This is a genomic window from Thermodesulfobacteriota bacterium (assembly GCA_039028315.1).
Classification (GTDB): Bacteria; Desulfobacterota_D; UBA1144; order Nemesobacterales; family UBA2774; genus CR02bin9.
The window spans coordinates 1-43,533 of sequence record JBCCIH010000001.1 but is presented as its reverse complement, the minus strand read 5'-3'; the positions used below and the strand labels follow the sequence as shown (position 1 = coordinate 43,533).

49 protein-coding genes and 1 tRNA gene are annotated in these 43,533 nt (G+C 39.6%); 19 read left to right on the top strand and 31 right to left on the bottom strand.

Features of this window, described 5'->3' with window-relative positions; genetic code table 11:
- The coding region (locus AAF462_00250) for a hypothetical protein (protein MEM7007545.1) at window positions 1–396 on the top strand (396 nt) is incomplete at its 5' end.
- Between the two features lie 134 nt (window positions 397–530).
- Here the strand turns inward: AAF462_00250 and AAF462_00245 are convergent.
- Complete coding sequence (locus AAF462_00245; GenBank protein MEM7007544.1) at window positions 531–1,385, bottom strand: hypothetical protein; 855 nt, start codon at window positions 1,383–1,385, stop codon at window positions 531–533.
- A 106-nt stretch (window positions 1,386–1,491) separates the two neighbouring features.
- On the opposite strand from AAF462_00245, the gene AAF462_00240 reads away from it, so the two are divergent.
- The gene (locus tag AAF462_00240; protein MEM7007543.1) at window positions 1,492–1,752 is read left to right on the top strand and encodes a hypothetical protein; all 261 of its coding nucleotides are present in this window, start codon (window positions 1,492–1,494) and stop codon (window positions 1,750–1,752) included.
- On the opposite strand, the gene AAF462_00235 is transcribed toward AAF462_00240, so the two are convergent.
- The 10 genes from AAF462_00235 to AAF462_00190 form a co-directional block, all read right to left on the bottom strand.
- Entirely contained in the window at window positions 1,745–2,245 is a 501-nt protein-coding gene (locus AAF462_00235) for a thermonuclease family protein (protein MEM7007542.1), read from the bottom strand. The two genes, AAF462_00240 and AAF462_00235, sit on opposite strands and share 8 nt — an antisense overlap.
- 2 nt (window positions 2,246–2,247) lie before the next feature.
- Window positions 2,248–3,048: an iron chelate uptake ABC transporter family permease subunit gene (locus AAF462_00230; protein MEM7007541.1), complete on the bottom strand. Its 801-nt coding sequence runs from the start codon at window positions 3,046–3,048 to the stop codon at window positions 2,248–2,250.
- Between the two features lie 63 nt (window positions 3,049–3,111).
- The gene (locus AAF462_00225; protein MEM7007540.1) at window positions 3,112–3,825 is read right to left on the bottom strand and encodes a metal ABC transporter ATP-binding protein; all 714 of its coding nucleotides are present in this window, start codon (window positions 3,823–3,825) and stop codon (window positions 3,112–3,114) included.
- 4 nt (window positions 3,826–3,829) lie between these two features.
- On the bottom strand, window positions 3,830–4,783 hold the full coding sequence (locus AAF462_00220) for a metal ABC transporter substrate-binding protein (GenBank protein MEM7007539.1): 954 nt from the start codon (window positions 4,781–4,783) through the stop codon (window positions 3,830–3,832).
- 24 nt (window positions 4,784–4,807) lie between these two features.
- Window positions 4,808–6,202: a hypothetical protein gene (locus tag AAF462_00215; protein MEM7007538.1), complete on the bottom strand. Its 1,395-nt coding sequence runs from the start codon at window positions 6,200–6,202 to the stop codon at window positions 4,808–4,810.
- A 156-nt stretch (window positions 6,203–6,358) separates the two neighbouring features.
- Window positions 6,359–6,688, bottom strand: a complete 330-nt coding sequence (locus AAF462_00210) for a hypothetical protein (GenBank protein MEM7007537.1) — start codon at window positions 6,686–6,688, stop codon at window positions 6,359–6,361.
- Window positions 6,685–7,542 (bottom strand): ATP-binding cassette domain-containing protein, encoded by an 858-nt coding sequence (locus tag AAF462_00205; protein MEM7007536.1) that lies wholly within the window; start codon window positions 7,540–7,542, stop codon window positions 6,685–6,687. Before AAF462_00205 ends, AAF462_00210 begins: the two co-directional genes overlap by 4 nt.
- A gap of 3 nt (window positions 7,543–7,545) precedes the next feature.
- Window positions 7,546–8,352, bottom strand: coding sequence for an energy-coupling factor transporter transmembrane component T (locus tag AAF462_00200; GenBank protein MEM7007535.1), 807 nt, complete (start codon window positions 8,350–8,352; stop codon window positions 7,546–7,548).
- A 9-nt stretch (window positions 8,353–8,361) separates the two neighbouring features.
- Entirely contained in the window at window positions 8,362–9,075 is a 714-nt protein-coding gene (locus AAF462_00195; GenBank protein ID MEM7007534.1) for an energy-coupling factor ABC transporter permease, read from the bottom strand.
- 1 nt (window position 9,076) lies between these two features.
- Window positions 9,077–9,550: a transcriptional repressor gene (locus tag AAF462_00190; GenBank protein ID MEM7007533.1), complete on the bottom strand. Its 474-nt coding sequence runs from the start codon at window positions 9,548–9,550 to the stop codon at window positions 9,077–9,079.
- Window positions 9,551–9,872: 322 nt separating this feature from the next.
- On the opposite strand from AAF462_00190, the gene AAF462_00185 reads away from it, so the two are divergent.
- Window positions 9,873–11,453, top strand: coding sequence for a DEAD/DEAH box helicase (locus tag AAF462_00185; protein MEM7007532.1), 1,581 nt, complete (start codon window positions 9,873–9,875; stop codon window positions 11,451–11,453).
- A gap of 7 nt (window positions 11,454–11,460) precedes the next feature.
- Here the strand turns inward: AAF462_00185 and AAF462_00180 are convergent, their stop codons facing one another.
- Window positions 11,461–12,039, bottom strand: coding sequence for a DNA-3-methyladenine glycosylase I (locus AAF462_00180; protein MEM7007531.1), 579 nt, complete (start codon window positions 12,037–12,039; stop codon window positions 11,461–11,463).
- A complete protein-coding gene (locus AAF462_00175; GenBank protein MEM7007530.1) occupies window positions 12,039–12,404 on the bottom strand; it encodes a cupin domain-containing protein in 366 nt (121 codons plus the stop codon). Before AAF462_00175 ends, AAF462_00180 begins: the two co-directional genes overlap by 1 nt.
- Window positions 12,405–12,553: 149 nt before the next feature.
- On the opposite strand from AAF462_00175, the gene AAF462_00170 reads away from it, so the two are divergent.
- The gene (locus tag AAF462_00170) at window positions 12,554–13,063 is read left to right on the top strand and encodes a hypothetical protein (protein ID MEM7007529.1); all 510 of its coding nucleotides are present in this window, start codon (window positions 12,554–12,556) and stop codon (window positions 13,061–13,063) included.
- 126 nt (window positions 13,064–13,189) lie between these two features.
- On the opposite strand, the gene AAF462_00165 is transcribed toward AAF462_00170, so the two are convergent.
- Window positions 13,190–14,341 carry an acyl-CoA dehydrogenase gene (locus AAF462_00165; protein MEM7007528.1) on the bottom strand — a complete coding sequence of 384 codons (1,152 nt, stop codon included), beginning with the start codon at window positions 14,339–14,341 and terminating at the stop codon, window positions 13,190–13,192.
- A gap of 81 nt (window positions 14,342–14,422) precedes the next feature.
- The gene (locus AAF462_00160; GenBank protein ID MEM7007527.1) at window positions 14,423–15,046 is read right to left on the bottom strand and encodes a TetR/AcrR family transcriptional regulator; all 624 of its coding nucleotides are present in this window, start codon (window positions 15,044–15,046) and stop codon (window positions 14,423–14,425) included.
- Window positions 15,047–15,189: 143 nt separating this feature from the next.
- Here AAF462_00160 and AAF462_00155 point away from each other — a divergent pair, with 143 nt between their 5' ends.
- Window positions 15,190–15,645 (top strand): hypothetical protein, encoded by a 456-nt coding sequence (locus AAF462_00155; GenBank protein MEM7007526.1) that lies wholly within the window; start codon window positions 15,190–15,192, stop codon window positions 15,643–15,645.
- On the opposite strand, the gene AAF462_00150 is transcribed toward AAF462_00155, so the two are convergent.
- From AAF462_00150 to AAF462_00135, 4 genes are read right to left on the bottom strand one after another with little or no spacing between them, the layout of a single operon-like run.
- Window positions 15,642–15,971, bottom strand: a complete 330-nt coding sequence (locus tag AAF462_00150; GenBank protein ID MEM7007525.1) for a hypothetical protein — start codon at window positions 15,969–15,971, stop codon at window positions 15,642–15,644. The genes AAF462_00155 and AAF462_00150 overlap by 4 nt on opposite strands.
- A gap of 15 nt (window positions 15,972–15,986) precedes the next feature.
- Window positions 15,987–18,233, bottom strand: coding sequence for an ATP-dependent Clp protease ATP-binding subunit ClpA (clpA, locus tag AAF462_00145; GenBank protein MEM7007524.1), 2,247 nt, complete (start codon window positions 18,231–18,233; stop codon window positions 15,987–15,989).
- The gene (locus AAF462_00140; GenBank protein MEM7007523.1) at window positions 18,230–18,574 is read right to left on the bottom strand and encodes an ATP-dependent Clp protease adaptor ClpS; all 345 of its coding nucleotides are present in this window, start codon (window positions 18,572–18,574) and stop codon (window positions 18,230–18,232) included. Before AAF462_00140 ends, clpA begins: the two co-directional genes overlap by 4 nt.
- Before the next feature lies 1 nt (window position 18,575).
- On the bottom strand, window positions 18,576–19,751 hold the full coding sequence (locus tag AAF462_00135; protein ID MEM7007522.1) for a GNAT family N-acetyltransferase: 1,176 nt from the start codon (window positions 19,749–19,751) through the stop codon (window positions 18,576–18,578).
- 104 nt (window positions 19,752–19,855) lie between these two features.
- Between AAF462_00135 and AAF462_00130 the strand changes: the two genes are divergently transcribed.
- The 6 genes from AAF462_00130 to AAF462_00105 all read left to right on the top strand — a co-directional run bounded on the left by AAF462_00130 (window position 19,856) and on the right by AAF462_00105 (window position 25,524).
- The gene (locus AAF462_00130) at window positions 19,856–20,923 is read left to right on the top strand and encodes an OmpA family protein (protein MEM7007521.1); all 1,068 of its coding nucleotides are present in this window, start codon (window positions 19,856–19,858) and stop codon (window positions 20,921–20,923) included.
- Between the two features lie 13 nt (window positions 20,924–20,936).
- A complete protein-coding gene (locus tag AAF462_00125; protein ID MEM7007520.1) occupies window positions 20,937–21,374 on the top strand; it encodes a VOC family protein in 438 nt (145 codons plus the stop codon).
- A 111-nt stretch (window positions 21,375–21,485) separates the two neighbouring features.
- Complete coding sequence (locus AAF462_00120; protein ID MEM7007519.1) at window positions 21,486–22,676, top strand: NAD(P)/FAD-dependent oxidoreductase; 1,191 nt, start codon at window positions 21,486–21,488, stop codon at window positions 22,674–22,676.
- 176 nt (window positions 22,677–22,852) lie between these two features.
- Window positions 22,853–24,274: a DegQ family serine endoprotease gene (locus AAF462_00115; GenBank protein MEM7007518.1), complete on the top strand. Its 1,422-nt coding sequence runs from the start codon at window positions 22,853–22,855 to the stop codon at window positions 24,272–24,274.
- Window positions 24,261–24,725, top strand: a complete 465-nt coding sequence (locus AAF462_00110; GenBank protein ID MEM7007517.1) for a RidA family protein — start codon at window positions 24,261–24,263, stop codon at window positions 24,723–24,725. The genes AAF462_00115 and AAF462_00110 overlap by 14 nt, the downstream gene beginning before the upstream one ends.
- A gap of 16 nt (window positions 24,726–24,741) precedes the next feature.
- The gene (locus AAF462_00105; GenBank protein MEM7007516.1) at window positions 24,742–25,524 is read left to right on the top strand and encodes a DUF6775 family putative metallopeptidase; all 783 of its coding nucleotides are present in this window, start codon (window positions 24,742–24,744) and stop codon (window positions 25,522–25,524) included.
- A 62-nt stretch (window positions 25,525–25,586) separates the two neighbouring features.
- On the opposite strand, the gene AAF462_00100 is transcribed toward AAF462_00105, so the two are convergent.
- Window positions 25,587–26,396 carry a sulfide-dependent adenosine diphosphate thiazole synthase gene (locus AAF462_00100; GenBank protein MEM7007515.1) on the bottom strand — a complete coding sequence of 270 codons (810 nt, stop codon included), beginning with the start codon at window positions 26,394–26,396 and terminating at the stop codon, window positions 25,587–25,589.
- Window positions 26,397–26,594: 198 nt separating this feature from the next.
- Between AAF462_00100 and AAF462_00095 the strand changes: the two genes are divergently transcribed.
- A complete protein-coding gene (locus AAF462_00095; GenBank protein MEM7007514.1) occupies window positions 26,595–27,425 on the top strand; it encodes a DUF4412 domain-containing protein in 831 nt (276 codons plus the stop codon).
- 2 nt (window positions 27,426–27,427) lie between these two features.
- Here AAF462_00095 and rplI read toward each other — a convergent pair whose 3' ends face one another.
- The 7 genes from rplI to AAF462_00060 form a co-directional block, all read right to left on the bottom strand.
- On the bottom strand, window positions 27,428–28,078 hold the full coding sequence (gene rplI, locus AAF462_00090; protein MEM7007513.1) for a 50S ribosomal protein L9: 651 nt from the start codon (window positions 28,076–28,078) through the stop codon (window positions 27,428–27,430).
- Window positions 28,079–28,136: 58 nt separating this feature from the next.
- Window positions 28,137–28,373, bottom strand: coding sequence for a 30S ribosomal protein S18 (gene rpsR, locus AAF462_00085; GenBank protein MEM7007512.1), 237 nt, complete (start codon window positions 28,371–28,373; stop codon window positions 28,137–28,139).
- Window positions 28,373–28,825, bottom strand: a complete 453-nt coding sequence (rpsF, locus tag AAF462_00080; GenBank protein ID MEM7007511.1) for a 30S ribosomal protein S6 — start codon at window positions 28,823–28,825, stop codon at window positions 28,373–28,375. The genes rpsR and rpsF overlap by 1 nt, the downstream gene beginning before the upstream one ends.
- A 165-nt stretch (window positions 28,826–28,990) precedes the next feature.
- Window positions 28,991–31,033, bottom strand: a complete 2,043-nt coding sequence (locus AAF462_00075; GenBank protein MEM7007510.1) for a sodium-translocating pyrophosphatase — start codon at window positions 31,031–31,033, stop codon at window positions 28,991–28,993.
- Window positions 31,034–31,051: 18 nt separating this feature from the next.
- Entirely contained in the window at window positions 31,052–31,654 is a 603-nt protein-coding gene (gene pth, locus AAF462_00070) for an aminoacyl-tRNA hydrolase (GenBank protein MEM7007509.1), read from the bottom strand.
- A gap of 5 nt (window positions 31,655–31,659) precedes the next feature.
- On the bottom strand, window positions 31,660–32,331 hold the full coding sequence (locus AAF462_00065) for a 50S ribosomal protein L25 (protein ID MEM7007508.1): 672 nt from the start codon (window positions 32,329–32,331) through the stop codon (window positions 31,660–31,662).
- Between the two features lie 21 nt (window positions 32,332–32,352).
- Window positions 32,353–33,303, bottom strand: a complete 951-nt coding sequence (locus AAF462_00060; GenBank protein MEM7007507.1) for a ribose-phosphate pyrophosphokinase — start codon at window positions 33,301–33,303, stop codon at window positions 32,353–32,355.
- A 49-nt stretch (window positions 33,304–33,352) separates the two neighbouring features.
- Between AAF462_00060 and AAF462_00055 the strand changes: the two genes are divergently transcribed.
- The 6 genes from AAF462_00055 to AAF462_00030 all read left to right on the top strand — a co-directional run bounded on the left by AAF462_00055 (window position 33,353) and on the right by AAF462_00030 (window position 38,585).
- On the top strand, window positions 33,353–33,832 hold the full coding sequence (locus AAF462_00055; GenBank protein MEM7007506.1) for a TIGR03668 family PPOX class F420-dependent oxidoreductase: 480 nt from the start codon (window positions 33,353–33,355) through the stop codon (window positions 33,830–33,832).
- Between the two features lie 55 nt (window positions 33,833–33,887).
- The gene (locus AAF462_00050) at window positions 33,888–35,069 is read left to right on the top strand and encodes an FIST N-terminal domain-containing protein (protein MEM7007505.1); all 1,182 of its coding nucleotides are present in this window, start codon (window positions 33,888–33,890) and stop codon (window positions 35,067–35,069) included.
- A 93-nt stretch (window positions 35,070–35,162) separates the two neighbouring features.
- Window positions 35,163–35,251: transfer RNA gene (locus AAF462_00045), tRNA-Leu, on the top strand.
- A gap of 167 nt (window positions 35,252–35,418) precedes the next feature.
- Entirely contained in the window at window positions 35,419–36,183 is a 765-nt protein-coding gene (locus tag AAF462_00040; protein MEM7007504.1) for an SPOR domain-containing protein, read from the top strand.
- 240 nt (window positions 36,184–36,423) lie between these two features.
- Window positions 36,424–37,635 carry a sigma-70 family RNA polymerase sigma factor gene (locus AAF462_00035; protein MEM7007503.1) on the top strand — a complete coding sequence of 404 codons (1,212 nt, stop codon included), beginning with the start codon at window positions 36,424–36,426 and terminating at the stop codon, window positions 37,633–37,635.
- Window positions 37,636–37,724: 89 nt separating this feature from the next.
- Window positions 37,725–38,585 carry a sulfotransferase gene (locus tag AAF462_00030; GenBank protein ID MEM7007502.1) on the top strand — a complete coding sequence of 287 codons (861 nt, stop codon included), beginning with the start codon at window positions 37,725–37,727 and terminating at the stop codon, window positions 38,583–38,585.
- 7 nt (window positions 38,586–38,592) lie between these two features.
- On the opposite strand, the gene AAF462_00025 is transcribed toward AAF462_00030, so the two are convergent.
- Window positions 38,593–39,618, bottom strand: a complete 1,026-nt coding sequence (locus tag AAF462_00025) for a spore photoproduct lyase family protein (GenBank protein MEM7007501.1) — start codon at window positions 39,616–39,618, stop codon at window positions 38,593–38,595.
- Window positions 39,619–39,630: 12 nt separating this feature from the next.
- Window positions 39,631–39,951, bottom strand: a complete 321-nt coding sequence (locus AAF462_00020) for an SCP2 sterol-binding domain-containing protein (protein ID MEM7007500.1) — start codon at window positions 39,949–39,951, stop codon at window positions 39,631–39,633.
- A 135-nt stretch (window positions 39,952–40,086) separates the two neighbouring features.
- Between AAF462_00020 and mnmG the strand changes: the two genes are divergently transcribed.
- A complete protein-coding gene (gene mnmG / locus AAF462_00015) occupies window positions 40,087–41,997 on the top strand; it encodes a tRNA uridine-5-carboxymethylaminomethyl(34) synthesis enzyme MnmG (protein ID MEM7007499.1) in 1,911 nt (636 codons plus the stop codon).
- Here the strand turns inward: mnmG and AAF462_00010 are convergent.
- Window positions 41,979–42,137 (bottom strand): hypothetical protein, encoded by a 159-nt coding sequence (locus tag AAF462_00010; GenBank protein MEM7007498.1) that lies wholly within the window; start codon window positions 42,135–42,137, stop codon window positions 41,979–41,981. The two genes, mnmG and AAF462_00010, sit on opposite strands and share 19 nt — an antisense overlap.
- Window positions 42,138–42,287: 150 nt before the next feature.
- On the bottom strand, window positions 42,288–43,533 hold a 1,246-nt coding region (locus AAF462_00005), incomplete at its 5' end, for a thioredoxin domain-containing protein (protein ID MEM7007497.1).

The following is a 43,533-nucleotide window of genomic DNA, read 5'->3' as shown; positions in this document are numbered from 1 at the left end:
GTAGATGAAGCCACAGATGCAATGCAAGATGGCAAAGATGTTATGGATACAGGCCAAGATGCTAAGGACATGGTCGATAAAGGTCAGGATGCCAAAGACATGATGGACCAAGTTGATACTGTAGATGAAGCCACAGATGCAATGCAAGAAGGCGAGGATGTGGTGGACGAAGGGCAAGAAGCCAAGGGTATGATGGATAAGAGCCAGGATGCTATGCAGCAAGGGCAGGACATGATGAAACAGGGCCAAGACGCCATGCAGCAAGGGCAGGATATGATGGATAAAGCCCAAGGCACCAAGGACATGGTCGATAAAGGTCAGGACGCTAAGGGGATGATGGACAAGGGGCAGGACGTCCAGGATATCGTGGATACGGACCTAGATGCTACCCAATAGGATCTAGATTTAAAAAGCATCACTCAATAAATGATGCCATAAGGATTAAAGCAACAAATAACTGCGTTTAAACAATATGATAATAAAGAAAGGGGGAGATTTATCTCCCCTTTATTATTGACTATTTACAGTTTTTACTCAGTTGCAACTGTAATTTTCCTTTCTGTATTATTAAACGGGCCTTCCACAATATTCCCGTTCCCGTCAAGTAGCTGTAAAGTAATTATATAGTCTCCCGAAGTAAGTCCTGTTACAAATGCAGGGGTCCATTCAGTCATAGTAATAGTGTATTCAGTAGCATCGGCTTCGTCTTTGCGGATTGTATACTTAGCTTGATAATCATCTCCAAGTTCAGCGTTAATCAAATAAAAATCGAGCATAATCTTTTCAGCATCTTTGCCTTCATATTTTCCTTTAGGACGGCTATAAATAACGTTCGGCTTAGACTCATCGAGCATAAACTCGCCTTGTTGCTTTCCAACATAAAAATTTACTATATCTATTGAACCATCCGCCTTTACACTTTCATGGTACGAGCGGCTAGGGAATACGATCAGGGTGTGAGCGCCTTCATCTAATGTTCCAATATCAAAAGGTACTCCCGCTTCATAATCCGCGAAGTACGGGTCATTATCCAAAATAATATGAGCGTGCTGTCCTTGAGCAGAATTTGCAATCTCTTTGGCTCTTGGCGTATTTGTTTGAGTTCCTAACTGGTAGTTTTCAACATCTACTACAACAGAAAGCTCATTGCTCTTTAGAACTTCGCCATCTGTAAGATTGGTGAAACGTGCTTTAGCACCGGAGAAACCTGGAGATCTTTTTCCAGCTACTATCTCCACAGAAGCCTCCGGGGTTTGATCAGATATCTGAGTTTCCTCTACAACTTGATTATCTTGAGCCGGTTCCTGGGTTTGTTTGCATGCCACGGTAACAATCGCTACTAGTGCAATTATGGTAAATAATAACAATGTTATCGGTATTCTCATTTTATATACTCCTTTTAGGATTTGTTATGTTATGTATTCTAAATTATCATATGTTCTAATCCAATTAAAATTTATTAAGAGTAAATTGATTGATACGGAGACATAAATGATTAGTGAGGATCTACTTAAGATCATAGCCTGCCCCGAAACGAAACAAGACTTGGTGGTTGCAGATACTGAACTTGTGGAAAAGATAAATTCCCTGGTTGAGAAAGGTGAGCTACTAAATAGAATTAATCAAAAAGTTGATAAGAAAATTCAAAGCGGGCTGATACAAAAATATGATAAAAAACTGCTCTATCCAATAAGGGATGAAATACCAATACTTTTAGTTGATGAAGCAATACCGCTTGAGAATGTTACTTAGTTATAATGTCCCTTATACTATCATTTTCCTCAATTATAATAGTTTCAGTCTGTTCACTTACTTCTAAAAATTGCCCTTTGTATTTAGTAATTTCTTCCACGTTCAATTCTGCGAAGCCTTTTTCAACAAGAAGAAGGTTAAGCATTCTATTGCCTGGTAAAAATACATAAGCCGGAATATCACCGTTACTGTCCCTAGTCTGAGCTCCAGGCTCTATCTTAATCAGTGTGCCCCGTTTTAAAATGGATTTACAATATTCCTTAGCTTCTTGGGCTTTATCTTTTGGAACAGTTATACCAACTATCCTAATATTTTCATAGTCCAGTCCAGGAAGCTCACAGAGGAATTTCTCTCCGCTATCTACTCTTAATACTGTGCACTGAAATTCGTCGGGATGCAGAAAGGAAAGTTCATCTGCAACTTTCTTATACTGGCCACAGCCGCTAATTAAAATGATAAAGGTAATAACAAAAGTGCATAATTTAATATTCATAGTTATATTGAGATTTTAATCTCCCTCCATAATATAGCAAGTATAAAGAACATTGATGCACATACCGTAATCGAGGCCCCAGTCGGGATTGATAAAACAAAAGAGAAAAAGTATCCAAGAGTTGCTGAGAGGACTCCAATTATCATAGAGAATATAAAAACGAGCTTTAAATTTTCAGTAAGATGCAGGGACGCTAGCGGCGGTAGAGCCAAAAGGGCAAAAACAGGTAGAGCTCCCAAGGCTCTAGTTGCAACAGAAACCACAAGCGCTACAGTAATTAGAAGTAGTGTGTTTAAGCTCCTGACGGGATAATTAAAAAGTTTTGCTGATTCCGTATCAAATGAGACAAATATAAAATCTTTGTAAAATATCAAATGGATAATAAATACTAATAATGCAACACCTGGGATAATATATACATCCATTGGATCTACTACTACGGCGCTACCAAACAGAATTGTTGCAATATCATGGGCACCTCTGGAGATTTTATCCCCTAGTATAATTACTCCCCCAGAGGCCAGTAAAAAGCCAAAGGCTATTACGCCTTCGCGGCTTATTCTGGAAAACTCTCTTTTTAATGCATAAAATGCTGCTGCAAGGGCGGTTAAAATTAGCGAAAGCGCAAACGGTCCAATTAGGCTTGAGAAAACTGCTAAACCTAAAGCCTCAAAATAAAAGGATAGAGCTACACCGAAACTTGCAATTTGCGTAAGCGTAGCACTAACAAATATTATTCTTCTAAGTACTACGTATACCCCTAAAAATCCGCAGATAGCGCCAGTGAAAGCACCTACAATCATAGGGTCTCGCCATAAAAAGAAGCTATCAATAAATTGCTTTAATATCTCCATATGTTTGTTTGATTAATTTAGATTTAAGCTAAGCCCGAAGAATTTATCTAGATCTTCTTTTTCCAATATCTCTTTTTTGTCACCTGCTTGGAAGATATTACTGTCTTTATCAATCAAGATTAGATGATCTGAGTACTCTGAAACTATGTTCAGAAAGTGGCTGACCATGAGAACTGAGAGTTTTCTTTCACTTTGGATAGTTCTGACAAGCTGCATAATCTCTGTTTCGCCTTTTATATCAACCGATGCGGTTGGCTCATCTAACACAAGTAAATCTGGCTCACCCGCTATCGCGCGTGCAAGAAGTGAGCGCTGCTTTTCTCCACCGGAAAGAGATCTGAAAGTGCGGGTTTTTAGATGCTCTATTCCCGCACTTTTCATTGATCTTTCAATAATTTTAATATCATCGTCGGATAGTTTTCTTCCTGGTCCGAGCCTGCTATATCTGCCCATCGAGACTATCTCAAATACAGAGATAGGAAAGATGGGATCAAATTTCTCGCTCTGAGGTACGTAACCAAAAACTATCTCATCGTTTATAGCCACATCTCCGGAAACAGGGGCTAGAAGATCTAATATAGTTTTAAGAAGTGTTGTTTTGCCGCTTCCGTTTGGACCAAGAACTCCCCAGAACTGATTAGATTTAATCTCAAGATTAACTGCATCCAATAGTCTGTGTTTCTCATGACCAATAACTACATTTTCTAGCTTAACCAGTGTTTCCATATCATTAGTTTGCTGCACTAGAACTGAGCGCTGATGTAATTTCAGTTACAAGTACATCAAAAAGCCCGGCATATGTTGTAATTCCCTCTTCTCCGCCTACCATTGAAGGCAATATTAATGAAGTCGCCCCAGTTTGCTGAGCAATAATTTGAGGAGTCTTCTGTGGATAATAGTTGGCAGAGATAATTAGAGGAATATTCTGCGCTTCTATTGTCGTAATTATATTCGCTACATGCGAAGGGGTTGGGGGAACGCCTGGTAGAGGCTCGATTGTTCCAGCCTGTATAAATCCGGCCCAATCCAAAAAGTAAGTCCAGTTCTTATGGTATGTAACTACTTTAGTGCCTTTATATGCTGAGAGCTGAGCATCCCACTCACTTATTTTTAAAGTGAGCGTGTCTTTAAAGTTGTTGTAATTCTGCTCATAATACTCTGCATTTTCAGGGTCTAGTCTTATTAGCCTGGCAGCTATGCCTCTTGCAACAACTATTCCATTTCTCGGGTCTAGCATGAAGTGAGGATTTCCTCCAGGATGTATATCTCCCATTGATCTGTCAATGGGTGTAGTAGGAACTTCAAGTTTGTTTTGGATTGAAGTTGAAGCATCGTAGTGCCCTACTGTATTGCTTCTCGTGATATTTGAGTTTCTAGCTCCGGTAATCAATATAGGGAGCCATCCCACCTCTAGCTCGAGTCCATTAAATACAAGCAAATCTGCCTGGTTTAATTGAGTCACAAATGTGGGTTTAGCATCCACAAAGTGGGGATCTTGATAACCTTTGGCAAGGCTTATTACTTCCACCTTATCCCCGCCAATTTCTGATGCAATTGCTGCTAAATCTGTTACTGAGGTAACAATCTGCACCTGTGCAACAGCGCTCTGTGCTACAAGACATATAGTCATGAAAGCAAAGACTGCTGCTAATATAAAATGATTTTTTGATTGAAGTTTTTTCATTATCGTTGTCTCCTTTTAGTGGAATTAGAATGGATGTGCCCCATGCGCTCCAATCGCATACTGGAATTGAAGGAAAACGGCATGCTGGTTTTCAGCAAAGTCTTGGTTTAGATAATCGTACTGTACTCTGATTTGCGAAAACTCACTTGGCCTAAATGTAACCATTGGAGAAATTCTGTATGTTCTGCCAAGTAGTCCTAACATACCTTCTTCTTCCTCGCCTTCCCCGGTTCTGGCTACATTAAAGATGCCTAAAGCATCGCCATCTCCTTCTTCAGGCTCTTCCGTAACAGGGGTGTTTGTATCGATAATTCCGAATCTAAATCCGGAGTTCCATCTTTTTGCGAAACGATATACCAGCTCAGCATACCAACCCCAGTTCTCAAGTGTTTCCTCAGGAGTCTGTGCGTCTAGGTACATAAATTCAGACTGTAGCATGATCTCTTGGTATGGGTTATTTTTAAGCGGACGATACTTTGCATATAGATCGATTCCATAAAGATTTGATCTCTCTCCAGGGGCTGTTCCGTTTACACCAGTTGCAAACGAGCCTCCCAGATTGACTCCAAATGACTCTGATAGTTCAAAGAAATTAGCCATATGGAATACGTATAGTAGTCTTCCAAGATCGTTTGCATCTTCGTCCCTAGCAAAGGTTGGTACTTCAACATCCGGGCTTCCGCCTGATGCGCTAAGCTCTAAGTACCAAGGTAGTGGTACCAAGAAGTTTGCTTCTATGCTGGTTGGGTTAAGATGCTCTCCAAGAAACTGAGCTGCAGGTAGTGGTAGAGTTACAAAATTTTGGTTATGCCTGTGCTGCTGGTTTATTCGACCAAATTTAGCTCTGGCACGTCCAACTCTAAACTGTGAGTTCAGCGGTAAGCTAAATAGCGTGGTTCCGTATGCTTCTTCTAGCTCCACACCTTCTGTACTGAAGGAGAGAAACATATCAAATCTAAAAAATGAATCCACTACGCCCTGAAAACCTACTTCAACTTCCTGCACATTTACTCCGGTATTCTCTGGATCAGCCTCAGCGAATACAAAAGGTTCGTCCTGAGAATAATATGCAGCGGCGAAAGTACCTATAACGCTTATTTGAGGATTAAACGCATTAAGCGCATTGCCAATAAACCCCTGACTAGCTTGTGCTGGCTTGGCTTCAATAATCGTCAGATCAGTCTCTTCTTCAACAATAATAGTCTCTTGAGATGGTCTTTGCTGAGCCTGCTTTTCTAGTTTCTCATTCTTTTCCTCGAGCTCCTCAATTCTATTTTGCATCTGCTTCATCATCTGCTTTAATTCTTTAAGCTCTTTCTTAACCTCGCCACTTTCCTGTGCTTGAGCTTGCAGGCTAAGCGGCGCTGATAAAATTAAAGCAATAATCATCATAACAAAGAAATTTCTACTTAAATTCATACTGCACCTCCAATAAATTAGTTGTAATATCTGAATTGCAACTTAAGCTGCAAATTGGGTTTTAGATAGACATAATGCCTATGAGAATTTCAAAGTTCGAAATTTTCTAAACAATATAGAGTTCTATTTTTAGCCTTCCCAATTGCAGAGATCGGGTTAAGAAAACGGTGGGGCCCTAGATGGCCTATCTATGTTAAAGAAGGAATTAGTGAGAGTAAATTCTATAACTTTATATCTAAAGATTAAACCTAGTTCATTGTTATCAAGTAAAAGACCTGTTTTTGGGTTTTGTAGGCTACTTTGCAGAAGACAAGCTGAGCAATCTTTAACTGAATGCTCAGAATGACTCTCAGCATGTATTGATAAAGATTCAGAATCACTGTGTTCGTGTGTATGGAAACTCAAAGAGAATACGAATAAGAGCGCAAGAGTTGTGAAAAACACCCTAGATAATTTGTTGTTGTGCATATCTCTTATTCTTTTCATAGCACACCTGATTTGTTTTTCGTTGATAAAATCTCATCTGCAATGGAGCTTGCTGCCTCGTCTACTGTAAGCGAGGTTTCCATGTAAATACCCCTTTTTCTTAGCTCTTCAAAAAGTGAACCCAAAATAGGGGGCTCGATATGACACTGGGCAAGCTTATCAATTTCAGAAAATATTTCTTTGGGTGTTCCCTTTGATACAATACGGCCGCCTTGGGCAATAAGATATACAGTGTCTGCAATCATTGGAACGGTGTTCATATTATGAGTTGATAAAATAATAGCAGTCCCATTTTCTCTATTGATATCATTTAACAGCTCAATTAATTCTCGTCTGCAAGTAGGATCAATGTGCTCAAATGGCTCATCTAATATTAACAGCTCGGGTTTTGTAACCAGAGCTCCTGCAATTCCTACTTTAGCCTTCTCACCACCGCTCATATAGTGCGGCACCTTATCTTTTAAATGCTCTATTTCAAGCTTAACAAGAATGTCATCAACTAAGCTTTCTATTTCTTCCTCACTATATCCGTAATTTCTTGGAGAAAAAGATATATCATCATAAACTTTGGGAGCAATAATCTGTAGATCCACATTTTGAAGTAAAACCCCTATGCGCTCTCTTACTTTCTCAAAGTCAGCACCGGGGTCTACTCCTAGCACTTGGATCTCGCCATCGGATGACTTAAGCAAACCTAGGAGCAGAGATATGAGAGTAGATTTGCCGCTGCCGTTGGGCCCTAGGATTACAACACGCTCACTTTTGTCGACGTTAAATTCCTCACCGTCAAATACTAGCGACGTTCCGTCAGGATAGTTGAATTTTACATTACTAACATGTACGAGATTTTCCAAATTTTATCCTCGAATACGTATTTGCTGATATATTGTTGATATAATTAACGCGCACACTGACAACAACAACACATACACACTAAGCTTAAGTAGGTTGGTATTAATCAGAGTCATTATTACAGCTGCGAATATCATCAGGCCAATAACCATTGTAATAAGATCATTTTTTGTAAATGTTAAATTGTTGTTGCTGCTAGATATTTTTCCTCCGTATCCTCTAATATTCATAACACCATAGAACTTTTCAGATAGATCAAATCCTCTCACCAATAAAAGCCCAATGCCAGATGAAAAATTCTTAATGTTGGAAAAATACCTTCTTCTTGTTAGCCCGCCTCTTACCTTTAAGCCTTTAATAAGGTCATCGGTAAGTTCAAGGAGAATAAATACTGATCTGTATGTAACAAATAGACCTTCTGCAATTATTCTGGGCATAATAGGACGAATAACATTAAATACATCAGGATAAGGTGTGGTTACAATCAAAAGCACCATGCAAAGCGCAGCAGATAGAGCTTTGAGCATGATCACACTGGCCCTTATCCAGCTGCCATTCCACATTGCAAAAGCAAAAATGAGGGCAAACAACGCAGGATATAAAGCGATTGTAACTATCTTAACAACTGAAAGCCTCGTCCAAAATGCAAGACTTAATAGCGCAACGTATATTCCTAACAATAAATACAACTCGTTTGTCAGAATAATAGATGCTATAACCAATGTGGTGAATACTATCTTCCAAAACGGTTTTGCCTTGTGAAGAAAGCTATCACCATGATTTGCGTAATAATCAATTATTGAAACGTCCATACTCTTAACCTAAGCCCTTTGCGTAGAAATTAAATCTGGTCTTACTCGTGATACGTATTTAATAACAAAACCGGTAATTATTCCCTCTATAAGCCATCCTACGGCCAAAAGCACTATAATAGTTTTAGCAAAACTCTTTATATTAACCCCCTCAATAAGCTCTTTTGGAATATGTTCTTCAGGGATTACTTCAGCTGTGTGTTCATCCTCGACACCGATTACAAACTCTGGGTTAATCTGTGATAAATAAACTACTGCTACTAATACACTTGTGCTGATTATTAAAGCTATTACTGCTGCAAGACCTGATGACCACACTATAGAATTCTTTCCCATTAGAGCTATTAAAAATTGAAAGAGGTAGTAACCAATAAATGCCTCGGTCCCGACTACCATTGTATTAACTCCGACCACAGTGATGCCGCCATGACCAAACATTGCTATGATAATGTCCACAATAAAAATCGAGATAAATGCCACAGCCGGTCCCAATATGATTCCTGCAATAACGCTGAGGTTTAAATGATATGCAATAGGAATAATTGGCAGAGTCATGCAGACGATCATTAGGGCGGAGATTATTCCAATTAGTGGAATCTTGCGTTTAATGTCCGTATTTCTCGTCCTGTAGATCGATATTGCCAGAAATATTGCCGTAAGAACCCATCCTGCGAGTACTAGCCAGCCCGGGAGAACTCCATCTGGTACATGTAGATGAGACATTTTAGATTGTTGCTCCTTTATTCATCTCTGACATTTCTCTCTGACATTCCTCGCACTTACCAAATAACTGAAGAAAGTGTGTATTAATCTCTATGCCCGTGTCTTGGGTTATTTTTTTTGCCAGGTCATCAAGTGGACACTCTGCAAAGTCAATTACCTTTTTACAATCTGTGCATAGTATCGGATGAAGGTGGCCATCTGGCGCTATAGCGTAACTCTGGGAGCCATCTTCAAGTGGTAGTTTCAGAGCTAGATTAAGATCGACCAGAACTTCCAGAGACCTGTATACGGTGGCAAGCCCAGTGTCAGGCAAATGTTCTTTAACTTTTGAATGAATAGTATTTATTGATAGAGACGCTCTTGTATCCTGAAGAACCTTTAATACAGCAAGCCTCTGAGGGGTACATTTAAACCCTCTATCATGAAATACTTGTGCTATCTTTTTTATATTTTCTATGGAGATTACTTGTCCCATCACACCTGCTGTTGATCAAGATATAAATTCTGTACTTCAACCCATCCCAATTGAGAAAGTTTCTCAATTGTATATTTTTAATAGGTATCTGTCAAATATTTGATATTACTTTTATATACCAATAAATACACTCATTATTGCATATTTGAATATCGGGTGTAGTCTTCTCAAATCAGAATTGAAATTTATTTGAGCAATATGAAGGTTAAAACTTTTTAGACTTTTAATATTTTACTTAAATGTTGTGACTTTCCGGTAATCTAAGAATTTAAAAAATCATATACTTCAATGCTTTGGATATATGACGGGAGTATTAAAATAGATGTTGTCATTTGATGAGCTAGGTTTAACCAAGGGAACGCTTAAAGTCCTTACCAAAAAGGGTTTTGAAGTACCAACACCGATTCAGGAAATCACTATTCCTGCAATACTTCAAGGGTCAAAAGACGTAGTTGCCCAGGCCCAGACGGGAACTGGCAAAACAGCTGCATTCGGGCTTCCGATGATTGAACTCTTGGACGAACATGCCTCAAATGTACAGGCACTTGTTCTGACACCAACTAGAGAGCTCGCTATTCAAGTTGCTGAAGAAATACATTCACTTAAAGGAAAAAAGAAGCTTACAGTTATACCTATTTACGGTGGACAAGCAATTAACCAGCAGCTAAGAGCACTCAAGAAGGGAGTTGACATTGTTATCGGAACACCTGGAAGAGTCCAGGACCACATTGACCGAGGAACATTAAAATTAGCAAAAATTTCGTTTTTGGTTCTTGATGAAGCAGATGAGATGCTAAATATGGGGTTTTTGGATGATGTTAGAAATATAATGAAACACACTTCAGAGCATAAAAGAACTATGCTCTTCTCTGCAACGATGCCAAAAGAAATTATGCAGATTGCAAGAGAGCACATGAGGGAGTTCGATGAGTTTAAAGTCACCAAAGGGCAGCTTACAGTAACTCAAACTGATCAGATTTACTTTGAAGTCTCTGCATCGGATAAATTTGAAGCGCTTTGTAGAATAATTGATATAGAAGAGGAGTTCTATGGGCTGGTATTTTGCAGAACAAAAAAGGATGTAGACATCATTTCAAACCACTTAGTAGAAAGGGGTTATGATGCAGATGCGCTTCATGGTGATATTTCCCAGCCCCAAAGAGAAAAAATTCTAAAAAAATTCAAGAAAAGAATGATAAATGTTCTTGTAGCGACAGATGTGGCAGCAAGAGGAATAGATGTTCATGATCTATCTCATGTAATTAATTTCTCCTTACCACAGGATGCAGAATCATATGTGCACAGGATAGGACGCACAGGAAGAGCTGGAAAAGAAGGAAATGCCATAACTTTTATTACCCCTGAGGAATACCGAAAACTTAGATATATAAGCAGGGAAACAAAAACTGATATACGCAAAGCAAAACTGCCGGGTGTGAAAGATGTAATAAATACAAAAAAAACAAGAATTAAAAATGTTCTCGGAGATATAGTTAGATCAAGCCCCCGCTATGAATATGTTGAGATGTCACGGGAGCTTTTGGAAGCGAGCAATCCTGAAGAAATTATTGCCGCACTACTAGAATACTCATTTCAAGATGAACTTGATGAGAAAAATTACACTCAGATTGGCGAAGCGCTCGTAGATACCAAAGGTAAAACTAGGCTATTTGTAACCCAAGGAAAAAAAGATGGCCTCACATCTCAAAAACTTATACATTTTATTCAGAACAAGTGCGGGATTAAAAGTAAGAAAATAAGAGATATACAAATTCTTGATAAATTCTCATTCGTTACACTTCCTTTTCATGATGCAGAAGTACTACTCTCATATTTCCATGGTAAGAAGAAAGGCAAAGGCCCATTTATCACCAAAGCAAAAAAAGCCAGAGAAAACGCCTGATCCGATTTTAGGCCTTTAATTCCTCATATCTATAACAAGAGACGGTGTGATCATTAACCATCCCCGCGGCTTGCATATATGCATAGCATATAGTAGAGCCAACAAAGCTAAACCCTCTTTTTTTTAGGTCTTTACTCATGGCGTCGGACTCGGCTGTTTTAGCTGGAACCTCGCTCATTTTTTTCCATTTGTTTTCAATAGTATTATTGCCCACAAATTGCCAAATATAGCTATCAAAGGATCCAAATTCATCTTGAATTTTCAAAAAGGCGTTGGCGTTCTGAACAGTAGAATTAACCTTTAATCTATTTCTAATAATCCCAGGGTTGGTTAGAAGCTTTTCAATCTTTTTTTCAGAGTATTTAGATACCTTCTCCACATCAAAGTTGTCAAAAGCTTCTCTGTAAGAGTCTCTTCTTTTTAATATAGTGATCCAGCTCAGCCCGGCCTGAGCGCCATCTAGAATGATCATCTCAAAATGAAGCCTGTCATCATGTACAGGCACTCCCCACTCTTTATCGTGGTAATCAACATAAATTGGTTCAGTACCGCACCACTCACAGCGCTTTTTCGTTTTCCTGTTCATTATTCATCGTCCCTGTGAACAGAATCTGGGGAGAAAGCCGGAAGACATACTGCTATATATTTTGCACCGCCCTCATTAGGGGTGCTGTATCTAACCCACTCACCCGGTTTTGTAATGACAGCCTGACCGGAATTTACTTCGAGTGTTCCTTTTTCATGCTCAACTACGAGCGTGCCTTCAAGTACTACCGTGAGTTCCTCAAATTCTGGGCGCTGCCCGGGCTCAACCCATCCCTGTGGTGATGTCATGCGCGCAACACTAACATTTGATTGTTCAGAATTGACCCTTCCAGCGTACTCTTCAATCTTTTTGGGCTTATTTCCTGCAGCTTCGATTATCGAGGGTTTTTCAATAAATATAGGCATTGCATCTTCCTTTTTATTATCATTTTGAGCATAGTTTACATGGCGGCAAGCATATTTAAAAACAACTTTAAAAAACAATTGCTTTAACACTTGGTACAAATTAAAATGCAATGTACGGCGGTATGTTTAAATCACACGGAGGTGTTAAAATGAGAGCAATAACTACTTTGGCTTTATTTCTTTCAGTACTTATATTTGCAGGACCAGCGCTGACACAATCAGGTGAAGCGCCTATATGGGTGAGCGGGCAGGTATCATCAATATTTCAAGATCAAGACGGCGCTATTATTAGTTTAAAAATGGCAGATGGAGAGAACTATAATATCTCTGTAAGCCCGGAGCAGTTAAAAAATCTACAGATCGGGGACAACATCACAGTAGAAATATATAGAGGCTGGGCGGAGCTGATTGAAAAAGCGGATACATCTTCGCAAGCAAGCCCTGCGCCTGACAAGAAAAAAAGCAGCCCTCAGTGGGTTGCAGGTACTGTAGAAGCAATAAATACAGGAGAGACGGACAGTCTTCTGAGCATAAAACTGTCTAATGACAAAGTATTTAATGTGTCAGCCTCAAATGATAAAGCATCTAATATTAAAGTAGGGGATTATATAACTGTTAAAATTCTAAGAGGATGGGCCCAGGCGATTTCAAAAAAGTAAATCAGATTTACCTGGAATCCTTTTTTGGAAAGAATGCATCGTAATTAGTGAATTTCAAAAACGACATCCTATACCCTCCTTCTTTAAGGAAAGAAGCTCTTTAGGGAAACCTAAAGGGCTTCTTTTTTATTGTATCTCTTTTAGTAATTCCCTTGCTATTACTATTCTTTGAATCTCAGAGGTGCCTTCATAAATTTCAGTAATCTTTGCATCTCTAAAATATCTTTCAACTGGATAGTCAGTGGTGTATCCATATCCGCCGTGGATTTGTATGGCCTTAGTGGTAACCCACATTGCCGTTTCCGCAGCATAAAGTTTTGCCATGGCTGATTGTTTTCCAAATTTTAGACTATTGTCTTTCATAACCGCTGACTGCCAGACTAGTAACCTTGAGGCTTCCACTTTAGTGGCCATATCAGCCATCATAAACTGAAGACCTTGAAAATCTGATATAGGTTTTCCAAATGCCTGTCTTTCTTTTGCATAACTTACAGATGCTTCAAGTGCTGCCTGTGCGATGCCTACCGCTTGGGAGGCAACGCCAATCCTACCCGCATCAAGTATATGAAGAGCAACTTTAAATCCATCACCCTCATTTCCGAGCATATTTTCTGCTGGAACTGCGCAGTCCTCAAAAAATATCTGAGCTGTGCTGGAGGCCCTTATCCCAAGCTTATCCTCAAGCTTTCCAACTTGTAGGCCGGGGCTTTTCATATCCACAATAAATGCGGAAATGCCTTTATGTTTTAAACTAGGATCAGTTGCGGCAAAAACTATAGCAAGATCTGCTTCCGCTCCATTAGTTACCCATGATTTTGCTCCATTTAGAACATATTGACTGCCGTTTAATGCGGCAGTCGTTTTCAATGAAGCTGCGTCTGATCCGGCTTCGGCTTCACTGAGCATAAAACAGCCAAGCTTTTTGCCAGTAGCAAGATCCGGTAGATAGATATTTTTCTGATCTTCATTACCGAATGAAACGATCGGAGCACATCCGAGCGAATTGTGGTCCAGCATTATTGTTCCAGTTGCTGCACATGCTTTGGATATTTCTTCAATTGCTATTGTATAGGACAGTGCATCAGCACCGCCTCCGCCATACTCCTCAGGCACAGTCATGCCCATAAACCCAAGCTCCGACATCTTATCAATTATTTCTTTAGGGAATCTGTGCTCCCTGTCGTTAATAGCCGCAACCGGTTTTATCTCTTTCTCAGAAAACTCTTTGGCAGTTGCCTGCACCATTTTTTGCACTTGTGAAAGTTTAATAATTGACATATAAATACCTCCCTGCCATTATTCCGACCGAGCGCTTGCTCGTTTTAATTATATTAGACATAAAACAGCGAGTCAAGATGTTTATGAAATTGATCTAATAACTAGTTCAGTTTGAATTTTGATGTAACTATTGAGTGAGAAGTTTTTCTGTGCAACCCAGCGTCTAAATGACCACATCTGCCCCTGTACCATGATATTATTTGCTACTACTTTCGCTGTTCTTTTATCTGCCTTGAAAATTTTTTCTTTAATTCCTTGTAGGATTATTCTTTCAAAAATGTTTGTAAGCTCCATTTCAGCAGACAACACATAGTTCCTATCTTTACGCTTAAGAGATTTAGTTTCCTGATATAATAAGAGCGTGTAGTCTTGAATACTGTCAATAATAGTAAAGTAATCATGCATGGCATTTATAAGCTTTTGTTTAGTGTCTGTTTCTGTCTTCATTGATGACTCGATTTTGTCGCTTACACTCTTAAATATATGATCGCAAACTAAAAACAGAATGTCTTCTTTAGTCCTTATATAATCATAAAGAGAGCCCATACTCATCCCAAATTCCTTAGCGATTTCTCTAACTGTAGTTTTATGAAACCCCTTTTCTACGAAGAGCTTTACTGCAGCGTTAACTAACTCTTGCCGCCTAATATCAATTAGTTCTTTATTTTTAATGTTGGAGCCTATCCGCACTTTAGAACTTGCCATTTATATACCATCCTCGGATCTAGTAATTGTCATATCAAATTATATACAGGTTAATATTAATATGAAACCGCATTATATGCATGCACGTATATAGATTATGAGTTGAATATAGTAAAAGGGAGAGAAGCAACGTGACCGCACATATGAACAATATATTTTTTTACATCACCATACTATTTACTTTTTTTGCTCTTAGCACAGCAGTGTTTGCAGCTACAGACCTAAAATTAAACCCGGATTTAAACTACTCAAGTGATTCTAACGACGGCCCGCTTATAACCGGAAAGAATATGAGAGACGGCAAGATAAGTAACGAAAAGCCAACATATGTAATTTTCTATCATAGAGAGTGCTATAACTCTAAACGTCAGGCAAGAAGAACTGTTGAATTATATGAAAAATATAATGGCCAAGTGGATTTTGTTGTGATCGATTTAGACTCCCCAAGATCATCAGATCAAACCGCGCTTCTCAGAAAACACTATAAAAACTACATTCCGCATCTGATTATATATGATAAAAACGGTAAGGCCGTTTATGACAAAAGCGGGGAAGTAAGAAACTCTCGGATGTCAGAGCTTTTGGATGGACTGATTTAGTAAACCTCGACGCCCTTCACCTTGCCTGCAAGAAAATATATAAATACGCAGTCATAGGTAAGGCCATTTTTTTTCTCACAGCTATAGGTCCATTTCTCATTATACCTTGCTTTAACAGGAGTCATGTCCTTTTGCCAAGGTGGACCTATTAGTTTAAGAACATCAGTTTTACTTTTTCCTCTCAGGTCTAAACCCGACTGAATATCACGCATAACTACATTTCCGCTGGATTTGCTCTGAGCATGAGCGCTCTGTGCTAAATTAAGTCCAGTAATGAAAAATGTAATTTGAATAACAATTAGTAAAGACAGTTTAGCTAAGCTCATGACTATAGCCCCTTTTTAGTCTTGGTTTATTTCAAAATCGAGTTCTTTTTCTTTGTTAATTAGAATTTTAACATCGCCGCCGCTTGTCAGATTACCAAATAATATTTCCTGTGAGAGCTTTTGCGCAATTTCATGATCAATAAGTCTTTGGATTGGCCTTGCTCCAAGCTGCTTATCGTAGCCCTGCTCCGCAATATATGATCTTGCTTCATCTGTAAGCTCAAGCACTACTTTCTTGGCCTTTAGCCTATCTGCAAGCTGTCCTACCATCTTATCCACAATCCTTTCAACAACTTCCTTGCTTAGCGAGTTAAAATGCAGAGTCGCATTCAGGCGGTTTCTAAATTCGGGACTGAAATAGCGCTCAATTGCCTGTGCGCTCTTGTCCTCATATTCTTCTTTTCCAAAGCCTACGCTTCGTTGATTGCTTTCTCTTGAGCCTGTATTGGTAGTTAAAATGAGCACAATTTGCCTAAAGTCTACTTTCCTACCGTTTGAGTCTGTCAGAGTCGCGTGGTCCATTACTTGTAGTAATACGTTGTAAATATCCTCGTGAGCCTTTTCTATTTCATCAAGAAGAAGCACAGCATGAGGATTTTGGTGAACAGCTTCAGTTAGCTGTCCGCCTTCATCATAGCCAACATAACCTGGGGGCGAACCAATCAAGCGAGAGACGGTGTGCTTTTCCATATATTCACTCATATCAAAGCGTATAAATTCAATACCCATTGCCTCGGCAAGCTGTTTGGCAAGCTCAGTTTTTCCTACACCCGTTGGTCCGGCAAACATAAAATTACCAACCGGCTTGTTTGGTTCACTAAGACCGGATCTAGACATCTGAATAGCAGTTACTAACTTGTCAACCGCCTCATTTTGTCCAAAAATTACCTTCTTGAGATCACCAGCCAGAGTCATAAGCCTGTTTCTGTCATCTACTTTAACTGTGCGGGTTGGTATCTTGGCAATTTTTGCTACTAGTGCTTCAATATCTTTTACAGTGACCTGTTTTGTATCTGAATCGTATTTTCTGAGCTTTACATCAGCTCCGGCCTCGTCAATAAGGTCAATTGCTTTATCGGGTAGCCTTCTGTCGTTCATATATTTAGCAGAGAGATCAACAGCGGCTTTAAGCGAAGGGGTTGAGTATCTTACTCCATGAAACTCTTCATAATATTTCTTTAGGCCCTGAAGTATCTTTAAACATTCTTCTTGGCTGGGCTCATATACGTCAACTTTTTGAAATCTTCTTGCAAGAGCATGGTCTTTTTCAAAAACACCCCTGTATTCTTTGGAAGTAGTGGTTCCAATGCACCTAATTTCCCCGCTGGCTAGAGCAGGCTTTAGCATATTTGAAGCATCTAAAGTTCCGCCAGAAACAGCGCCCGCTCCTATTACTGTATGAATCTCATCAATAAATAAAACCTTTTTCTGATCGCCTTTTACAGAGTCTATTATTGCTTTTAGTCTTTCTTCAAAATCTCCGCGGTATCTGGTGCCTGCAGTAAGTGAGCCCATATCAAGCGCATATATATCAGTCTCTTCTAAAGGTTCAGGTACTTTTTTCTCTGCAATCCTAAGCGCTAGTCCTTCGGCTATTGCTGTTTTTCCTACTCCGGCATCACCAACAAAAATAGGATTATTCTTTCTTCTTCTGGCTAATATATGAATAGTGCGGTCGATTTCAGACTCTCTTCCAATTAGAGGGTCTAATTTCCCGTCACTAGCCTTCTCAACCAAGTTAGTGCAGTACTCCGATAGTGGATCTTTTTGCTCAGGTGCTGCTTCAGAGTCTGTTTTGGCAATACTTGTTTGTCTTTCCTCTCTCTCAAACTGCGATCTTCCGTGAGAGAAATAGCGAACTACATCATAGCGGTTTACTCCCTGCTCGTTTAATAAGAACACTGCATGGGATTCGTCTACACGGAACATTGATACCAGAATGTTCCCTCCGTTTATCTCCGGTTTATCAGCAGACTCAGCATGCATGGCTGCGAGCCTAAGTACAAACTGGCTTCCTGCGGAATATTGAGGATCAGGCAAATATTCAGATTCAATAGGCGGCATACTCTCATTCATAAAGTTATCTATAGAGTCCCTTAGTCTGTCCAGGTCAACTCCGCATCCAATAAGAACATCTGAAGCATCAGGATCATATGTAAGCTCAAATAGTATATGCTCTAAGGTTATAAACTCGTGCCTTCTTACCTTAGCCTGCTCAAACGCTCTTTTTAGTGTTTCTTCAAGTTCTTTTGATAATGTCATTGTTCCTCACCACCGCTTTCCACTTCCAAAATACATGTAAGAGGATGCTCATACTGTTTAGCAATTTTATCTACCTGTGCAATTTTTGTTGTTGCCACATCATAAGTGTACACGCCAATTGTGCTCTGCCCAGCAGTATGTGCTTCAAGCATAATTCTGGTAGATTCGCTCTCACCTTTATAAAAGACTCTCATCAGTATCCAAACAACAAAATCTCTTGGCGTATAGTCATCATTTAAAAGCACGACTCTGTACATATCGGGCCGTTTTAAATTTAGCTTCTCCTCTGTTAGGAGATCGCCTTCAAGATCGCCAGGTTTGATAAATTTTTTTTCTTCCATTCTACTTGCCGTATAAATATTTTAGTGGTGATTGTCTGTTATATTGAGTAATGAGACTATCAGTGTAATCCCTCTCCCTTATTAGATAATCACCAATCGCATTTTGCGCATTTTCATTGAGCATCATGTGCGAGCTGTATGTTGGGACAGCAGCGAAACCCCTTAAAAACTTATGCTCTCCCTGCGCTCCTGCTTCAAAAATTTTGACCCCTTTCTTTATAGAATAATCTATTAATCCATAGAAACAACATTCAAAATGAAGATTCTTGTAATTATAAAGTGTGCCCCAATAGCGGCCAAAGAGCCTATCATTCTTATGTACATTGAATGTGCCGCCTACCCATTTATCTCCGTCATTGGCCATAATAAAAACTAGGCGGTGCCTGAAGTTTTGAAACATTAGATCAAAAAACTCCCGGTTTAGGTATGCACTTCCCCATTTTCTGGAATGAGTGTCCAAATAGAATTCCCATATAGAGTCCATGTGTTCTTCATTTATCTCATCACCACTGAGAGTCTGAATGTTCAACCCTATTTCGCCCAGAGACCTGCGCTCTTTTCTGATCTGTTTTTTTCTTCCTGAACGAAGATCGCACAAGAAATCATCAAAGTTTGTATAATCGCGATTCTTCCAGTGATACTGATGGGTTATTCTGCTCAAAAAACCCTTTTGTGATAGAAACAGATTCTCTTTTTCGGTCAAATACAAAAAATGAGTCGATGAGCAGTTTTCTTCAATACACACTTGAATTAACCGCTTTAGCATTATTTCAGCGCACTCATCAAAGGGATAGTCAGGGTGCACTAATATTCGTGTTCCTGTAGCAGGGGTGAATGGAACGGCAACAACCAGCTTTGGATAGTACCTTAGTCCTGAGCTTTCAAATGCTCGTGCCCACTCCCAGTCAAATATGTACTCTCCATATGAATCGAGTTTTTTATAAGCTGTTATTGCTCCAATTATTTTACTATTATCCTTCAGAATGATATATCTTGGATCCCAGGAAGTTAGTGGACCTACACATCCTGATGTTTCAAGGGCATGCAAAAATTCAAATTCTAAAAAGGGGTTTTCCGGGTCTACAATAGAATTATATTGGTCTTTATCAATTGATGAAATAGATTCGTATACACTGCTCTCAAAGCATTTTTTAGCTTGGGGTTTAGTTGTAGACATTTATCATATTAACAAAAACTCATTTAATGTGTAGTCTACTTAGTATAGCATCATATTGCTCTAACTGAGCTAGTATGATTTATCTCATGGTGGAGTTTGCTTAGTTGAACAGCTATAAATTCTCTCTTAGCTTCTCATTGTTTATAGCCCTAGGGTTATTGCCATTTATTGGTGGATACTACGCCTATTCTCAGACAAGAGACGTAGTTGTGGTTTATTTTGAAGCTGATACCGAAAAAATAGGTCCTAGAAACAAAGAGAAAGTTAAACAAAAAATCCAGAGCGTAAAACAAGCGACAGATTACACAATTATCCTGGAAGGATATTCAGACATCACAGGTAGAGCGGACTATAATCTGAGGCTTTCAAAAGAAAGAGCAGAGCTTGTGAAGGACTATCTACTCGAGCTTGGAGTTGATCCGGATAGAATACAAGTCTATGGCAAGGGTGGTACGGATAAATATGCAGCCGGAGAAAACGAAGAAGCACTTGCCCGAAACAGAAGAGTAAATATGATAGTTGAAATTGTCCCTGAGCCAGTAGCTGAAGAGACGCTTCCCCCAGCTATAGAAATAATACAAGAGGAATTAGCTTCAACTTCACCATCTAACACTGAGTCTGATATAGATGATATTCAAGAACCAACTCCTCAAACCCAGTCAGAACCACTATCCGCCATTTTAGATAAGCTTGAAAAAACTATCAGACGAAACACCGCAAACTCAATACTATTTACTACACCAAAACAAATGCAGCTTGGAGAGAGCTATGAAATAGAGGCTGAGGTCAGTTACGCATTTATAGAATCGATATCAAAAGACTTAGACTCAAGCCAGATAGGAGATAACGTAGGCTTAGTACTAAGCGGAAGCGGATTTTCTGTATCTGACTCAGAGCTGGAAGTAAAAAAATTAGAGAAAAACTCCCCATCTATCTGGCAGTGGGAGGTTATACCTGATACTGAGGGTAGAAGGTCTTTAATTCTATCAGTTGCTATTGGGTCTGAGAATGCGCTTTTAAATGACGGATACCCAATTTTCAATAGAGTTATTGATGTTAAGCCAAGCATGATCCATTCTATATCAAGCAGCTATTGGGTTATGGGTATATTAATCTTGTTCATTGTGGCAATAGTGGGCTGGATATTGGTTAGTAAGATCAGAGAAAACTAAATTCGAGGTCTATATGGGGCTTTTTGATAAATTAATAGGTAAAGGGGAGATGATTAAGGGGATTGATCATGTTGCCATAATTGTAAGTGACATGGACCGGTCAATTAAATTCTATACCGAGGTTTTAGAGTTAAAATTGATCTTAGATGGCAGGTCATCCGGCGGTGAGAAAAAAAGTTTTCTTGGCACAAGCTCCAAAGCCTTAGTCGCACTTAGCGAGAATAAGAGCCGATCAACTAAAGCTGGTGATAACTTAGAAGCAGTAGACCACATTGCTTTTGCAGTTGCTGATGCTCAAAAATCAAGCCAAGCTCTAGCTGAAAAAGGAATCGAGTTTATCGAGGTAAAAATGGGGGAAGACGGAAAGCCCCTTGCTTATCATTTTCTTGACCCTGATGGACTCGAGCTTGAAATCTCCATGGAAACCACCGGAGAAGTTCCCAAATACTAATATTTAACCAACTATAGTTTGGGGTATACTAATTCACAAGAATATGGGTTTAAATTTCACCGATGATTAATATATTATTGTTATGATGGTAATGACTAATGAGGAGTAATAGTGGAATCTGTAAATACTGACAAATATAGCCTGCCTGTAAGATATGGCCCTGAAATGAGAGTTTTGGTCGTAGGGGGTGGAATTGCAGGTCTTACGCTTACGGCGCTCCTGCAGCAAAGGGGCTTTAAGCCTACTTTAGTAGAGCGCATTCCAGAATACGGCGCAGTAGGCTATGTAATTGTTCTGTGGCCTTCTGGCAGCCGTATACTAAAAGGTCTTGGAGTATACAGAGAGCTTCTAGACGTAGGTCTTCAATTCACAACATATAATGTTTCAGACAAAAAAGGCCAAATGATACATTCTTATTCGGTTAAAGATGTAACCGAGAAATATGGTCCGATGCTCAGCACTTACAGGCCAGATTTGATTGAGGTTATTAAAAAAGCCGTTCACCCTGATTCCATCCGAATGAACACTACAGTTGATAAAATTGAGCAGACGAATGATGAGGTCTATGTGACTTTTAATGACGGAAGCCAAGATACTTTTGATGTAGTTATTGGATGTGACGGGGTTCGCTCTAAAACAAGGCAGCTTGTTTTTGGTGACGTTCCGCTCACTTACAGCGGAATGACAGGGTGGAGCTTTTGGGTAAACCCTAATGTTGCAAAAATAAAGGAAATTGCAGAATACTGGGGAACCGGCAAATTCTTTGGAATATGGCCGACAAAGGGCCGGTTATCAGTTTTTACAAGCATCAGACAAGATGCGCAAGATATTGACCCAGTTGAAACTAGAATAGATAGAATTCACGAGAACTTTAATGATTTTGGCGGGCTTGTTCCCGAAATACTAGAAGGCTTAGAAGATCCAAATCAAATCTTCCACGGATACTATAACGATTTACGAATGAAAAAATGGCACAAGGGAAGAGTAGTTCTAGTTGGAGATGCTGCCCACGCTATACTGCCTACAGCAGGAGGCGGAGTATCAATGGCGATGGAATCCGCTGCGGTGCTTGCTGATGAGCTCTCTAGGGCAGACTCAAAGTATATAGGGCAGGCATTTGATATCTATATGTCCAGAAGACGCGCCCGAGTGGATAAGATACAAGACCAGTCTAGAATGATGGGCAAGTTTGCATTTGCAGACAGCCGCTTTATTTCTTCCGCAAGAGATTTTCTAATGCGCTTTTATTCTAATAAGCTTCATGTTCGTTACTGGGACAGCATGCTCAAAGAGCCCCTCTAACTCTTGTTCGCTTCAAATTACTTATACTAACCATCCATCAGCCGGGCTTTGATCTAGGTTATAATTTTATTATAGAAATTCTGGGTTTAGTTAGTATCCTTTAAAAATGTTGATAGAGCTTTAGATTTGTTCTTGGACAAGCATGGTTAAATAATTGTTTTGGAGGTATTAATTTAATGAGAAGTATGGCAAGAGTTTTAATTATACCAATTATCATTTTCATGGGTTTAGGACTAAATGTAAACGCGCAAACAAACGAATTTAAATCATTATCACCTTTGGTAAAACAGTTAAGCCCATCAGTTGTGAATATTAGTACCACAAGTGTAACCAAATCTGGGCCTCGTCAATTTCGCTCCCCATTTGGTGAAAGGGGAGATGATCCATTTGATGATTTTTTTGAAAAGTTCTTTGGTGATGCGCCTCAAAGAGAGTTTAAAAGAAAAGGACTTGGTTCAGGATTTATCTTTAGCGAAGACGGATACATAATCACAAACAATCATGTGGTTGAAAGAGCAACAGACATTAAAGTGATACTACAAAATGGCGACAGCTATGTAGCCAAAACCATAGGGACAGACCCTAAATCGGATCTTGCTCTATTAAAAATTGAACCAAAGACAAAATTACCGGCTGTTAAATTTGGCAACTCAGACAATTTGGAGATAGGAGACTGGGTGCTAGCAATAGGAAACCCATTTGGTCTCGGTCATACAGTCACATCAGGGATCATCAGTGCAAAGGGTAGGTCATTGGGCCTGGGTTCATACGATGATTTTGTACAGACAGACGCTGCAATTAACCCTGGCAATAGCGGAGGGCCACTGTTTAATTTTAATGGAGAAGTTGTAGGAGTTAATACAGCAATTATTGCAGGTGGTCAGGGCATTGGGTTTGCGATTCCTGTGAATATGGCCAAGAACGTAGTCTCGCAGCTTAGAAACGATGGTAAGGTTGTAAGGGGATGGATTGGTGTTTATGTTCAGCAGATAACTCCTGAAATAGCTGAGGGTCTTAATCTCAAAGATGATAGTGGAGCACTTGTTTCAGACATAACCTCTGGCGGGCCGGCGGATAAAGCTGGAGTTAAAAGAGGTGATATAATAGTTCAAGTAAACGGAAATAAGATTGAAGATATGCCAGATCTTCCTAAACTAGTGGCTAGTTATGCTCCTGGAACAAAGACTAAACTCGTAGTAGTTAGAGACGGTAAAGAGAAAACACTAAATATCAAGTTGGGTGAGCTACCTGAAAACGGTAAGAAGGTGTCCAGTATTGCTCCAGATAATGATCTAGAAAAAAACCTTGGATTGATAGTTCAAGAGATAACGCCGCAAGTAGAAAGTAAACTAGGGCTTGAGGATTCAAATGGGGTAGTTATTACCAATGTTAGTCCCGGAAGTGTTTCTGCAGAAGCTGGGCTTACGAGCGGTGACGTTATAATGGAGATAAATAAAAAACAGATATCAAACCTTGACGACTATAGAAAACAAATGGATACTGCACAAGATTCTGAAAATCTCCTTTTTCTTGTTAAGAGAGGATCAAATACAATTTACATAGCGCTAAAGCCCGATACGGATGATGACAAAAGTTAATGATAGGTTAGAAGAACTAGGGATTAAGCTCCCAGAGCCTCCAGAGCCTTTGGGAGCCTATATACCGGCAGTAATCTCTGGAAATCTTATATTTATTTCCGGACAACTTCCTCTTAAAGACGGCAACCTTCAGTACAAGGGCAAGGTGGGCTCAGATGTTACTCTAGAGCAAGCTTATCAAGCTGCCAGACTGGCTTCTATCAATGCACTTTCAGTTTTAGGTAAAAATACACAAGGTTTTTCTAAGTTCAGCAGAATTGTCAAAATTACAGGCTATGTCTCAAGTGCCCCGGGATTCAATACTCAAGCAGGAGTAGTAAACGGCGCATCTGAGTTATTCTTTGAGGTATTTGGCGAGGTGGGTAAGCACGCAAGAGTAGCAGTCGGTGTATCGGAGCTTCCCGCAGATTCTCCCGTTGAGATTGAGGTAATAGCAGAAATCAAAGTCTAATGTTATCTTACCCCTGATGAAACGTGACATTAGGCTAGTTCTCTATACTGATTATCCCTCGAGTTCACTTGATACGGATTACATTTCAGACAAACTTAGTGAGCTGGGCTTTTTAGTTGAGAAAAGAGGCAATCTCGTAGAATATCTATCCCTATCTGAAAAAGAGCTATACGAGCTCGCAAGAGATTTATCATCCACCTATATTTCAGATATCGAATCTCCATTAGAAAGTCCTAATACTCAAGGTTTAGAAATCGAGCAGGAGATCAATAAACTAAAAGGTTCTCAGAGCACCTTAGGAAAATTTTATGATGCTTTATGGATGCAGAGAATATTGTATCGCCTGCTTTTTGAAAAAGTTCCCGGTGAGATAGCAAGTAATGAAATAAATTTAATTTTTACCAGCAGACTTTTTGGCACTTTCGAACAAAGACGCTACCACGCAAGGGTGGTATTGATGGGAGCACCTTCTCTAATTTCTACATCAGGTTTGGTTGAGGCGCCGGCAAAACCCAGAGAGTACTACTACGTTAGAGGAAGGTTGATTCAAAGCGGTATGGATACGAGTGAGCTTGAATCTATGTACGAGGGTAGATTTGTTAGGTATGACGATACAAAGATATCTTCGATTCTTGTGTCTTACGCTCTACAAGTAATAGGATACGAAATGACCGGCAGCGCTTTTTGCAATGATCCTGGCTGCTGTCTTACTAACTCGCACTGGCAAGAGGAAGTGTTGAAGGTTCAGTATGAAGGAACTCTATGTGATAAGTGCAAAATAAATCTAAAAATTACGTAAAAAAAGGAGAGCAACTCTCATTACTCTCCCTGTTTTATATTAAGCTTTATTAATTGTTAGTCTTAGCCTTTTCCGTCGCCGTTTTTAAGAATGTCTATGGCAACCTCGGCCGCTTTTTTTCCTGAGAGCAGCATTCCACCGAATGTTGGCCCCATTCTTGGAAGACCATATGTTGTATTTACTGACATTCCGCAGGCAATAAGTCCAGGGTGAACAAGTCCAGTGTACTCAACCAGTGCTTCCTCGGATTTCTCAACCCACATAGAGCCATGCCCTGGCAGCTTTTTATAAAGCCCCTGCTGAGAGAGTCTGTTAACACAGTAAGCATCATGCCCGGTTGCATCAATTACTAGCTTGGACTCTATAGCAATAGGGTCGAGACATGTGATTTCTTTTGGCATATTTGCAATTGGGGTCCAGTTAATTACGATCCCTGCCACACGTCCGTTCTCTCTGTATACAAGATCATCAAACATAGTCATGTTACGAATCTTAGCTCCAGCTTCGCAAGTCATAGCGATTAATTTTGAGCAAGCATAAGGACCATCAGCAACGCATAGTCCAGGCTCAACTTCTTCATATGGAACCTCAATTTCGTCAAGAACCTCATTTCCTGGTGTTCTAACAGTAACTTTATTCATTAGATAGCCGCCAATCCAAAATCCGCCGCCTAAATAGTTCATTCTCTCAACTAATAGCACTTTGTATTTTGCTTTCGCAATATCTTTTGCTGCCACAAGGCCGCTTGGCCCTGCTCCAACAACTATTACATCACTATCAATGTATTCGTTAAATTCATTTGAAAAGCCCTCAACAATCGCTCTGGTTACTTCTTTCTCACCGATTGGGGCAAACTTGGTTGTCTCAGCCATTAAAAAAATACCTCCGTAAAATCACTCAATTAGTCCGTTTTAATCTATCACAGATTGGGGGTGCGTCAATAGACTTAAATGCAGCTCTAGCTTATTCTTTGATGAAAATCTTAAATCTGGCTTATAAACAGTTTATAAGTTATTTTATTACCCATCCTAAATTTTCATTCAATCCCCTATTGTCACGGAGGTACATTGATGGCTGGTTTCATTAAGTCACTGATTTTAATTTTAGTATTTGTATTATTTGCTTCAAATCAATCTTTTGCGGGGCTTATAGTTGAAAGGGAGAAATATGAACAAAATAACTCTCAAAGAGTTAAAGCAACTATATACATACAAGAAAACAAGATGAAGTTCTTTGACGAGCAGGGTCAGTTTTACGCTATATTTGATCTTAATTCTGGGCAGATGATTCAAGTAGATAATGTATCGAGAACTTATTCAACAACTAAAGCAGAGGACTATTTTGACTACTACAAACAGTATGCAAAGAAAATGGAATCTGCGATGCGCGAGCAGCTCTCAGAGCTCCCTCCAAATAAAAGAGCACAAGCAGAGGCAATGATGAAAAGACAGGGTATAAACATGCCCGCTAACAACCCGGGCTCTTCTGAAATAACTGTTAAAAGAACCGGTGACACAAGCAAGGTAGCAGGATATGAATCGGCAAAATATGAAATATATAAAGACGGACAACTATACGAAGAGCTATGGGTTACTTCCGATGAGCGATTCGCTAATGAACTAGATCTGAATAAAATGAGTAAATATCTAAGCGAACTTACTCAGATTGAGCATAATTTTCTTACAAATAACAACTCATCTGATGAAATAGAAAAAGCTTATATAGAGGTATTTAAATCAGGTTTTCCAATGAAAATAATTGACTATCCAAAATACGGAAACGCAATTGTGGAAAATACTGCTAAGGTGTCAAATAAAAATATAGATAGTGCCGAATTCGAGGCGCCTTTGGGTTATAAAAAAGTTGAGTTAGAAGAAATGCTTCAGCTTGGATCGCAGTAAGATTATTCTTTAGGTGCTTCTTCCTGCTCTTCTTCCTCAGCCGCTTCCTCTGGAGATTCTTCGGCTTCTTCTTGTGCCTCAGGTTCTGATGCGGCTTCAACTTCTTCGCTAGCTTCGATTTCTTCGTTCTGAGCTTCCTGCTCTTCTACTGCCTGTTCTTCAACAGGAGCTTCCGGCTCCTCAATTAACTCTACAATGTTACCGTCAGCGTCTTCACCTTGAACGTCAACAGTTATAGTGGCATGTACTTCCTGATAGAGTTTTACTTTAAGCTCATGAACACCAAGCTCTTTAATCGGGCTTCCAAGATCGATGCTCTTTCTTGAGACTTCAAATCCCTGTTCAGCAAGGAGATCTGAAATATTTTGGGAGGTCACAGAGCCAAACATCTTGTTTTCCTCACCAACTTTTACTATTGTGCTAACGCTAGCTCCATCGAGATTTGAAGCAAATCCCTGAGCCTCAGTTCTAAGCGTTTCTTCTCTTTTTTGAATAATCTTACTTTTTTGCTCCCAAACTTTAATGTTTCCAGGAGTTGCTCTTATAGCTAATTTTTGTGGAATTAGAAAATTCCTTGCCATTCCGCTTTTAACTTCTTTGATTTCACCCATTTTACCAACTGAGTCGACATCTGTAGTTAGTATAACCCTCATTGTATTTAGACCTCCGACTTATATCTTTTAATTAATCCTATTCTCTTGCTATTACACCTTAATGAAGCACTGTGTAAGGCAGAAGTGCCATAAACCTTGCTCTTTTAATTGTTGTAGCAAGCTGTCTTTGACAATAAGCACAAAGACCTGAATTTCTTTTCGGAACTATTTTTTTCCTATCTGTTATGTATCTAGCTAGCATATCTACATCTTTATAATCCATCTCTATAGATTCTGTACAAAATCTACAAACCTTCGGTTTAGAAAAATATCTTCTGTCTCTTCTTGAATCCATTAGTTTGTTCCTCCTTCTTCTTCTGGTGTGTCAGCTGCCTGTGGTGTTGGTTCCGCACTTGCTGTTGGAGCTGTAGGTGGCGTAGGTGGAGTAGGAGCAGGCTCTGTAGCTTTTTCTTGCTTCTCCTGAGGCTTATGTTTGTTCGCAGCTTCCTCTGAAATTTTTAATGTCATGAATCTAAGAACGTCAGTATTGTAGAACTTTAGGTGATTTTCTACTTCTCTGCTTGCATTTGGTAGAGCCTTGAATACAAGTATGTAGTAAATACCCCTTTTATGGTCCTGAATTTCGTATGCTAAGTCTCTTTCAGCCCACTTTTCATCCCTTACAATTTCACCTTCGTTTGCTGAAATTGAATCTAGAAGTTTTTGTTGGATTTTGCCCAGGTCCTCTTCGGATAAATCAGGTCTGGTTAGATAAAGCGTTTCATAATAGTTCGGCGTAACTGCCATTTTGTACTACCTCCTGTCTCGGTCGTTTGGGCCCTGATCGTAGTATTTGGCATTTATCAGAGCGACAGATTATTTTACTCTTCAAATATTTTACCCGGATTTACCGGTTTGTTAACACTAATTTAAAGGATGCAGCCTTTGGGCCGCATCCTTTAGTTGTTTTCATCAAATAAGTAGTGGTGCAACCACTAGTGATACAATTGACATAAGTTTAATTAAAATGTTCATTGCAGGTCCTGAAGTATCCTTGAACGGATCACCAATTGTGTCACCTACAACTGCTGCGTGGTGAGCGTCAGATCCTTTTCCACCTAGGTTGCCTTCTTCAATATATTTCTTAGCGTTGTCCCAAGCTCCTCCGGAGTTTGCCATCATAAGTGCTAACATAACACCTGATACGATAGCTCCTGCTAGGAATCCGCCTAGTCCTTCAGCGCCAAGAATAAGCCCTATAACAATTGGGGCTACAACAGCAATTATCCCAGGAATGATCATTTCTCTAAGAGAAGCATCTGTACTGATTGATACGCATCTGGCGTAATCAGGTTTTGCCTCACCTTCGAGTAGTCCTGAGATTTCTCTAAACTGTCTTCTAACCTCTTCTACCATTTTCTGTGCCGATCTTCCAACAGCTCCCATTGTTAGGGCGCCGAGTAGAAACGGCAAGGTGCCGCCAAGCAGCATACCAGTAACAACGTTGCTTCGGGTTAGGTCAATTGATTCTAGACCAACTGCTTTAGTGAATGCTGCAAATAGAGCAAGAGCAGCTAGTGCAGCTGAGCCAATTGCAAATCCTTTTCCTATAGCAGCAGTAGTGTTTCCAAGTGAGTCAAGTTTATCTGTTATTTTTCTTACATCTTCTCCAAGCTCAGACATCTCAGCAATACCGCCTGCGTTATCTGCTACAGGGCCGTATGCATCAACAGACATGGTGATACCGATTGTTGCTAGCATACTTACAGCTGCGATTCCTATTCCGTAAAGTCCGGCAAACGCATATGATACGCCGATAGCAATTGCGATTACAATCACTGGAGCTGTCGTACTTACCATACCAACTGCAAGTCCCTCAATAATATTGGTAGCAACACCGGTTTGAGATGCTTCTGCAATTTTTTTAACCGGAGATCCGGACGTGTAATATTCAGTTAATAGCCCAATTGCAATACCAGCCAAAAGTCCCAAGACTGCAGCTAACCATATCCAAATTATGTAGCCGCCTATACCATCTACTAGTCCTACGATTAGAAGAATGATAAGCGAGAGTCCAAGATAAATTCCACCAGCATAGAATGTGGCTCGTCTAAGTACCAGCTGCGGCTCTAGGTTCTTCATCCACTCTACGCTTTTCGAGCCAATGATTGATGAGAAGCTACCTACAGCGATAAGAATTATCGGGATAGACATAAGTGCAATTTCATTTCCGCCCATTCCTGCTGCAATAACCATTGTTGCGATAACAGCGCCGACATATGATTCAAAAAGGTCAGCACCCATACCGGCAACGTCTCCTACGTTATCTCCAACGTTGTCTGCGATTGTGGCAGGGTTACGGGGGTCATCCTCTGGGATACCGGCTTCTACTTTACCAACTAAGTCGGCTCCAACATCAGCGGCCTTCGTAAAGATACCTCCGCCGATTCTTGCGAATAGTGCAACTGTACTTGCACCCATTGCAAATCCACCGATTACTTCACCAAAATTTTGAGCAAATAATGCGAGTGCTGAAGGGTCACCAGGATTATCGGGAAGCCCGATACCAAATGTAAAGGCTACTGAGAGTCCTAAAAGTCCTAATCCCGCAACGGATAATCCCATTACGTTTCCGCCTTTAAATGCAACTGATAGGGCTTTGCCTTGTCCTTCAGTGGCTGCGGCCTGAGCAGTTCTAACGTTTGCTTTTGTTGCTGATTTCATTCCAAAGAATCCAGCAAGAATAGAGCAAATAGCACCGCCAATATATGCGATCGCCGCTTTCCAGCCAATGAAAATTCCAAGAAGTATAAAGACTATAACGACAAATATCCCTATTATCCTGTATTCTCGATTTAAGAAGACCATCGCTCCGTCGTGAATTGCGGAAGAGATTTCCTTCATTGTGTCATTGCCTTCATCAAGAGCTTTAATCTCGCGGTATACGAGATAGGCATATCCTAAGACAATTACACCTAAGACTAGCCCAAACAGGGCTGCTATTACTTCTCCCATTTTACTTACCTCCTTTAATTAATGAGAACTTGTTTGTTCTATGTTTTCGTTATTTCTAGTTTTTACGTTGTATTTATTCATAGCGCTTTGAAGACCATTATTAATTATTTCTAATACTGCATCACTAGCTGTCATAATTGTATCTTCTATCCTTTCAGACTCACTTTTACTAAAACTCGATAGCACATGATTTGCGCCTTGTTCTTTATTAGAAGGTTTTCCAATGCCTATTCTAACCCTTATAAAGTCTTTAGTACCAAGATTTGAAATAATAGATTTTATCCCATTATTCCCGGCGCTTCCCCCGCCTGGTTTTATCATTATTCTGCCAAGCGAAATGTCCATTTCATCATGTACCACAATAATCTCTTTTGGGGAAATCTTATAAAAATTCGAAGCACTTATTACCGCATCCCCGCTGCGGTTCATAAAAGTTTGCGGCTTTATCAATAGAATTTTTTTGTCTTCTACAAAACCCTCACCGCATAAACTTAAAAACTTTTCCTTCCCAATATCAACTCCAACCCTTTTTCCTAATTCATCTAATACTAAAAAACCAACATTGTGTTTGGTCTCTGTGTACTTCTTTCCAGGGTTCCCAAGTCCAACGATTAATATCATTAGGGTTAACTACCCTCTTCGCTACCTTCTTCTTTAGTTTCTTCTGTAGCTTCTTCGCCTTCTGCACCTTCTTCGCCCTCAACTTCTTCTTCAGCAACAGGTTCTTCCTCAACCTTAGGAGCTAGAATTGTAACAATAGTATCTTCCAGATCCAAAAGTATTGTAACGTCATCTTCTACCTCTAAAGCACTAACATGGATAGAATGACCTATGTCCAGCTCAGTTATATCTATAGTAAATGAATTTGGGATATTCGTAGGGAGGCACTCAACGCTGATTACCCTGTGGACTTCCTCTAAAATACCGCCGTTTTTAACTCCGATAGCCCTGCCTTCTACATTAACAGGGACATCTACAGTGATCTTTTCTTTCATGTCTAAAGCTTGAAAATCAAAGTGAATCGGTTTGTTGGTTAAGTAGTCGTATTGGATTTCTCTAAGTAGTGATAACTTAGGAATTTTAGCTTCTCCCTCTTTTAGCTTTATCTCTAAAAGAGTGTTTTCGCCTGCTTCAGTTGAAAGCGCGGTTTTAAGCTCCGATGGATTTATGACGAGTGATATAGGCTCAGTGCCTTTTCCGTATAGTACAGCAGGAACATTGCCTTCTTTTCTTATTTCTCTAGCCCCGCTTTTTCCCATTCTTTTTCTTTTCAATACTGTTAATGTGCTCTGTGCCATTTTAAGCTCCTTCCATGTACCCTAATTCACATAGTCAAAAAGACTGCTTATGGATACTCCAGTTGTTATTCTTTTAATTGACTCCCCTAAAAGATCCGCAATCGTGAGTACTTTAAATTTCTCACAATCTAACATTTCCTGACTGGGGGGTATAGTATCTGTAATTATAACTTCATCAAGGTCTGATTCTATTATCCTCTCTACTGCGTTGCCGGAAAGCACTCCATGTGTAACACACAGTGAAGCACTCTTGGCGCCATGATTGAGTAGAGCTTTGGCCGCTTGTATTGCAGTACCCGCGGTGTCTACTAAATCATCAAACAGGACAACAGATTTTCCTTCAACATCTCCTATTACATTCATTATTTCAGCTTGATTAGGATTCGGCCTTCTCTTATCAGTCATCGCTAGTCCTGCATTAAGCGCTTTGGCAAATGATCTTGCCCGCTCCATCCCACCTGCATCTGGAGACACGATTACAAGATCTTCATTGTTCATATTTTCCTTTATGTGTTTAAGTAACACGGGCGCTGCATAGACGTGGTCTACGGGAATATTAAAAAAGCCCTGGATTTGTCCTGCATGCAGATCAACTGTGACAAGGCGGCCAATTCCAGAGGTTGTTATGAGGTCTGCAACAAGCTTTGCAGAAATTGGTGCTCTTGGCTTAACTTTCCTGTCCTGCCTTGCATAACCATAATAAGGTATAACGGCTGTAACAGATCCAGCAGAAGCTCTTTTAAGAGCATCAGTTAAGATTAAAAGTTCCATGATATGTTCATTTGTAGGAGGACACGTAGACTGTATTACAAAAACGTGCGACCCCCGAACACTCTCAGAAATTTCGGTAGAAAGTTCCCCATCGCTAAACCTTCTTATTTCAGCTTTCCCGAGCGGAACATCTAGGTACTTGCAAATAGCCTGCGCCAAAGACGCATTAGAAGTTCCGCAGAAAATCTTTGCGTTTTCCATTTTCTCTCTTGACCAAAAATTACAAAATCACCCTAAATAAAAACAAGGTATTATAAAAGACATAGATCATAATTCAAGATATATACAGGAGCTAACGAAAATTAGTTCATCCACAATAAATTATACAGAAATTATTAATTCTCATAATATTGCCAGATTGGCAAGTGTTGATGAGGCAGGAATACCTCTTACAGTGCCAATATGTTTTGTTTATAAAGGGGAATTTATATATTCACCAATAGACGCTAAACCTAAAACAAAAGAAATAAAAAAACTCAAAAGACTAAGAAATATAGAGAATAACCCTAGAGTTTCTTTCATTGTTGATAAATATTCTGACGACTGGACTGAACTTTATTACATTATTGTTCAAGGCACTGCCGAAGTGCTCATCGAGGGCGAGGAATATAATAACTCTATCAAAGCTCTTTGTGGTAAATATGAGCAATACTCAAAGATGGGCCTTATGCAATTAGGGCTCCCCGTAATAAAAATTACGCCAAATAAAATAATATCTTGGGGAAATTGATATTTTTATATTGACGCGTATTTTTATGCTTCAATGAAAGCCCCTAGGATAGAAAATGATTAAGGCCGGCAGCGGATACTCTGATAAGTCAGAGAGCATACAAGCGGCTAAAGATGCAGCTAAGTTTGCGATGGAAAATGCTTGTATGGATAAGGCTGACTGGGCAATGGTTTTTTGCACTTTCCCGCATAGGGCAAATTATCAGGAAATGCTGCGAGTAGTTTGTGACATTACAAAGACGGATAATGTTTCTGGATGCAGCGCTATCGGAGTTCTTTCAAACGAGACTGAGATTGAAGCAAAGCCCGGCATCGTAGTTTTAGTTGTATCGTCCTCATCAATCAAATCTAATCCCTTTGTCATTTATCAACTTGGCTCAGGTGGTACAAAAGCGGGAGAGGAGATCGGTGAGTTATTGAAATCTACAAATGGTAAAAACTCACTTTTAACACTACTGCCCGATCCTTTTCATATTCATCCGGAGCTTTTGTTTAAAGGTATTGAATCTAAAATGGGAGAGATCGATATAGTTGGTGCGAGTGCTTCAGAAGATCCTAGAATTAATGATACCTTTGAGTTCTATAAAGATACCGTAGCCTCGGGCGCCGTCTCCGGGATGCTTTTAGAAGGAGATTTCTCATACAAAGTTGATATAACTCAAGGATGCCAGTTAATTGGACCTCCATGTGTAATAACTGGGTCCAACAAAAATATTATATCTGAGCTAGATGGGGAGCCGGCTTTTGAGGTATTAAAAAAACGCATACCAAATGGCATACTGCAAGAACCAATGGATCTACTTCGTCTTGTCTTTGTAGCTTTTCCTCCAGACCCGGATCAAGCCGATATACAAGGCAGCGAGTATCTTGTAAGGAATTTAATCGGGGTTGATCCAAAATCGGGATATGTTGCAGTGCCGCAGAATGTAAAGGATGGACAAGTTGTCGGGTTCACACTTAGAAACCCCGAGATGGCAAGAGAAGATCTTAAGCAGATGCTTGATAGAATAACTTTAAATCATAACTCCGAGAGTCCTTATCGTTTTGGACTATATTTTAACTGTTGTGCTAGAGGATCTTCGCTTTACGGCCATCATGGAATTGATACCGCATACATTAGCAGTGCATTAGGCAATATTCCTATTATAGGGTTTTTTGGAAATTCTGAATTTGCTCCTATTCAGAGCCAAAACCATCTTTTCACATATACAGGCGTTTTAGTGCTATTCTCAGATTAATTATCGTTAATATTTTTTATAAATTATGATATAGCTTCATATGAATATCTGTGATAAAATTAAGTGGTCTGGGTATATTATGTCTCCAATGAAGCCGAAGTGGCGGAATTTGGTAGACGCGCTGGACTCAGAATCCAGTGAGCATTGTGCTCATGGGGGTTCAAATCCCCCCTTCGGCACCAAAAATTATTTTTTGCATGCTGTTTGCATTTGTATGCTGTGTGCATTGGTTTTAACAGAATTGGGTTTTGTGTAATTTAGTACTGGGTTAAATAAAACTGGGTTAAATAAAACTGAGTCACGCGAGTAACTAGAAGATAGGGGTCTAGTATAAAGGGGGGTTTTTAAAATGACAAAGCTTAAGCCACAACTAATAGTTGCGGGGCCAAACAAGAAAAAGGGAGGCTTTGCAAGTGGAATTGGATATTTTCTTGTTTTGATAATTGTATTCGTTCTTGGAGTCTACTTAGGGATGAGAGTAGATAATCCAAATTTTACTAATGATCAAATGCCTCAATCAGCTCAGAACGAAACAATACAAGATAATAATTCATATAGCATGGACGATGAGATCGTAGCCCTTTCTCAAAATGATAATTCTGTACAAGATCCTAGAGTCTCAACTCCAGACACAACTTCAACATATTACAAAGGCAGAGTACAGCCTGCTCAGAAAGAGAGAAATGATTCGCCATTTATTACAGAAGATGCACAAGATAACGAAGGGGTCAATACTCCATTACTCATAGCCGCACAAGAGTCCACGGATAATTTGAACAATGGACTTCAAGTTGAGTCCTTGGACGTTAGCCTCGTAGATCAAGATACCTATAGATTGCAAGTTGCTGCTTTTGGGAGCATTGATCAAGCGAATGAAGTTACTAATGAATTAAGACTAAAAGGGTACGACGCTTATATAGTTACCAGTTCTAACTCAAGGGGAGAAGTCTGGAATCTTATTAAAGTAGGTAAGTTCAAAACAGCCCAAGAAGCTTGGAACTATGCTGCATTGTATCAAAGTAACGAAGGCGGCGAAGTGTTTGTCGAAAGCCTTAACAAAGGCCGAGTCTATAATGAGTCTCTTGAAGATAACAAAGAAACGTTGAGTTACTGATCTAATTTATGCAATAGAGACGCAAAATAGCTGTTAGCTATTGCGTAGAGATATGACTCAATGCACTGTAATTACTTAATAATTTTATCCTAAAAAACTTTTTTGCAAATGCGAAGAAAAAGGCTTGACATAGAAGCCCAAAAGTCGTATAGTTGTACAGTTGAACAAGCTCATACCAGGGTCTTAAGGGTGCGGGGTTAATACAATGCAACACGTAGTACATCGGTTAAGGGTGAAATTATGAAAACAGGAAAATTTAGAGAAGTTGAACAGCAGGTTCCAACTGAAATAGAGGGACTTGAACAGTTTAATCAGGAAGAGGATCAATCCTATCAGTCTATAGATATAGCTGACAACAATATATCTGCGGACGAGCCTGAATTTAGCGTTGAAATTGAAGATACTCCAACCGTGGCAACTGCAGAGAATGAGGATGAAAACAAATGGACTCCTGATGAACAGTTCAGACTTTTATATGTATATTTTAAAGATATGGCGGTAGAATCTCTTCTAACTGCAAAAGAAGAGGTCGAAGTTTCAGCCCAGATCAAAAAGTGCGAAGCAAAAGCAATTGAACTTACAATCAACATAGACAAACTGAACAAGAAAAAAGAAAGCCTTATCAAAAGGCAATCCACCACTACCAAAAGCAGAACAAGTGAAAAAGAAATCAATAAAAGAATTCAGAGCTTAAGCGCCTTTATTAGAGTATTTTCTGAACGCGCCTCTGATATGAAAGAAAGATTTGTTAAAGCCAACCTAAGGCTTGTGGTTAGTATTTCAAAAAGATACATGGGAAGGGGACTTCCTCTTACCGATCTCATCCAAGAAGGTAATGTTGGTCTTATGAGAGCGGTTGAAAGATTTGATCATACTAAAGGATACAAGTTCTCAACATACGCTTCATGGTGGATACACCAGGCAATCTCAAGAGCACTGCTAGACCAGACAAGAACCATTAGGGTTCCTGTTTACGTTCTCGAGCAAGCAAGCAAAGTATATAGAATAAGCTCTATGCTGCACAAGGAAATGGGGAGAAAGCCGCTTCCTGAAGAAGTTGCAGAAATAGCTGGTATATCTGTTGAAGGTGTAAAGAGAATCCTTGAGTCCACTAATGATGCTGCCCGTCTTGATACACCAATTATGGACGGGGAAAAAACTACTCTGTTAGATTTCATTTCAGATGAAAAGGCTCCTGCGCCTGATTCTGTAATGGCTACCACTGCTCTAACCCAGGAGATAAGAGAAGCTTTAAATATTCTAACTCCAAGGGAAGAAGAGATTATTAGGCTCCGCTTTGGCATAGATCAGGACGGAACATATACTCTTGATGAAATTGGCAGAAGGTTTGATCTCACAAGAGAGCGTATAAGACAGATTGAAAAAAGGGCTCTTGAAAAGCTAGCAGAAGCAGATACTGGCGATGTGCTTAGAAGCTTTTTAGCAATCTAACGTTCCAAATTTGCGCATACACTACTGATATTTCTCAATTCTATTAAGCATTGTCATAGCTTTGCTTATAGTGTAGTTTCACATACATCATGTCTCCTATAATAATAATTGGGATGAGCCGTTCAGGAACAAGCATGCTTACGAAAATGCTTGAAGGGCTTGGTCTGTTTGTAGGTAAAAAACTGACCAACAACCACGAAGCCGTTTTCTTCCGTAAGATTAATGACTGGCTACTGACCCAATCGAGCGCTGGTTTAGAGGACCCGGGATCAATCAAATATTTATTACAAGATAAACAAGCAAGAGCTCTTTATGGCGAGTTTGTTGAGTTCTCTATGACAACACCTGATGTAATATCATTTCTTGGGTTTAGAAATTATTACCAATACAGAACCCCGCAAAATTTAGATATTCCTTGGGGCTTTAAAGATCCCCGAAACACTTTTACTCTCCCATTTTGGCTAGACCTTTTTCCCGATGCAAAAGTGATACATATATATAGACACCCGTTGGATATAGCTGGCAGTTTAATAACAAGAAGAAAAAGAGGACTTGATCGGCTCCAAAGCAGACACACTAACCTAAAGCCGCTTTATTGGTACTACTTAATGCAGAAGTTTCTAATGAGAAACAGGGTGTTTGTAGATATTAGGGGCGGCAATTTAGAAGAGGCTTTTGCAATATGGGAAGAGTATTTAGAACAAGCAAGAACACATGTAGCAAATCTCAAGGATAGGGCTATTGAAATACAATACGAAGATTTTCTTGAAAACCCGGGCGTAATACTAAAATCAACAGCTGAGTTTTGCGGTCTAAATGCATCGGATAGTGAAATTGAGAGCATTTCATCAGGAGTAAATAAGAGCAGGGCCTATGCATATCTGAACGAACCTGAGCTTAAAGCATATTCCTTGCAAATTGCAGATCGCTTAAAAACCTATGGTTATTAAATCTCGCCTAGCTAGTTTCAAATACCAACTCTTTTACTTCATCAGATTCAATAGATAGATCAATCCTAATATCAGGGTTAAATTCTCTAATCCAAGAGATCATATTTTTATATATAGAGACTCTGTGGAATTTTAAATATTTGTATTTACCGTCTGTAGATGGAAACATCTCGCCCAGAATAGTTGGGCTATTAGGAAACCTTTTCTTTATAGTTTCTAGTAGTACTTTGTTATGTTTTGGAGTTCCCAGAGATATATAATCAATTTGCTTTGGTTCAAGCGTGCTTAGAAGATCGTGTACTAATTTCTTATAGTGGTTATCCCAACCGGGGATCATAATAATGGGATCAAGTCTTACTCCAACTGTGTAGCCTTGTTGCTGACATCTCATGGCAGCTGAGATGCGCTCAGCTACCAAAGGCGTTTTATGCTCAATCATATCGGCTACAACTTGCGGACTAAATGTCCAGGAGGGGATTATATTTGTTGGCGGGTCATCTATTGCTAACAAATTATGCACATTTGTGCTCTTTGTTCTAAATTCTACAGTTCCATTAGGATAGTTTCTAAACAGCTTTGCAATATCAATCGAAAATTCCGTTATGTCATCAAAAGCCAGTGCATCACATACTTCACCCACATGAAAATACGGAGCTTCGTAACTATTCAGAATCTCTTCAATTTTTTTTAGTACTTCGTCTCGATTAACAAATAATACGGGTACTTTGGTCTGAAAATAGTACTGCAAGTAGCAGTACTCACAATCATATTTGCAGTCTATTTCATGAAACAAATAGAACTGACCACTTTCCATTCTTCCTATACTTTTTACAAGCTCACCCTTTTTTGTTGCCAGCGCAAGAGAGTTCTTGTCTTCAAGCGCTCTTTGGTTAAAGCTCTTTAGCTCACCGATAGTTTTATAATCATCAATATATGTGATGGGGGCAGTATCTAATTTGGCTAAAACTCTTTTTGTGAATGGATGGTCCGCTATACTTTGTTCTACATATATTCTTTCAGGGGTTTGTTTCAATATATAGTATTCCTATTTTCTAAGCAGCTGGCCAAGCTTCATTGCAAGCCCGATGTCGCCTGACATTTTTATCTTTCCGGTAAGTAGAGCTCTCTCGGGTTTTAGCTTGCCGGTAAATAAGTTAATAAAATTCTCATCACTGCCTTTGAACGTGCACTGAGCTTCTTCCTCGGCTTCTCTTACTCCAAGTGTATCTTCCCTAAGATCTACAATCCATGTGCCGCCTTGAGGACCTGCTAACTCAAACTTGTATACTCCTCTTATATCATCCAGCTGATCTGATTTTTCAAATAGTTTTCTTTCAACTTTTTCAAATATTTCTTTAGTTGTCATTTATACTTCCTCATATAAAGTGGAAATGGATTTTACCATCTAGAAGGGGTTTTATCCAAAAAAGCATATTAAATAATTGACGCTAGGCCCATATGGATTTAAAATTCCCTTTTGATTTTACTGTAAGGAATTTGAATAATGAGTATAAGTTATCCAAAAAGTCATGATGTTATAGTAATCGGCGCGGGCCATGCGGGATGTGAAGCTGCGCTTGCATCTGCAAGAATGGGCTGCCGCACTCTGGTTCTTACAGCCAATGTGGACACAATTGGACTGATGTCCTGCAATCCCTCAATTGGCGGCGTTGGGAAAGGCCACTTAGTTAAAGAGATAGACGCTCTTGGCGGAGAGATGGGACGGGCGGCTGATCATGCTGCAATTCAGTTTAGAAGGCTCAACACTCGCAAAGGTGCTGCGGTTCAGGCAACCAGAGTTCAGGCTGATCGTCAGTCATACAGAGCTTATATGAAAAAGGCCCTTGAGTCTGAAGAAAAAATGGACATCAAGCAAAGAATGGTTGAGGGCTTTTTGGTTGAAGGTGATAAAATTGCCGGGGTTAAGACAAACCTTGGCGAGCATTTCTACGCCGATGCTGTGGTTGTTACTCCTGGGACTTTTCCTAACGGACTAATACATATTGGCGCTACAAAAATATCCTCAGGCAGAGCAGGTGAGGCTGCCGCTACTGGCATATCAGAATCTTTTGGCAGCATCGGATTTAACGTAGGCAGGCTTAAAACTGGTACCCCTCCAAGGTTTGATGGAAGAACAATAAAATGGGACATGTTAGAGGAGCAGCCGGGGGATTTAAACCCAAAGCCATTTTCTTTCTCAACTCCAGTAATCGACCGAGAACAGCTACCTTGCTATATAACATACACAAATCAAAGAACACACGATGTAATAAACAACAATCTTCATAAATCCCCTTTATACTCTGGTGAAATCAAAGGCGTTGGTCCAAGGTACTGCCCCTCTATTGAGGATAAAATTGTTAAGTTCCCGGATAAAAATCGCCATCAAGTGTTTTTAGAACCAGAAGGGCTTAACACTTATGAAATATATCCAAACGGAATATCAACGAGCCTTCCGCTCGAGGTGCAATATGAGCTGGTAAAAACAATTGACGGTCTTGATGAAGTTGAGATTATGCGTCCGGGCTATGCAGTTGAATATGATTACGTAGACCCAACTCAGCTAAAACCCACTTTAGAGACCAAGCTTATAGAAAATCTCTATTTCGCAGGACAAATTAACGGTACAACAGGATATGAAGAGGCCGCAAGCCAGGGTCTTGTTGCCGGTATAAACGCTGCTCTCAGGGTTAGAGGAGAGGATCCATTTATTTTAGACCGCTCAGAGGCTTACATTGGAATTATGGTTGACGATTTAGTTACAAAAGGAGTTGACGAGCCATACAGAATGTTTACCTCAAGGGCCGAGTACCGACTTGTGCTAAGGGAAGACAACGCGGATATGAGACTTGGTGAGATCGGCTATAAAATTGGGCTTCTAAAACAAGACGAATACGAAAAAATGGAATTAAGAAAAAATAGCGTGAACAATGAGCTTGATAGATTAGAGAGTATTAAAGTTGTGCCCAACTCAAAAGTGAATGATATTCTTTCTAGTCTAGGGGCATCTGCGATTAAAAAACCCCATAGCTTAAAAGAATTACTCAGGCGCCCTGAGATTACCTATATGGATCTCGCACTATTTGAAGAAACAAGCGTTCAACATCCACATAATACGGACGTCATCTCACAAATAGAGATGGAGGTCAAATATGAGGGTTATATAAAAAGGCAGATGGAGCAGATCAATAAATTTAAGAAGCTCGAAGATTTCCAAATTCCTGAGAGTTTCTCATACGATGATATACCCGGATTATCAAAAGAAATCGTACAAAAGCTCAGCAATGTCCGGCCTAATTCACTTGGTCAAGCAACCAGAATCTCCGGGGTTACCCCTGCTGCAATTTCAGTTTTAATGGTTTATTTAAAACGGGATGGTAGTCAAAGCCGAGATCATTCTATATCTTCATGATCTTCTAGATCATCTACTTCTGACAATTCGTCTTCCATTTGGTCAATCATATCCTCGTAATCACCAACATATCCAGAATTGTCGGGATCTTCGAGCATTTCTACCAAGTCTTTAATTTTTCTCTTGGCTTTTCTAGGCATGTTCCCTGCCCTCCGCTGTTTTGGTATAAAACTAGTTAACTTAGGTTTTCACCATATTATAAAATCAAAATGCTTAAAATCAATACACTTATATTATAGCGGAAGTTTTCTTAATTTGTTCAATTTCTTATATATTTTTATATACATATCTCATCTTTTTTCAGGTGTGAGAAGTTCAAGCATTTTGTTTAGATCGGTGGTGGGTAGATTGCACACATGGTTTAAGCATACATAGGCTGTCGCCTTTCCGTCTATAATATTCTGACCTTTAGTAAATTCCGCAATATCGCTTATCGCCATACTATCATTACTATCTTTAATCAGAACTACTTTGTTTGGGCTATATGTTCTTCTTATGGCATCTATCATTTCTTTTGTATCATCACCCTTAGGGTCGCCGACTACTACTACTTCATAAGATGGACCCAGACCAAAATCAAGCCCAGTCATAAACAAAGTGTATGCCATAGGGCCGCTTTCAACAGTTTCAGAAAATGCCTTTCCAATTTGTGCCGCTTTCTGCTCATATTCTATATCGCTAGTAATTCTTGATAGCCTAAGAAGGTTAAGACCTGCGGCAGAATTACCAGATGGTACCGCACCGTCATATATCTCCTTTTGCCTGGTAATAAGCTCTTCAGCATGGTCGGCTGTAAAGTAGTAACCGCCGTTTTTTTCATCCCAAAAACTCTCGTCCATTTGCTCTTGAAGTGATATAGCGGACTTTAAATATTCAATATTAAAAGTACTTTCATATAGTTCTAATAAGCCCCAGATCAAAAACGCATAGTCATCAACGTTGGCAGTAATACCAGCCTCACTGCCCCTGTATCTATGAAGTAGTCTTCCTTTTTCATCCCTCATCTCATCTAAAATAAAATTGACTGCTTTTTCGGCTGCCTGTGTATATTCAGGCTCATCAAAAGCTCTTCCTGCCATAGATAGCGCCGCAATCATTAGCCCATTCCAATCCACTAAAATCTTATCATCTTTATAAGGGTGTATTCTTTTCTCGCGTTCATTAAAAAGCTTTGTACGGGAGTTTTCAATTTTTCCTATAAACTCATCTTCGCTTATTTCATATGATGAAGCAATCTCGGTTAGTGGTTTTTGTAGATGAAGTATATTGGTTCCTGTCTTGTGCCCAGCTGCTTCCTCAATAAAATTGCCGTCCCCGCTTGTATTGTAAGTCCTAATAAATAGTTCAGCATCGTCCTTTCCTAAAATTTCTTTTAATTCTTCTTCGCTCCACACGTAGAACTTTCCTTCTTCTCCCTCGCTGTCTGCATCCTCAGCTGAGTAAAAACCGCCTTCGGGCGCTGTCATATCCCTTAAAACATAAGTTAAAACTTCTCTAGCTGTAGTCTCATATTCTTTTTTTCCGGTTGCTTGATAG

Excerpts from the sequence above, each read along its gene's own strand:
- AAF462_00155 (MEM7007526.1), top strand. The coding sequence starts at position 15,190 with ATGAACAATATATTTTTTTACATCACCATACTATTTACTTTTTTTGCT.
- AAF462_00215 (MEM7007538.1), bottom strand. The coding sequence starts at position 6,202 with ATGAATTTAAGTAGAAATTTCTTTGTTATGATGATTATTGCTTTAATT.
- AAF462_00245 (MEM7007544.1), bottom strand. The coding sequence starts at position 1,385 with ATGAGAATACCGATAACATTGTTATTATTTACCATAATTGCACTAGTA.
- AAF462_00125 (MEM7007520.1), top strand. The coding sequence starts at position 20,937 with ATGGGGCTTTTTGATAAATTAATAGGTAAAGGGGAGATGATTAAGGGG.
- AAF462_00210 (MEM7007537.1), bottom strand. The coding sequence starts at position 6,688 with ATGAAAAGAATAAGAGATATGCACAACAACAAATTATCTAGGGTGTTT.
- AAF462_00220 (MEM7007539.1), bottom strand. The coding sequence starts at position 4,783 with ATGAAAAAACTTCAATCAAAAAATCATTTTATATTAGCAGCAGTCTTT.
- AAF462_00060 (MEM7007507.1), bottom strand. The coding sequence starts at position 33,303 with ATGGAAAACGCAAAGATTTTCTGCGGAACTTCTAATGCGTCTTTGGCG.
- AAF462_00235 (MEM7007542.1), bottom strand. The coding sequence starts at position 2,245 with ATGAATATTAAATTATGCACTTTTGTTATTACCTTTATCATTTTAATT.
- AAF462_00170 (MEM7007529.1), top strand. The coding sequence starts at position 12,554 with ATGAGAGCAATAACTACTTTGGCTTTATTTCTTTCAGTACTTATATTT.
- AAF462_00035 (MEM7007503.1), top strand. The coding sequence starts at position 36,424 with ATGAAAACAGGAAAATTTAGAGAAGTTGAACAGCAGGTTCCAACTGAA.
- AAF462_00020 (MEM7007500.1), bottom strand. The coding sequence starts at position 39,951 with ATGACAACTAAAGAAATATTTGAAAAAGTTGAAAGAAAACTATTTGAA.
- AAF462_00100 (MEM7007515.1), bottom strand. The coding sequence starts at position 26,396 with ATGGCTGAGACAACCAAGTTTGCCCCAATCGGTGAGAAAGAAGTAACC.
- AAF462_00135 (MEM7007522.1), bottom strand. The coding sequence starts at position 19,751 with ATGTCTACAACTAAACCCCAAGCTAAAAAATGCTTTGAGAGCAGTGTA.
- AAF462_00075 (MEM7007510.1), bottom strand. The coding sequence starts at position 31,033 with ATGGGAGAAGTAATAGCAGCCCTGTTTGGGCTAGTCTTAGGTGTAATT.
- AAF462_00010 (MEM7007498.1), bottom strand. The coding sequence starts at position 42,137 with ATGCCTAGAAAAGCCAAGAGAAAAATTAAAGACTTGGTAGAAATGCTC.
- AAF462_00175 (MEM7007530.1), bottom strand. The coding sequence starts at position 12,404 with ATGCCTATATTTATTGAAAAACCCTCGATAATCGAAGCTGCAGGAAAT.
- AAF462_00160 (MEM7007527.1), bottom strand. The coding sequence starts at position 15,046 with ATGGCAAGTTCTAAAGTGCGGATAGGCTCCAACATTAAAAATAAAGAA.
- AAF462_00190 (MEM7007533.1), bottom strand. The coding sequence starts at position 9,550 with ATGGGACAAGTAATCTCCATAGAAAATATAAAAAAGATAGCACAAGTA.
- AAF462_00140 (MEM7007523.1), bottom strand. The coding sequence starts at position 18,574 with ATGGAAGAAAAAAAATTTATCAAACCTGGCGATCTTGAAGGCGATCTC.
- AAF462_00165 (MEM7007528.1), bottom strand. The coding sequence starts at position 14,341 with ATGTCAATTATTAAACTTTCACAAGTGCAAAAAATGGTGCAGGCAACT.
- AAF462_00115 (MEM7007518.1), top strand. The coding sequence starts at position 22,853 with ATGAGAAGTATGGCAAGAGTTTTAATTATACCAATTATCATTTTCATG.
- AAF462_00240 (MEM7007543.1), top strand. The coding sequence starts at position 1,492 with ATGATTAGTGAGGATCTACTTAAGATCATAGCCTGCCCCGAAACGAAA.
- AAF462_00065 (MEM7007508.1), bottom strand. The coding sequence starts at position 32,331 with ATGGCACAGAGCACATTAACAGTATTGAAAAGAAAAAGAATGGGAAAA.
- clpA (MEM7007524.1), bottom strand. The coding sequence starts at position 18,233 with ATGACATTATCAAAAGAACTTGAAGAAACACTAAAAAGAGCGTTTGAG.
- AAF462_00230 (MEM7007541.1), bottom strand. The coding sequence starts at position 3,048 with ATGATTGTAGGTGCTTTCACTGGCGCTATCTGCGGATTTTTAGGGGTA.
- AAF462_00195 (MEM7007534.1), bottom strand. The coding sequence starts at position 9,075 with ATGTCTCATCTACATGTACCAGATGGAGTTCTCCCGGGCTGGCTAGTA.
- AAF462_00105 (MEM7007516.1), top strand. The coding sequence starts at position 24,742 with ATGAAACGTGACATTAGGCTAGTTCTCTATACTGATTATCCCTCGAGT.
- AAF462_00225 (MEM7007540.1), bottom strand. The coding sequence starts at position 3,825 with ATGGAAACACTGGTTAAGCTAGAAAATGTAGTTATTGGTCATGAGAAA.
- AAF462_00030 (MEM7007502.1), top strand. The coding sequence starts at position 37,725 with ATGTCTCCTATAATAATAATTGGGATGAGCCGTTCAGGAACAAGCATG.
- pth (MEM7007509.1), bottom strand. The coding sequence starts at position 31,654 with ATGATATTAATCGTTGGACTTGGGAACCCTGGAAAGAAGTACACAGAG.
- rpsR (MEM7007512.1), bottom strand. The coding sequence starts at position 28,373 with ATGGATTCAAGAAGAGACAGAAGATATTTTTCTAAACCGAAGGTTTGT.
- rplI (MEM7007513.1), bottom strand. The coding sequence starts at position 28,078 with ATGAGGGTTATACTAACTACAGATGTCGACTCAGTTGGTAAAATGGGT.
- AAF462_00040 (MEM7007504.1), top strand. The coding sequence starts at position 35,419 with ATGACAAAGCTTAAGCCACAACTAATAGTTGCGGGGCCAAACAAGAAA.
- AAF462_00185 (MEM7007532.1), top strand. The coding sequence starts at position 9,873 with ATGTTGTCATTTGATGAGCTAGGTTTAACCAAGGGAACGCTTAAAGTC.
- rpsF (MEM7007511.1), bottom strand. The coding sequence starts at position 28,825 with ATGGCAGTTACGCCGAACTATTATGAAACGCTTTATCTAACCAGACCT.
- AAF462_00095 (MEM7007514.1), top strand. The coding sequence starts at position 26,595 with ATGGCTGGTTTCATTAAGTCACTGATTTTAATTTTAGTATTTGTATTA.
- AAF462_00200 (MEM7007535.1), bottom strand. The coding sequence starts at position 8,352 with ATGGACGTTTCAATAATTGATTATTACGCAAATCATGGTGATAGCTTT.
- AAF462_00150 (MEM7007525.1), bottom strand. The coding sequence starts at position 15,971 with ATGAGCTTAGCTAAACTGTCTTTACTAATTGTTATTCAAATTACATTT.
- AAF462_00110 (MEM7007517.1), top strand. The coding sequence starts at position 24,261 with ATGACAAAAGTTAATGATAGGTTAGAAGAACTAGGGATTAAGCTCCCA.
- AAF462_00050 (MEM7007505.1), top strand. The coding sequence starts at position 33,888 with ATGATTAAGGCCGGCAGCGGATACTCTGATAAGTCAGAGAGCATACAA.
- AAF462_00180 (MEM7007531.1), bottom strand. The coding sequence starts at position 12,039 with ATGAACAGGAAAACGAAAAAGCGCTGTGAGTGGTGCGGTACTGAACCA.